62 protein-coding genes, 1 other RNA gene and 1 other annotated feature (2 of these 64 running past the window's edge) are annotated in these 57,671 nt (G+C 36.3%); of the genes, 47 read left to right on the top strand and 16 right to left on the bottom strand.

The genetic code is table 11. From position 1 onward, the window contains the following. The 4 genes in view from T513_RS0100880 to T513_RS12115 are tightly spaced (at most 48 nt apart) and all read left to right on the top strand, a layout consistent with a single transcriptional unit that may run on beyond the window. Nucleotides 1-586: the 3' end of a peptidase U32 family protein gene (locus tag T513_RS0100880; protein ID WP_031588540.1), read on the top strand. The gene continues 668 nt to the left of window position 1, outside the view; 586 of the gene's 1,254 nt are visible here — the last part of the coding sequence; the start codon falls outside the window, past its left edge; it ends in the stop codon at nt 584-586. Beyond that, nucleotides 576-1,199 (top strand): uridine kinase, encoded by a 624-nt coding sequence (udk, locus tag T513_RS0100875; RefSeq protein WP_029070719.1) that lies wholly within the window; start codon nt 576-578, stop codon nt 1,197-1,199. Before T513_RS0100880 ends, udk begins: the two co-directional genes overlap by 11 nt. 44 nt (nt 1,200-1,243) lie before the next feature. Next, nucleotides 1,244-1,726 (top strand): transcription elongation factor GreA, encoded by a 483-nt coding sequence (gene greA / locus T513_RS0100870; RefSeq protein ID WP_029070720.1) that lies wholly within the window; start codon nt 1,244-1,246, stop codon nt 1,724-1,726. 48 nt (nt 1,727-1,774) lie between these two features. After that, nucleotides 1,775-1,933, top strand: a complete 159-nt coding sequence (locus T513_RS12115; RefSeq protein WP_155266046.1) for a hypothetical protein — start codon at nt 1,775-1,777, stop codon at nt 1,931-1,933. 25 nt (nt 1,934-1,958) lie between these two features. On the opposite strand, the gene T513_RS0100860 is transcribed toward T513_RS12115, so the two are convergent. From T513_RS0100860 to glmS, 6 genes are all read right to left on the bottom strand, one after another. After that, on the bottom strand, nt 1,959-3,425 hold the full coding sequence (locus T513_RS0100860) for an LCP family protein (RefSeq protein WP_031588539.1): 1,467 nt from the start codon (nt 3,423-3,425) through the stop codon (nt 1,959-1,961). An 80-nt stretch (nt 3,426-3,505) separates the two neighbouring features. Next, nucleotides 3,506-4,300, bottom strand: a complete 795-nt coding sequence (locus T513_RS0100855) for an ABC transporter ATP-binding protein (protein ID WP_031588538.1) — start codon at nt 4,298-4,300, stop codon at nt 3,506-3,508. Next, nucleotides 4,293-5,216 carry an ABC transporter permease gene (locus T513_RS0100850; protein ID WP_029070723.1) on the bottom strand — a complete coding sequence of 308 codons (924 nt, stop codon included), beginning with the start codon at nt 5,214-5,216 and terminating at the stop codon, nt 4,293-4,295. Before T513_RS0100850 ends, T513_RS0100855 begins: the two co-directional genes overlap by 8 nt. 17 nt (nt 5,217-5,233) lie before the next feature. Continuing rightward, complete coding sequence (locus T513_RS0100845) at nt 5,234-6,205, bottom strand: ABC transporter substrate-binding protein (RefSeq protein WP_080703069.1); 972 nt, start codon at nt 6,203-6,205, stop codon at nt 5,234-5,236. 39 nt (nt 6,206-6,244) lie between these two features. After that, nucleotides 6,245-6,464: a binding site (T-box leader), on the bottom strand. Between the two features lie 154 nt (nt 6,465-6,618). Beyond that, entirely contained in the window at nt 6,619-7,860 is a 1,242-nt protein-coding gene (locus tag T513_RS0100840) for a hypothetical protein (RefSeq protein ID WP_031588536.1), read from the bottom strand. 131 nt (nt 7,861-7,991) lie between these two features. Continuing rightward, complete coding sequence (glmS, locus tag T513_RS0100835) at nt 7,992-9,794, bottom strand: glutamine--fructose-6-phosphate transaminase (isomerizing) (RefSeq protein ID WP_031588535.1); 1,803 nt, start codon at nt 9,792-9,794, stop codon at nt 7,992-7,994. A gap of 346 nt (nt 9,795-10,140) precedes the next feature. Between glmS and T513_RS0100825 the strand changes: the two genes are divergently transcribed. The 14 genes from T513_RS0100825 to scpB all read left to right on the top strand — a co-directional run bounded on the left by T513_RS0100825 (nt 10,141) and on the right by scpB (nt 22,642). Further along, on the top strand, nt 10,141-10,680 hold the full coding sequence (locus tag T513_RS0100825) for a hypothetical protein (RefSeq protein ID WP_029070727.1): 540 nt from the start codon (nt 10,141-10,143) through the stop codon (nt 10,678-10,680). Beyond that, nucleotides 10,677-12,950: a SpaA isopeptide-forming pilin-related protein gene (locus tag T513_RS0100820; RefSeq protein WP_031588534.1), complete on the top strand. Its 2,274-nt coding sequence runs from the start codon at nt 10,677-10,679 to the stop codon at nt 12,948-12,950. The genes T513_RS0100825 and T513_RS0100820 overlap by 4 nt, the downstream gene beginning before the upstream one ends. A gap of 192 nt (nt 12,951-13,142) precedes the next feature. Further along, nucleotides 13,143-13,652, top strand: coding sequence for an ECF transporter S component (locus T513_RS0100815; protein WP_031588533.1), 510 nt, complete (start codon nt 13,143-13,145; stop codon nt 13,650-13,652). Between the two features lie 84 nt (nt 13,653-13,736). Then, nucleotides 13,737-14,276: a DUF402 domain-containing protein gene (locus tag T513_RS0100810; protein ID WP_029070730.1), complete on the top strand. Its 540-nt coding sequence runs from the start codon at nt 13,737-13,739 to the stop codon at nt 14,274-14,276. Then, nucleotides 14,276-14,722 carry a tRNA (adenosine(37)-N6)-threonylcarbamoyltransferase complex ATPase subunit type 1 TsaE gene (gene tsaE / locus T513_RS0100805; RefSeq protein WP_029070731.1) on the top strand — a complete coding sequence of 149 codons (447 nt, stop codon included), beginning with the start codon at nt 14,276-14,278 and terminating at the stop codon, nt 14,720-14,722. The genes T513_RS0100810 and tsaE overlap by 1 nt, the downstream gene beginning before the upstream one ends. Next, nucleotides 14,715-15,320, top strand: coding sequence for a tRNA (adenosine(37)-N6)-threonylcarbamoyltransferase complex dimerization subunit type 1 TsaB (gene tsaB, locus T513_RS0100800; protein ID WP_029072454.1), 606 nt, complete (start codon nt 14,715-14,717; stop codon nt 15,318-15,320). The genes tsaE and tsaB overlap by 8 nt, the downstream gene beginning before the upstream one ends. Then, nucleotides 15,311-15,778 (top strand): ribosomal protein S18-alanine N-acetyltransferase, encoded by a 468-nt coding sequence (rimI, locus tag T513_RS0100795; RefSeq protein WP_031588532.1) that lies wholly within the window; start codon nt 15,311-15,313, stop codon nt 15,776-15,778. Before tsaB ends, rimI begins: the two co-directional genes overlap by 10 nt. Beyond that, entirely contained in the window at nt 15,756-16,757 is a 1,002-nt protein-coding gene (gene tsaD / locus T513_RS0100790; RefSeq protein WP_035876414.1) for a tRNA (adenosine(37)-N6)-threonylcarbamoyltransferase complex transferase subunit TsaD, read from the top strand. Before rimI ends, tsaD begins: the two co-directional genes overlap by 23 nt. Before the next feature lie 3 nt (nt 16,758-16,760). After that, nucleotides 16,761-17,408, top strand: coding sequence for a redox-sensing transcriptional repressor Rex (locus tag T513_RS0100785; RefSeq protein WP_029070735.1), 648 nt, complete (start codon nt 16,761-16,763; stop codon nt 17,406-17,408). A 4-nt stretch (nt 17,409-17,412) separates the two neighbouring features. Then, nucleotides 17,413-18,807, top strand: coding sequence for an asparagine--tRNA ligase (gene asnS / locus T513_RS0100780; RefSeq protein ID WP_029070736.1), 1,395 nt, complete (start codon nt 17,413-17,415; stop codon nt 18,805-18,807). 69 nt (nt 18,808-18,876) lie between these two features. After that, nucleotides 18,877-20,325 carry a metallophosphoesterase family protein gene (locus T513_RS0100775; RefSeq protein ID WP_031588531.1) on the top strand — a complete coding sequence of 483 codons (1,449 nt, stop codon included), beginning with the start codon at nt 18,877-18,879 and terminating at the stop codon, nt 20,323-20,325. Further along, nucleotides 20,318-21,280, top strand: coding sequence for a D-2-hydroxyacid dehydrogenase (locus T513_RS0100770; protein WP_031588530.1), 963 nt, complete (start codon nt 20,318-20,320; stop codon nt 21,278-21,280). The genes T513_RS0100775 and T513_RS0100770 overlap by 8 nt, the downstream gene beginning before the upstream one ends. A 59-nt stretch (nt 21,281-21,339) precedes the next feature. Next, nucleotides 21,340-22,068: a segregation and condensation protein A gene (locus tag T513_RS0100765; RefSeq protein ID WP_029070739.1), complete on the top strand. Its 729-nt coding sequence runs from the start codon at nt 21,340-21,342 to the stop codon at nt 22,066-22,068. After that, a complete protein-coding gene (scpB, locus tag T513_RS0100760) occupies nt 22,061-22,642 on the top strand; it encodes an SMC-Scp complex subunit ScpB (protein WP_029070740.1) in 582 nt (193 codons plus the stop codon). Before T513_RS0100765 ends, scpB begins: the two co-directional genes overlap by 8 nt. Here scpB and T513_RS0100755 read toward each other — a convergent pair. After that, the gene (locus T513_RS0100755) at nt 22,639-23,013 is read right to left on the bottom strand and encodes a hypothetical protein (protein WP_029070741.1); all 375 of its coding nucleotides are present in this window, start codon (nt 23,011-23,013) and stop codon (nt 22,639-22,641) included. The genes scpB and T513_RS0100755 overlap by 4 nt on opposite strands. Nucleotides 23,014-23,115: 102 nt before the next feature. On the opposite strand from T513_RS0100755, the gene T513_RS0100750 reads away from it, so the two are divergent. From T513_RS0100750 to T513_RS0100740, 3 genes are read left to right on the top strand one after another with little or no spacing between them, the layout of a single operon-like run. Further along, nucleotides 23,116-23,655 (top strand): DUF5662 family protein, encoded by a 540-nt coding sequence (locus T513_RS0100750; protein ID WP_029070742.1) that lies wholly within the window; start codon nt 23,116-23,118, stop codon nt 23,653-23,655. A gap of 2 nt (nt 23,656-23,657) precedes the next feature. Further along, nucleotides 23,658-24,500: a patatin-like phospholipase family protein gene (locus tag T513_RS0100745; RefSeq protein ID WP_080703068.1), complete on the top strand. Its 843-nt coding sequence runs from the start codon at nt 23,658-23,660 to the stop codon at nt 24,498-24,500. Between the two features lies 1 nt (nt 24,501). Next, nucleotides 24,502-25,242: a pseudouridine synthase gene (locus T513_RS0100740; RefSeq protein ID WP_029070744.1), complete on the top strand. Its 741-nt coding sequence runs from the start codon at nt 24,502-24,504 to the stop codon at nt 25,240-25,242. Nucleotides 25,243-25,259: 17 nt separating this feature from the next. Here T513_RS0100740 and T513_RS0100735 read toward each other — a convergent pair whose 3' ends face one another. Next, nucleotides 25,260-25,439, bottom strand: coding sequence for a ferredoxin (locus T513_RS0100735; RefSeq protein ID WP_029070745.1), 180 nt, complete (start codon nt 25,437-25,439; stop codon nt 25,260-25,262). Between the two features lie 112 nt (nt 25,440-25,551). Here T513_RS0100735 and T513_RS11600 point away from each other — a divergent pair, with 112 nt between their 5' ends. The 9 genes from T513_RS11600 (at nt 25,552) to nth (ending at nt 32,351) form a co-directional block, all read left to right on the top strand. Next, the gene (locus T513_RS11600) at nt 25,552-26,367 is read left to right on the top strand and encodes a hypothetical protein (protein ID WP_051551146.1); all 816 of its coding nucleotides are present in this window, start codon (nt 25,552-25,554) and stop codon (nt 26,365-26,367) included. Nucleotides 26,368-26,379: 12 nt separating this feature from the next. Continuing rightward, nucleotides 26,380-27,042: a (d)CMP kinase gene (gene cmk / locus T513_RS0100725; RefSeq protein WP_029070746.1), complete on the top strand. Its 663-nt coding sequence runs from the start codon at nt 26,380-26,382 to the stop codon at nt 27,040-27,042. A 16-nt stretch (nt 27,043-27,058) separates the two neighbouring features. Then, on the top strand, nt 27,059-28,366 hold the full coding sequence (der, locus tag T513_RS0100720) for a ribosome biogenesis GTPase Der (protein ID WP_031588527.1): 1,308 nt from the start codon (nt 27,059-27,061) through the stop codon (nt 28,364-28,366). Nucleotides 28,367-28,368: 2 nt separating this feature from the next. Continuing rightward, complete coding sequence (locus tag T513_RS0100715; protein ID WP_029070748.1) at nt 28,369-29,376, top strand: NAD(P)H-dependent glycerol-3-phosphate dehydrogenase; 1,008 nt, start codon at nt 28,369-28,371, stop codon at nt 29,374-29,376. A 132-nt stretch (nt 29,377-29,508) separates the two neighbouring features. Then, nucleotides 29,509-29,781, top strand: a complete 273-nt coding sequence (locus tag T513_RS0100710) for an HU family DNA-binding protein (RefSeq protein ID WP_029070749.1) — start codon at nt 29,509-29,511, stop codon at nt 29,779-29,781. A gap of 77 nt (nt 29,782-29,858) precedes the next feature. Beyond that, nucleotides 29,859-30,581, top strand: coding sequence for a zinc metallopeptidase (locus tag T513_RS0100705; RefSeq protein WP_031588526.1), 723 nt, complete (start codon nt 29,859-29,861; stop codon nt 30,579-30,581). A gap of 64 nt (nt 30,582-30,645) precedes the next feature. Beyond that, a complete protein-coding gene (locus T513_RS0100700; protein WP_031588525.1) occupies nt 30,646-31,125 on the top strand; it encodes a hypothetical protein in 480 nt (159 codons plus the stop codon). A gap of 9 nt (nt 31,126-31,134) precedes the next feature. Continuing rightward, nucleotides 31,135-31,716, top strand: a complete 582-nt coding sequence (locus T513_RS0100695) for a DnaD domain-containing protein (protein WP_029070752.1) — start codon at nt 31,135-31,137, stop codon at nt 31,714-31,716. Continuing rightward, nucleotides 31,716-32,351, top strand: coding sequence for an endonuclease III (nth, locus tag T513_RS0100690; RefSeq protein ID WP_031588524.1), 636 nt, complete (start codon nt 31,716-31,718; stop codon nt 32,349-32,351). Before T513_RS0100695 ends, nth begins: the two co-directional genes overlap by 1 nt. Nucleotides 32,352-32,378: 27 nt before the next feature. On the opposite strand, the gene T513_RS0100685 is transcribed toward nth, so the two are convergent. After that, nucleotides 32,379-35,057: a transglycosylase domain-containing protein gene (locus tag T513_RS0100685; protein WP_031588523.1), complete on the bottom strand. Its 2,679-nt coding sequence runs from the start codon at nt 35,055-35,057 to the stop codon at nt 32,379-32,381. Between the two features lie 2 nt (nt 35,058-35,059). Beyond that, on the bottom strand, nt 35,060-35,656 hold the full coding sequence (gene recU, locus T513_RS0100680) for a Holliday junction resolvase RecU (protein WP_031588522.1): 597 nt from the start codon (nt 35,654-35,656) through the stop codon (nt 35,060-35,062). A gap of 149 nt (nt 35,657-35,805) precedes the next feature. Between recU and gpsB the strand changes: the two genes are divergently transcribed. The 12 genes from gpsB to T513_RS0100625 all read left to right on the top strand — a co-directional run bounded on the left by gpsB (nt 35,806) and on the right by T513_RS0100625 (nt 45,975). Beyond that, a complete protein-coding gene (gene gpsB, locus T513_RS0100675) occupies nt 35,806-36,138 on the top strand; it encodes a cell division regulator GpsB (protein WP_029071144.1) in 333 nt (110 codons plus the stop codon). 8 nt (nt 36,139-36,146) lie between these two features. After that, an RNA gene (gene rnpB, locus T513_RS11865) (RNase P RNA component class B) lies at nt 36,147-36,453 on the top strand. 131 nt (nt 36,454-36,584) lie between these two features. Further along, nucleotides 36,585-37,508, top strand: coding sequence for a helix-turn-helix domain-containing protein (locus T513_RS0100670; RefSeq protein ID WP_031588521.1), 924 nt, complete (start codon nt 36,585-36,587; stop codon nt 37,506-37,508). A gap of 58 nt (nt 37,509-37,566) precedes the next feature. After that, nucleotides 37,567-38,049: a CinA family protein gene (locus tag T513_RS0100665; RefSeq protein WP_031588520.1), complete on the top strand. Its 483-nt coding sequence runs from the start codon at nt 37,567-37,569 to the stop codon at nt 38,047-38,049. Nucleotides 38,050-38,062: 13 nt separating this feature from the next. After that, a complete protein-coding gene (gene recA / locus T513_RS0100660) occupies nt 38,063-39,085 on the top strand; it encodes a recombinase RecA (RefSeq protein ID WP_031588519.1) in 1,023 nt (340 codons plus the stop codon). Further along, nucleotides 39,086-39,643, top strand: a complete 558-nt coding sequence (locus T513_RS0100655; RefSeq protein ID WP_029071140.1) for a TetR/AcrR family transcriptional regulator — start codon at nt 39,086-39,088, stop codon at nt 39,641-39,643. 167 nt (nt 39,644-39,810) lie between these two features. After that, nucleotides 39,811-41,364 (top strand): ribonuclease Y, encoded by a 1,554-nt coding sequence (rny, locus tag T513_RS0100650; protein WP_029071139.1) that lies wholly within the window; start codon nt 39,811-39,813, stop codon nt 41,362-41,364. 43 nt (nt 41,365-41,407) lie between these two features. Beyond that, nucleotides 41,408-42,196 carry a TIGR00282 family metallophosphoesterase gene (locus T513_RS0100645; RefSeq protein WP_029071138.1) on the top strand — a complete coding sequence of 263 codons (789 nt, stop codon included), beginning with the start codon at nt 41,408-41,410 and terminating at the stop codon, nt 42,194-42,196. A 120-nt stretch (nt 42,197-42,316) separates the two neighbouring features. Further along, entirely contained in the window at nt 42,317-42,565 is a 249-nt protein-coding gene (locus tag T513_RS0100640) for a hypothetical protein (RefSeq protein ID WP_029071137.1), read from the top strand. A gap of 80 nt (nt 42,566-42,645) precedes the next feature. Then, nucleotides 42,646-44,100: a tRNA (N6-isopentenyl adenosine(37)-C2)-methylthiotransferase MiaB gene (miaB, locus tag T513_RS0100635; RefSeq protein WP_029071136.1), complete on the top strand. Its 1,455-nt coding sequence runs from the start codon at nt 42,646-42,648 to the stop codon at nt 44,098-44,100. Further along, the gene (locus tag T513_RS0100630) at nt 44,084-44,404 is read left to right on the top strand and encodes a YlbF/YmcA family competence regulator (RefSeq protein ID WP_051654336.1); all 321 of its coding nucleotides are present in this window, start codon (nt 44,084-44,086) and stop codon (nt 44,402-44,404) included. The genes miaB and T513_RS0100630 overlap by 17 nt, the downstream gene beginning before the upstream one ends. 62 nt (nt 44,405-44,466) lie before the next feature. Continuing rightward, nucleotides 44,467-45,975: an IMP dehydrogenase gene (locus tag T513_RS0100625; protein ID WP_031588517.1), complete on the top strand. Its 1,509-nt coding sequence runs from the start codon at nt 44,467-44,469 to the stop codon at nt 45,973-45,975. Nucleotides 45,976-46,005: 30 nt separating this feature from the next. Here the strand turns inward: T513_RS0100625 and T513_RS0100620 are convergent, their stop codons facing one another. Next, entirely contained in the window at nt 46,006-47,685 is a 1,680-nt protein-coding gene (locus tag T513_RS0100620) for a GGDEF domain-containing protein (RefSeq protein ID WP_031588516.1), read from the bottom strand. Between the two features lie 303 nt (nt 47,686-47,988). On the opposite strand from T513_RS0100620, the gene mutS reads away from it, so the two are divergent. Genes mutS through T513_RS0100600 form a run of 4 tightly spaced genes read left to right on the top strand, consistent with a single transcriptional unit; the run spans nt 47,989 to nt 53,502 of the window. Next, complete coding sequence (mutS, locus tag T513_RS0100615) at nt 47,989-50,493, top strand: DNA mismatch repair protein MutS (RefSeq protein WP_029071132.1); 2,505 nt, start codon at nt 47,989-47,991, stop codon at nt 50,491-50,493. 12 nt (nt 50,494-50,505) lie between these two features. Then, entirely contained in the window at nt 50,506-52,269 is a 1,764-nt protein-coding gene (gene mutL / locus T513_RS0100610; RefSeq protein WP_029072469.1) for a DNA mismatch repair endonuclease MutL, read from the top strand. Then, on the top strand, nt 52,269-53,189 hold the full coding sequence (gene miaA, locus T513_RS0100605) for a tRNA (adenosine(37)-N6)-dimethylallyltransferase MiaA (RefSeq protein ID WP_031588514.1): 921 nt from the start codon (nt 52,269-52,271) through the stop codon (nt 53,187-53,189). Before mutL ends, miaA begins: the two co-directional genes overlap by 1 nt. After that, nucleotides 53,176-53,502, top strand: coding sequence for a hypothetical protein (locus tag T513_RS0100600; protein ID WP_029071129.1), 327 nt, complete (start codon nt 53,176-53,178; stop codon nt 53,500-53,502). The genes miaA and T513_RS0100600 overlap by 14 nt, the downstream gene beginning before the upstream one ends. A 10-nt stretch (nt 53,503-53,512) precedes the next feature. Here the strand turns inward: T513_RS0100600 and T513_RS0100595 are convergent, their stop codons facing one another. After that, entirely contained in the window at nt 53,513-54,793 is a 1,281-nt protein-coding gene (locus tag T513_RS0100595) for a replication-associated recombination protein A (RefSeq protein ID WP_035876420.1), read from the bottom strand. Between the two features lie 65 nt (nt 54,794-54,858). Between T513_RS0100595 and dtd the strand changes: the two genes are divergently transcribed. Continuing rightward, nucleotides 54,859-55,308 carry a D-aminoacyl-tRNA deacylase gene (dtd, locus tag T513_RS0100590; protein WP_031588512.1) on the top strand — a complete coding sequence of 150 codons (450 nt, stop codon included), beginning with the start codon at nt 54,859-54,861 and terminating at the stop codon, nt 55,306-55,308. 151 nt (nt 55,309-55,459) lie between these two features. Here the strand turns inward: dtd and T513_RS0100585 are convergent, their stop codons facing one another. From T513_RS0100585 to T513_RS0100570, 4 genes are all read right to left on the bottom strand, one after another. Continuing rightward, nucleotides 55,460-56,605, bottom strand: a complete 1,146-nt coding sequence (locus T513_RS0100585) for an RNA-guided endonuclease TnpB family protein (RefSeq protein WP_031588511.1) — start codon at nt 56,603-56,605, stop codon at nt 55,460-55,462. Continuing rightward, nucleotides 56,586-57,002 (bottom strand): IS200/IS605 family transposase, encoded by a 417-nt coding sequence (gene tnpA, locus T513_RS0100580; protein ID WP_031588509.1) that lies wholly within the window; start codon nt 57,000-57,002, stop codon nt 56,586-56,588. The genes T513_RS0100585 and tnpA overlap by 20 nt, the downstream gene beginning before the upstream one ends. 172 nt (nt 57,003-57,174) lie before the next feature. Continuing rightward, nucleotides 57,175-57,393 carry a hypothetical protein gene (locus T513_RS12110; RefSeq protein WP_155266045.1) on the bottom strand — a complete coding sequence of 73 codons (219 nt, stop codon included), beginning with the start codon at nt 57,391-57,393 and terminating at the stop codon, nt 57,175-57,177. Nucleotides 57,394-57,485: 92 nt separating this feature from the next. Further along, nucleotides 57,486-57,671, bottom strand: partial view of a Cof-type HAD-IIB family hydrolase gene (locus T513_RS0100570; protein ID WP_031588507.1) — the 3' end only. Its footprint extends 609 nt past the window's final position; 186 of the gene's 795 nt are visible here — the last part of the coding sequence; its start codon lies beyond the right edge, outside the window; its stop codon occupies nt 57,486-57,488.

Here is a 57,671-nt window from a genome sequence, read left to right as displayed (position 1 = left end):
AATCAATCAGGAAGATGATATTCCTTTCTCAATGAGTTCAAAAGATATGGCACTTGTTCATCATATCGGTGAACTTATCGAAATTGGTGTGGATTCCTTCAAAATAGAAGGACGCATGAAATCTGTGCACTATATTGCGACCGTGGTATCGACATATCGAAAGCTGATTGATGCCTACTGTGCAGATCCTGATCATTTCAGGGATACATGGTATGAAAGTGAGCTAAACAAGGCTGCCAACCGTGCTTTTTGTGAAGGACTTTTTAATGGCAGACCAGATGCTAGTTATCAGCTTTTCAATCTTCGTGATGAACATCCCACACAGGAATTTGTCATGAGAGTACTTGATTATGATCAAGAAAAACATTTAGCTAAGATAGAACAAAGAAACTACTTTAAAGTAGGAGATACAGTAGAAATTTTCTCACCAAAGAGAGATAATTTTACATTTAAAGTAGAAAAAATCTATAATGAAGATAAAGAAGAAGTAGAAGTAGCCAATCATCCAATGGAAGTTCTCTATATTCCATTATCAGAGAATGTGGCCATGAATGATATGGGAAGGAAGGTTAAAAATGAACGATAAAGCAATCATTATTGGAATCGCAGGAGGAAGTGCTTCAGGTAAAACAAGTATTGCCGCAAAAGTCTATGAAGCATTTGAAGAAAAGCATCAGGTAGTTATTATCAAACAAGATGACTACTATAAAGATCAAAGCGATTTGCCAATGGAAGAGAGAGTAAAGACCAACTATGATCATCCATTAGCATTTGATACTGACTTGCTTGTTAAGCATCTAAAGATGCTTAAACAGAAAGTCACAATCGAAAAACCAACATATGATTACACTCAGCATACAAGAAGCAATATTACAGAAGTTATCGAAGGAAAAGATGTTCTTATCCTTGAAGGTATCTTCGTATTAGCTGAAGAAGAAGTAAGAAAACAGTGTGATATTCTTGTTTATGTAGATACTGATGGAGATATCCGTTTCATCAGAAGATTAAGAAGAGACATGGAAGAAAGAGGACGTTCACTAGATTCAGTATGTGAACAGTATCTTCATACTGTAAGACCTATGCATGAGCAGTTTATTGAGCCTTCAAAGAAGTATGCTCATATCATTATTCCTAATGGTGGCAGCAATGTTGTTGCGATTGATTTGCTGATCACTAAAATTAGAAGTATTATTGAATAAATCAACTAAATATGATATATTAATTTACGCGTGAGGTGAAAAATATGGATAATAAAGTCATTTTAACTCAAGAAGGGTACAAAAAACTACAAGAAGAACGTGAACACTTAGTCAACGTTGATCGTGTTAAGAATAGAGAAGACTTAGTATTAGCAAGAAGTCAAGGGGATTTATCTGAAAACGCCGACTACGATGCAGCCAGAGATGAACAGGCTAGAATCGAAGGTCGTATCAAAGAAATCGATGACATGTTAATGCATGCAGAAGTTATCGATGAAGCTGATATGTCTAGTGACGTTGTTAGACTTGGTAATATCGTTACTATCTTAGATTTATCTGAAGAAAATGCTGAAGAAGAATCTTACAAGATCGTAGGTACAACTGAAACTGATCCTTTAAATGGTAAGATTTCTAATGAATCACCATTAGCAAAAGCTATTCTTGATCATGCTATTGGTGATGTTGTTACTGTTGCGGTTGCTAGCCCATATGATGTAAAAATCACTAATATTGAAATTGAAGGATAAGAAAGAACAATTGTTCTTTCTTTTTTTAAAAAGAAAGGTGGATAATGTATGAAAACACTCTTATTGCCTGTTTTATTGTACTTAGGTGCTCTTATTCTTTATACAGCAGCACTTATTAAAGGAACAATGCTTTTTATGCTTTATGGCAGCATATGTCTTGTTTTAGGAGCAGTGAGCATGTTCTTTATGCTTCGTAATAAAAAATAATCTGGAGAACTTCTCCAGATTATTTTTAGTTTACAGATATTTTTTGACCATTGATCATATTCTGAATATATTGACGATGTTCATCAATACTATTCTCATCAGGAATCATATAATAAAGTGATGTATGAGGCATCAGATAGCCACCTAACATACGTTTTGAGTTACCTTCAAGAACAGTATTCATAATGTCCCATGATGGATGAGAAGCAATCTCTAGACGTAAAAGCTGCTTCATCTGATCAGAAGACATATTGGTCTGAATGGATGTCGAAAGAGCCTTCATGATTTCCGGATACTTCTTGATAAGCAGTGGAGAAGAAGACATCTTCTCAATAATAGCTTTCAAGACCGCCTGCTGGTTAGCAGCACGGTGAGAATCACCGTTGGTGTAAGTCTTTCTTTCTCTTGAGAATGCCAAGGCATAGCGCCCGTTCATAGTCTGCCATCCTTTCTTGATGGTAATGCCACGATCTGTCCATGGGACAAAGGTTTTATCGGAATAGATCTTAACGCCTCCGATGAGGTCAACGATCTTTGTAAGGGATGTGAAGCTGACACGTGTGTAAAAGTCAATATTGATATCAAGTGTATTGATTAATGTTTTTTGTAGAGTATAGGTACCAAATAAAGCCGCATGGCATAATTTATCTTTATGACCTTGAGCATTATTTAATGATACATAATAATCACGAGGAATGCTGGTCATCAGGATCTGATGTGTTTCTGGCTGAATTGTCACAAGCATATTGACATCAGAACGACAGGTTTCTGTTACACTCTTACGACTATCGACACCACTGATCAGTACTGTAAAAGCATTTTTAGAAATGTTTTTATTAGTAGAAGGGGTATCTTCTTCATCGTAGGTAAAGGATATCTTATCAACACAGTAGGCGTTGCGATTCCATCCAGTATAGTTGTTGGCGCATACTGTCTTATAGGCATCATTAATAAAGACCGCCTGAATCTCTCCACGGCGAAGAGAAGAAAGCATATCAAGAACAGTATCATAATCTTCCGTTTCACAATGGAGTTTATTTTTTATAATCTGCTTTGCTTTTGTATGTTCAGCCTCATCACCTAGAGTTAAGAGACCTACAGTCTGTCCTTGTAGCTTACCGATGCTGTTATAGCTGCCATCAATGACATATGTACGATAATTGGCAGTAGGATCAGATTTAGCCATTCCTGACAAGGCGGCATTCGCTACATTAAGGTAGGAAGAACTTATGACTAGGAAAAAAGAAAGCACAAGGGATAAGATGATTCCCGTCAATTGACGAAAAGCTTTTCTTTTTTCCTTCTTTTTTGGATAAATAATCTTATGTACAAGTCCTAATAATAAAATAAGTAGAACTGCAAGAAGAAGCTGATAGAACCAAGGTAAAAAAGCAATCTTAAGAGAAGTGAACATGATCAATAGCGAAGCAATGAACTGAGCTGCTAAGATCAAGGACCCCTTCTTGAATTTTGCATGTTTCTTTTTTTTCATTTAATCATCTCCTGTAGGGTCTATTATAACCTTTCTTTATAAAGGTGCAAACAAAAAAAGATAGAAGATGTTGTCATCTTCTATCCTAAAAGCATTCTATCATTAACAAATTCACTACCTGAAGCTTCTTCAAATTTCTTAAGAAGATCTGGTACAGTAAGCTGTTTTTTCTCTTCTCCTCTTACATCATAGATGATCTGGCCATCATACATCATAATAAGACGATTGCCCACATCGATTGCTTCCTGCATATCATGAGTGACCATCATAGTAGTAAGATGCTGCTTTGTGACAATTTCATTTGTCAGCATTAAAACCTTAGCGCTAGTGGCAGGATCCAATGCGGCAGTATGTTCATCTAAAAGCAGTACTTTAGGCTTCTTAACAGTAGCCATAAGCAATGTTAACGCCTGTCTTTGTCCACCGGACAATAATCCTACTTTAGAAGTCAAACGGTTTTCTAGACCTAATCCAAGAGGTTTAAGAAGTTCCTTGAATTCTTTTCTTTCTTTTTTAGTAATACCCCATCTTAAGGTTCTTGACTTTCCACGACGAGAAGCCATCGCCAAGTTTTCCTGAATAGACATGGCACTTGCAGTTCCAAGCATTGGATCCTGGAAGACACGTCCGATCATGGAAGCTCTTTTGTATTCAGAGTCCAATGAAACTTCCTTGCTGTCAATGAGGATATGACCACAGTCAATAGGGTAGACACCAGCAATCATGTTCATAAGTGTTGATTTACCAGCACCATTCCCACCGATGATAGTGACAAAGTCCCCATCATTTAATTCTAAGTTAATATTCTTTAAAGCTTTCTTCTCATTGATAGTACCAATGTTGAAAGTCTTTGAAACATTCTTGATCTTAAGCATTCTCATCCACCTCTTTCGTAAGTTTCTTATATAAGGCAACCTGCTTACGATTAGATAGAATATGTGGAATCGTTAAGGCAACGCCTACTACAATGGCAGTCAATAATTTAAGATCATCAGTAGATAAGCCGGCCTGAAGCACAAGGGCAATGATTAAACGGTAGATAATTGAACCTGTAACAATAGCAATTAATCTTACTAGGAAATTACCGTGATTGCCAAATACCACTTCACCGATAACGATGGAAGCTAATCCGATGACGATAGCACCAATCCCCATCTTAACATCCGCAAACCCCTGCTGCTGAGTAATCAATGCACCAGATAAGGCAATAAGACCATTTGATAATGTTGTCCCTACAAGCTTAGTAAAGTTTGTATTGACCCCAACAGCACGTACCATTTGTTCATTATTACCAGTTGCACGGATAGCAGAACCAAGTTCTGTACCAAAGAACCAGTAAAGAATAGCGATGATCATAACTGTAATAAGAAGTCCAACAATCATAGATGCCTGTGTTGTCTTTAATCCAGCACTATATCCCCAGTCATAAAGACTCTTTGTAGATAATAGTGGGATATTTGATTTTCCCATAATACGTAAGTTGATAGAATAAAGACCAATCTGTGATAGGATTCCTGCAAGAATGGCAGGAATGTGGCATTTTGTAAGTAGAAAACCAGTTACCCATCCGGCTAAGCATCCTGCTAAGGTAGAAACAAGAATCGCAACGATTGGATCACCACCGTTTACTAAGATCACTGCACACACTGCACCCCCGGTAGCGAATGATCCGTCAACAGTCAGATCTGCAATATCAAGCAGTCTGAATGTAATGTAGACACCAAGTGCCATGATGCTCCAGAGAATCCCCTGGTTAACGGCACCTTGCATCGCGTTAATCCATAAATCCATAAATATACCCCTTTGTTTTATTGTTTATTGGTAGTTACATAGTTAGCTTTCTTTTCAAGATCAGCAGGAACGCTTACTTTAAAGCGAGAAACCTGAGTCTTATTGATAGTAAGCTGACAGTCATTTGAATCAAGATATTCAATAGGCATAGTAGCAGGAGTAGCACCCTTAAGAATCTTAACAGCCATTTCTCCAGACTTCTGTCCTAATTTGTAGTAATCAATACCGTAAGTAGCTAATCCACCGTTTTTAACCATAGCTTCTTCACCACAGATAAGTGGAATATTGTTTTCATTTAAAGCCTGAGTTACAGTAGGAACATTTGCAGCTAATAGGTTATCAGTTGGAATATAGACAACATCAGATTTAATTGAACGAGCAACAGCATCGATATCATTTGAATCAGAAACAGTCTTTTCAACTACATTTAAACCGTTAGCTTTAGCTTCTTTAACAGCAATCTTAGCCTGAATTTCAGAGTTAGATTCACTTCCTGTATAAAGAACAGCAACTTCTTTTGCATTAGGTAATAATGATTTCAATAATTTAATCTGATCTTTAACAGGAGTTAAATCAGAAGTACCAGTAACATTGTTGCCAGGTTTCTTGTTAGATTTAACAAGCTTAGAAGTTTCAGGATCAGTAACCGCACTGATGACAACAGGAATATCCTTAGTCTTCTTTGCGATAGTCTGAGCAGCTGGAGTTGCAATTGCATAAATTAAATCAGGTGATTCATTGACCATCTGTTCAGCAATTGTTTCACAGTTAGAGATTTCTCCCTGAGCATTCTTTAAAGTAATATTCTTTGCACTATATCCTTCTTTAACAAGCTTATCCTTAAATCCTTTATAAGCAGCATCCAAGGCAGCGTGTGGCATATACTGTAATACTGCAATCTTTACATCCTTCTTGTCCTTTTTACTAGATGAATTACATCCAGTTAATACTAATCCAAGAACCAATAAGATACTTAAAACTTTTTTCATTTCCATTCCTCTCTTTCTTAAAAACAAAAAAGACTCACCCAAGAGGGCGAATCCACGCGTTACCACCTCTAGTTGCATAACTTTCACAAGTTCTGCCTTACTAGGTTCAAAGAACCATGTGCGATAACGGGCACTGCCGAAACAGCTTTTCTGCTGTATAACTCCGTGGTGAATTCAAGAACCTTTGCGTATCACTTTCACCATCCGTGATATCTCTTTTGCCACAGTGCTCTTTACTATGTCACTTCAATGTTTTTTATATGATATTACTTAAATAATAGTGAAGTTTCATTATTTTGTCAATAATTTTGTACATTTGCAAAAATGTTTTTGAATTTGATGATTTATCCTAAATAAAAAGAAAAAAATTATAGCTATAAAATAAAAAAGACTGAAAAAATCAGTCTTTTTTATTAATAGTTGATATCTTCATATAAAACCTTAAGAAGAACTGCTTTAGTAGAAGCCTGTTTCTTCTTACGATCATATGTTGCAATACGAGAAAATTCAACAACATCGAATTTTCTGACTTCTTCATCATCGATGAAATCAGCCTGCATGAAGAATAGATTGTCATCTTCATTTTCCTGAAGAATGCTACCAAAGTTTCTACTGTTGTTGTAGTAGATAACTTTACCTTCTTCACGTTTGATATAACGTTCAAGATGATACATGATTTCAGAATAAAGCATATCGAATAATGAATCAGCACTTTCATTGTCATATTCAGAAAGATCTAATTCAGTTTCATAAGCGTTGCTCTTGATCTTATTGATCATTGCAGCAGCAATCTTTTCAGCTTTTTCTACACCTTTATCATGTGCCATTTTTGCGATAGCAACATAGTTATCTAAGTTTGAAGCATCATATCCTGATAGGAAGAAATCGTTGATAAGATAAGTATACGCATCATTTTCACGTCCAGTATTGACATAAAGCTTATAAAGGACTGATGAAAGGTTAACGATCTTGAAGCTGTTCTTTAATTCAAGGAATACATGTTCAGCTTCTTCATATCTTCCTACTTCAATTAGAGAAACACCACGGTAGTATTTTACCCAGTTTAAATTGTTATAATGCCATTTTAAAGGTAGGGTAAGCGCGATGTTCGCCTGTTCGATACAGTTTCTGTAGTCTTTCACTTCATAAAGTGCTCTAACTTTCATTCTGTACCATTTTTCTTTCTTGCTTTCGTACTCTCTGCCTTCTTTATTGATGAATGGTGTATCATCTAAAGTAGGGGCATCAAGATACTCTAGAATTTCAGATAGTTTTCCGTAGTCAACAGGATTCTTCTTGCTGACATATTTGATTGCTTTATTAACAGCAGCTTCCAATGGAGAATAACGTTCTTGCTTGCATACATTTGCAATTTCATCCAGGATTGTAAAGAATAATGTTTCATTTTCTGCAATCTTTTCATCTTCAATATTGATATAACGGTTATATAGCGCATAACCGAAATAGTTGATGTATCTCTTTAATTCAGGAGCTACTTCCAAGAATGTACGACCTACTTCAATAGCTTCGTCATTCTTGCCCTGGTTCTTTAATTCCTTGATATAATCAGCGGCCTGAAAATCATTAAAAGATGTTGGATCTTCGTGGAAACGGTTATCATACGCTGTTAAATCTTTGTTTTCTTTGTTGTCCACATTATCACCTCATACTTAAGTTTACCATTTTTTTTGGATAATGTGAAGAAAAACGAAAGCGGTTGTAATGAATATAAAAATATTAGAAATACATGAAAAAACGTACATCATATCCTGATGTACGTTTTAGCTTATTCTACAGTAACTGATTTTGCCAAGTTTCTTGGTTTATCAACATCGCATCCCTTGATGTTAGCTGTATGGTAAGCAATCAGCTGTAGTGGGATAGCAACAAGCACGCTCTGTAATAGTGGGTTGATTGAAGGTAAGATGTAAGTGTTCTTTACATTGTTTACTTCTTCATTTTCAGTTGTAAATAAGATAACATCTGCACCACGAGCGACAGTTTCCTGGATGTTTGAAATAGTCTTAGCTGCTACATGAGGCTGTGTTGCCACCGCAATGACAACTGTGCCATCTTCAATTAAAGCAATTGGACCATGCTTTAATTCACCAGCGATATAGGCATCAGCGTGAACATAAGATACTTCTTTTAATTTTAATGCTCCTTCAAGAACTGATGCGTAGTCTAATGAACGACCGATGAAGTAGCAGTCATGTTTATCTTTAAGCATTTTAGCGTAGTTAGCGAATAGTTCTTCATCTTTAATAAGATTTTCAACATAGGCAGGAAGATCATTAAGCTGATTTAAGATATCCTGATCTACATCTAAATGAAGATCTTGAGCGATATATAATGCCAATAAAGTCAATAAGACAAGCTGAGTTGTATAGGCTTTTGTAGAAGCAACCGCGATTTCAGGACCTGCACAAGTATATAATGTATAATCAGCATCTCTTGAAATTGTAGAGCCTAATACATTGGCAATAGCGATTGTTGTGCAGCCTTTGCTTTTAGCAAGACGAAGTGCTGCTAAAGTATCAGCAGTTTCACCTGACTGTGAAACGTAGATACATAATGTCTTTTCATCAATGATTGGATCATTGTAACGGAATTCAGAAGCAACCTGAGTGATAACTGGAAGCTTTGTAGCTCTTTCAAGAATCTGAGCACCGCATAAGCATGCATGGTAAGCAGTACCGCATGCAACAAAGTATACTTTATTGAATTTTGAGAAATCTACATCTTTGATTTCATTAAGAACAACTTTATCTTCAAAGACTCTTCCTCTTAATGTTTCATTGATAACATGAGGCTGTTCATTGATTTCTTTTAACATGTAAGTGTCATATCCATCTTTTTGAGCAGCTTCCATATCATATGGGATAGTGACGATTTCTTTTTCGATAGGGTTGTTGTCTTTATCGATGAAAGAAACACTATCAGCTGTTAAGATGGCAATATCATTATCATCTAAGAAATAAACATCTTTAGTATAAGCAAGAAGAGCAGGTGTATCACTCGCAGCAACATAACCTTCGTCAGTCTTACCGATAACTAATGGTGAATCCTTTTTAGCAACGACGATCTTATCTGGATTTTCAGTAGAAATGATACATAATGCATAAGATCCTTCGATGACTGCTAGAACTTTATGAACTGCATCGATGATATCTCCATGATAGAAATAATCAAGGCACTGAACGACAACTTCACTATCAGTATCTGATTTAAAAGTATAGCCTTTTTCAATCAATGTTTCTTTAAGTTCACGATAGTTTTCGATGATTCCATTATGAACAATTGATAATGTATTGCTCATATTTGTATGAGGGTGAGAGTTTAAGTTTGATGGTACACCATGTGTAGCCCATCTTGTATGACCGATACCCACACATCCGCTCATATCATATTTTTTTAATTCTTCTTCTAAGTTTGTAAGGCGTCCTTTACATTTAACAGTTGTTAAATGACCATCCTTTAAAACAGTGACCCCGGCTGAATCATAACCGCGGTATTCAAGTTTAGATAACCCTTGCATTAGGAAAGGAAGAGCTTCTCCTTTACCTACATAGGCTGTAATTCCACACATATTTTGACCTCCTATTAGTGAAATATGTGTCGACAATGAATGATGCCAAATGGAATTTGTGCAAGAATTGCTTCTTGTTTTGCCCATCGTTCAGGTAGCATCATACCTCCAGATCATCCGCCGAATATTCGATAAATCTGGTCCTCGTCAACTCCGAAGAGTTCTGGCGCTATATTTATTGTAGACATTGTGACACAAACATATTATAGGGACTTTAGTTTAAAATGGAAAGTCTTTTGCTATTATTTTAATCATATAAAAATCTTTTCATATTTCTATGAGAAAAAAACCTTCTTTTTAAGAATAGAAAAATAGAATTTATTTTTTATAGGAAGAAGGGAAAAAGATGAGTACACAGACGAATCTTATTCAATTTAAGAAATATTTGCTGTCACTTGAACAATCAGGATGCTACGACGTAGAGAAATATACGCATAGTCTGATGTTTCAGACTAGTCAGCTGGCTTTCTTTTTTTGTCAGCTGGTGAAGGATCATAATGTCGATCACACGTTCTACCATGTTCACCATAAGCCCAAGATTCATACATTGGCTTATTTCAATATTGGACGTGGTTATCCTAAAGAACTTCAGGATGGACACTGGTGTTATGTATTAAAAGATTTTGGATATAAGATGTTGATAGTGCCTTGTACATCCATTAAAGAGAATTCCTCTGCTATCAATGAAAACTTTGAGATGGAAATAGAAACGATGTATCACCACGAAAAGATGCATTGTCGTATGCAGCTTTCGGATATGAGAATGGTGGATCTGCAGCGTTTAGATGAAAGAAAGCCCATCTATGAAGTGTGCACCAATAAAGAAGATATCAAATCATTTATAAAAGAAAAAATATTTGATGAGTGCAAGGAGGAAGCAATATGAAAAAATGGAGAATAGTATTGATGATTGGACTGCTTATATCAGCAGTGACGCCGGTCATGGCAGCCAACAGCATGAAATATGATTTAACTGATTATTTTGGAGTCACAAGAAATGAGGTTGTCAGCTATCTGACAAAAAACAAGTCACGTTTTTTAGGAACACCTTATGGTGCTGACAAGGCTCATGAAGATCCTGTACCAGGCAAGAAGGGACATATGCAATGTACGGGATTTATCTGGTATGTGCTTTACAATATGCCAGTAAAGAAGCATCATGCGCGAAATGAGATTCCTGATGGTGTCTCTGCCAATAAGGTAGGATGGGTCAGCTGGGCCAATAAGAATAACATTCGCTATTATGATTTTAAGACCAAGAAGGATATGCTTAATTCTGGCATACTGGAAAAAGGAGATATCATCTGGTCGTTTGTAGATGGGGGCGTGACAACGAAGAACGGATCCCATCACGTTGGATTCTTCTGGGGTGATTCACCCCATGATGACAAGTATTGGCATTCTAGCAATCGTCAAGATAAGACCTCTAAAGGGAACCTTATTGAGGGGATAGTCACGGGAAACCGTATATCTAAGATTGAACCTAAGAAAAAGACTGTGAAACTGTGGCGTGTCTATAAATGGAAGACAGTGAAGAAGTATCGATTTACGCTTTTAAAAAGCGCTACCACTGAAGGCGTCAATACGAGCGGAGATCTCTCTGGTGCTATCTTCTCTATTCACAATGATTCACCATCAGGAAAGGAGGTCGGACGCCTTGTTACAGATAAAGAAGGGAAGGCACTCTCTCCTGAATTAGAAGAAGGCATTTATTACATCAAAGAGGAGACTCCACCAAAGAACTATCAGATTATGGATAATCCTATCAAGGTGAATCTAAATGCAGAAAATATCATCTGTAAAAGTGTAGACCGTCCTTCTTTAGGACAAGTGAAACTTGTTAAGCATAACCATGCTAAGCCACTGCCACATGTTATCTTCTCACTTAGAGCAGATGAAGATTTTGTGAAATACAAGAAAGGAGATAAGATTGAACAGCTAGAAACAGATGAAAAAGGAGAAGCTATTTCATCTAAGCTAGGACTAGGCAAGTATTATGTGGTAGAAGAAAAAACTGTGGAGGGACATGTACTAGACCAGAAGGAATATCATTTTACCTTAAGTAAAGACAATGAGGTTTATACCTTAAATAATGGACAACCTATTATCAATAGAAATGTAGTGATCTCTAAGACTGATATCACAACGGGAAAAGAAGTTAAGGGAGCCCATTTGACAATCTTTGAAGATACTAACAAGAATGGTGTCTTAGATCAAAATGAACGAAACATTGTCGATGAATGGGAAAGTGATGGCAGTGAACATCTTGCTAAAGGATTAAAGACTGATCATTCCTATATATTAAGTGAAGTCCTTAAAAAAGATGATTCCTTTATTAATGGAGCACCCGAAGGCTATGTGAAAAGTGAAGATGTAGCCTTCTCTATTGATAGTCATAGTGATGTAATCATTAATGGTAAAGTGAAAGCAAAGGTGGAAATGAAGGATAATGTCTATCGTGTCTATAAGAAAGATATGGCTGATCAAGAAGTAGAGGGTGCTCATCTTTGTGTCTTTGAAGATCGCAATCAGAATAAGAAATGTGATCAAGGAGAAGAAGTAGATGAATGGATCAGTGATAATAAGGCTCATCCTATTAAAGGATTAGAAGAAAATCATGAGTATATCTTAACTGAAACAATGGCACCAGAGGGCTATCAGATTGCCAATAGCATGTCTTTTAAAGTGAAGAATGATAAAGTAGAAAAGACAATCATCATGCATGATGATTATCTTTATACTGATCTAATTGTAGAGAAGGTAGATGAAGAAGGAAAAGTACTTAATGATAAAAGTGGTGTCTTTGGCTTATATAAAGATAAGAAGTGCATTATGAAAAAACATTTAGAAAATGGTCAAGTGAAATTTGATCATCTTCTCTTTGGAACGTATATCATTAAGGAAGAAGAAGCACCTAAGGGCTATGAGCTTAATAGAAAAGAAGAGATAGTGCATATAAATAATGATACAAGAGGTGATGGAACAATCACGCTTACAGTGATGAATAGAAAACATTATGAGGTGAAAAAGGAGAATAAGGAAGTAAAACTCAGCAAGAAGACTGTGGAAACAGGAGATTCTACTTCAATTATTGCGATTGTTTTAATGATGGTGATTTCACTAGCTATAATATTTACGATTGGCTTTCGTCATTAGTGATTGAAATAATGTGTTAGAACATATATAATCAATGAGAAGCCAGGGGTGCCGCAAGGCTGAGAGTGACCCTTATGATCTGAACTGGGTAGTGCCAGCGTAGAGAGTGCAAATCGAGATATCAAAGGCTTCACTGTATGTGGAGCCTTTTTTGTTTGTTGGCTTCTTATATATTTATAAGGGGGAAAAATAATGAAATTAGACACTAAAGCCATGACACTGATGGCCATGTTTGCAGCAATGCAGATTGTACTAGAATTCTTAACGAAATTTACACCAAGCATGCCACAAGGAGGAAACGTAGCCTTTTCGCTAGTCGCTATCTTTCTTTGTTCTTATTTGCTTGGTCCGCTTTATGGAGCAGTTGTAGGACTTGTGTGCTGTGGTCTTCATTTTGCTTTGGGGTTAGCCACATTCTATGGTCCTTACTCAGTTGCTTTTGATTACGTGATCCCGATGGTATTATGTGGAGTTGCCGCAATTGTGCCATCAATTAAACATTTTCCAGTAGGAATTGTCGTAGCTATGGTACTTAAGACAATCTCACATCTTATTGCTGGATGGTATCAGTTTAAGACACCTCTAAAAGGGAATTTAACTTACAATGTTCCTTATAATGTAGGAACACTTGTAGCCTGTGTTATTCTCTTTATGATTCTCTATCCTAGACTAGAAAAAGTATTAAAAATGAAGAAGGCGTAAAGCCTTCTTTTTTCATATATGATTTTCTAGTAAAAACAAGAGAAAACGTGTATAATAGCCATGAATGTGAAATGAGGTATGGAAATGAATGAAGCGTTTGTTGGATCAAAGCAGCTGATCCATTGTTATAAGCATGATGGGAAACCTCACCGGAGCTGGTCTCATACAGTTATTCTAGAAGAGACAGATCAGCATTTTATTTCTATAAATAATAGGACGATGGTTACTGAGAGCGATGGTCGTACTTGGTTTACAAGGGAGCCAGCCATTTGTTATTTTCCAAAGGATAAATGGTTCAATGTCATTTGTATGATTAGAAAAAATGGCGTTTTTTATTACTGCAATATCGCATCTCCAACTCTTTATGATGGAGAAGCTCTTAAATATATCGATTATGATCTCGATTTAAAAGTGTTCCCAGATTACCATTATAAAGTTCTTGATGAGGCAGAATATGCTAGCCATAAAAAACTATATGGATATTCGGATGAGTTGGATCACATCTTCCGTGAACAGCTAGATATTCTTATTGAAATGACAGAGAATATGGAAGGTCCATTTAGACCGGGATTTGCGGAGAAATGGTATGATGCTTATCTGAAAAGTGAAAAGGAGAAAGTATAATGTTAACATTTCATAATGAAGCTGACATGATTGCTTTTGGTGAAAAGCTTGGTAAAGCGTTAGAATCACACAGTGTCATTACGCTTACTGGTGAATTAGGAGCAGGCAAGACAACGTTAACTAAAGGTATTGGAAGAGGTCTTGGAATCAAGAAGATTATTAATTCTCCAACATTTACTATTGTTAAGATCTATGAAGGAGATAAGACCTTATATCATTTTGATGCTTATCGTCTAGAAGATAGCGATGACGATCTAGGCTTTGAAGAAATGATCGACGATGATGGCATCTGTGTTATTGAATGGCCAATGTATATTGAAGATCTTCTTCCTGAAGAACGATTAGAAATTGAAATAAGAAAAAATGAAGATCAGTCACGACGCATTATATTCCATCCTGTCGGAGAGAGATATGTAAAGCTCGTTGAGGAGGTTTGTCATGATTAGTGTAGTGATGGATACAAGCAATCAGTATTTATCTGTCGGTCTTTTTAAAGACGGAAAGATGTTGGATGCTTATCAGAAAATAGGGACAAAAAGACAATCGGAAGATGCCATTCCGGTACTTCATAGTTTAATTGAAAGACATGACCTTTCATTAAGAAGCGTGGATGAAATGATTATTACGAAAGGTCCAGGGTCTTATACAGGGGTACGTGTAGCTATGACTATTGCTAAAACATTAGCAGCGATTGCGCCAGTTAAGATCAAGACAGTTTCTTCTTTAGCTGCCTATGCTGGAAATAAGAAAGCTATTTCTATTATTGATGCCCGCAGCAAGAAGGTATTTGCTTGTGTCTATGATCAAGGAAAACCATTGATGGAAGAAATGATGTGTACTTATGAAGAAGCCTTGGCTTTAAAACAGCAGTACCCTGATTTTTCATTTGTAGGACAGACTTCACTTTTAGGAGTAGATCCTGAAGAAGCTGATCTATGCAATAATATCTATCAGCTTTCTTTAAATGTAGAGGCTGAAGAATATGTGGATGCATTAACGCCAACCTATATTAAAAATGTAGAGGCGAAGAAGGCATGCATATAAGAGCAATGAAAGTGGATGATCTTGCTTCTGTCATGAAGTTGGAAGAGGAGCTTTTTCCTCATTCTTCATGGAAGAAGGAAGATTATCTTAGAGAAATAGAAAATAATGGCTTTGCTCATTATTTTGTACTTGAAGATAAAGAAATAATTGGATATATTGGCATGTGGTTTGTTTATGAACAGGCAACTGTCACAACGATTGGCATTTCTAAAAAAAGACAGGGAGAACATCTTTCCAAGAAACTGCTTGGCTATGCACTTATGAGGGCTGCGCTTCACGGTTGTGAAAAGTGTGATCTTGAAGTGAGAGTTTCTAACAAGGTAGCGATTGGACTCTATAAGTCTTTTGGTTTTGAAGAAAAAGCTATTCGTAAGAATTATTATGTAGATAATCATGAAGATGCATATCTCATGATTAAAGAAAGGTTGGATGACTATGGCAACGATTTTAGCTATTGAATCAAGCTGTGATGAAATGAGTGTCGCAATTCTTAAAGATGAAAAAGAATTATTGGCCAATGTCGTTGCATCACAGATTGATATACATAAGCAGTATGGTGGAGTAGTTCCAGAAATTGCCAGCAGAAAGCATGTAGAATGCGTTTCAACAGTGTTGAAGGAAGCTTTACGTACTGCCAATATCACAATTGATGATGTGGATGCAATAGCTGTCACAAAAGGTCCAGGATTAGTCGGATCGCTTCATGTTGGGATGCAGGAAGCGAAGACTTTAGCTATTGCGACTAATAAGCCGCTTATTGGCGTACATCATATTGCTGGGCATATTTATGCCAACGCAATTGAGAATACAATTCATTATCCATGTCTTGCCCTTGTCGTATCAGGGGGACATACAGAACTTGTCTATATGAAAAGCGAGTTTAATTTTGAAGTCGTAGGAACAACATATGATGATGCAATCGGAGAAGCTTATGATAAGGTCGGAAGAGTACTTCATCTCCCTTATCCTGGAGGACCAGAAATCGATCGTATGGCACACTTAGGTGAACATACTTACGATCTTCCAGTACCGCTTCTAGATGACAGCTATAATTTTAGTTTTAGTGGATTGAAGAGTGCTGTTATCAATTTAAATCATAAGTTTGAACAGCGTGGAGAAGAAGTCAGAAAGAATGATTTAGCTTGTACATTCCAGGATGTTGCTGTGGAAGTGTTAAGTACAAAAGCCATTAAGGCAGCAGTGGATCTTAATGTAAAAGAAATCATTGTAGCTGGTGGTGTAAGCGCAAATAAGGGATTAAGAGAAAAGATGGCCAAGAGCCCCGTTCCTGTTATCTTCCCACCGATGAAATACTGTACAGATAATGCGGCTATGATTGCTTCAGCAGCAAGCGTCATGTATCGTCATGAGAAGTTTTCAGAGCTTGATATAAGCGTGAAACCACATTATGATCTTGAAGAGGAAAGTGTAGGATAGTTTATGGTGGAAAAGAAACAGAAAATTTCACGTGCGACAATGGCACGTTTTCCAATTTATCTAAAAGCATTACGTACAATGGGACAGGCTGGAAAGGAAAGTTTTCTTTCTAGTGAACTTTCAGAAGTAACGCATATCCAGGATACAACAATCAGAAGAGATTTTGGTTTTCTTCCTCAGAAGGAAACTCTTGGAAAACGCGGATATGGCTACGATACAACACATATTATTGATGCCTTAAGTGAAGTGTTGGGATTAGGACTAGATGAACCAATCATCCTTCTTGGTGTCGGTAATCTTGGAAGTGCCATATTAAAATACAACAGATGGAAATACACGGTCGGCAAGATTGTCTGTGCTTATGATCGTGATAAAAATATTATCGGAGAAAGATTTGGGGTAGAGATTAGAAATATTGAAGATCTTGAATCATCATTCCCTAAAGAGTGCAAGATTGCCATTCTCGCCATTTCAGAAGATGTGCAAAGTGTAGTAGATCGATTAGTAAAGCTTGGAGTAAAAGGTATTGTAGACTTTACTCACAGCCACTTTACTGTTCCTGAAGGAGTCGAAGTACAGAATGTAGATGTTGTTGTGGCAATTCAGGAACTCGAACTTAAAATGAAAGCGAAAGCAAATGAAGAGGAGTAAAAAAATGTTTGAATTTATTACAGTAAGAGAATTATATGAAATGATTCTATCAAACCAGCCAATGGAAACTGATAGTTTAGAATACGTTGAATTAGAAGGTTGGGTAAGAACAAATAGAAATAGCGGTAAAATCGGATTTATCGCCTTAAGCGATGGAACTTATTTTAGAAACTGCCAGATTGTTTATGAAAAGGAAACATTAAAGAACGCTGAAGAAGTTGCCCATATTTCAACTGGTTCATCAATCCACGTTACCGGTAAGCTTAAAATCACTCCAGAAGCTAAACAGCCATTTGAAATTGTTGCTACTGCAATTGAAGTAGAAGGAAGCTGCGATGAAGATTACCCATTACAGAAGAAGAGAACTTCATTTGAATTCTTAAGAGAAATTCCTCATTTAAGACCAAGAGCAAATACATTCTACGCTATGTTTAGATTACGTTCTATCTTATCAATGGCTATCCATGAATTCTTCCAGTCACAGGGATTTATTTATGTGCATACACCAATCATCACTGGTAACGATGGTGAAGGTGCTGGAGAAATGTTTAGAGCGACTACTATCGACAACGATGATTTTGAAAATGACTTCTTTGGTAAAGAAGCATACTTGACAGTAACTGGACAGCTTCATGTAGAAGCATTCGCTATGGCATTTAGAGATGTTTATACATTCGGTCCTGCCTTCAGAGCTGAAAATTCTAATACGACTAGACATGCCAGCGAATTCTGGATGGTAGAACCTGAAATTGCTTTCGCTGATCTTGAAGATGATATGGATCTTATCGAAGATATGGTAAAATACTGTATTCAGTATGTATTAGATAATGCACCTGAAGAAATGAAATTCTTTGAACAAAGAATTGATAAAGAATGTATTAAGAGAATCACACATGTCAGAGATTCACACTTTGAACGTATGACATATACAAAAGCTATTGAATATCTTGAAGAAGCAATCGCTAATGGTGTGAAGTTTGAAAATAAAGTATACTGGGGTATGGATTTAAATGCTGAACATGAAAAATACATCTGTGAAGAAATCGTTAAAGGTCCAGTATTCTTAACTGATTATCCAAAAGATATCAAGGCATTCTACATGAGATTAAACGATGACAAGAAGACAGTTGCAGCTTGTGACCTTCTTGTACCAGGTATCGGTGAATTAGTTGGTGGAAGCCAGAGAGAAGAACGTTACGATGTTCTTGAAGCAATGATGAAAGAAAAGAACATGACAACTGATACACTTCAGTGGTATATGGACTTACGTCGTTTCGGTGGATGTAAACATGCCGGATTTGGTCTTGGATTTGACCGTTTCTTAATGTACTTGACAGGTATGGGCAATATCAGAGATACTGAACCATTCCCACGTACTCCACGTAATCTTAAATTCTAATGAAAAAGGGCTTATGCCCTTTTTTCTTTTTTTTAATATTGATAAAATAGAAACAAGGATGGTGGTCATATGAATGAATTTGATTGTATTAACATTTTCTATAATATGATATACGGGCAAGATACAGCCTTCATGAGAGATGTTTTTGAAACATATGAACATTTCTGTTATTTTCGTGAATGGCTGTTTCATCATGATATATACATGCCTTCATTTAATATCATTGACCAGACTATATTTTCTGTTGCGAAATCTTTTAATTCAGTAAATGAGGTAAGACACGTTCTACATGGTGATCTCCGTGAAGAAATTAATGAAATAAGAAGTAAATATGCGCCTATGACGCATATTATTTTCTTCCCCGGTGTCAATGAGGAACCATGGCCAACTTTCTCGTGGGATGATCCTCATGTGATGATACATAATATCAACTATAAGATCGATGAAACACATCTGGTTATGGATGATCCTTTCCCAGGATGTCTTGATGCAATATTAAACATTGATAAATGGCCAGGCGCATTGATCTTTACTGAAGGACAATCCACATTCTTTCCAATGCGTTCACAAGACGATATTGAAAAGCTAAAAGCATTTATCAACAGTGATCAGCTCTACAAGAATAAAAGAACCCATAATAGTTATTATCTTCATTTAAGTGATCTTCATTTAGGGCCTGCTAAAAAGAGCAGACAGCTGGATGCTCTTTATGATTCACTCAATGCCTTGATGCCTTATCTTCATAGTGATCATAAGCTAAAGACGATCATTACAGGTGATCTGATGAATTCACCAAGCAAGAAGAACATGTATAAAGCTAATGATTTTATGACCAGTCTTAAAAAGCGATATCACACTGATGTAACTTTTGTGCTTGGCAATCATGATATGATTGTACATGGGGTCAATATTGGAGGTGGACAGAAGTCCAAGGTTATCGCTTATCTTTTAGGGGATAAGATCAAGATTTTAGAAGATGATAAGATCATCCTGATAAAAATCGATTCCAATTCACAAGGGTCACTTGCAAGAGGGGCCGTTGGTTCACGTCAGCTTTATGAAATAGAAGAAGAACTTTCGACAGTTGATCATCTTGAAGACTATACCCCAGTTGTATTATTGCATCATCATGTCTACAAGGTCGGGAAAGCGGATTTCTTGAAGGTCGCTTTTAAAGAAAAAGCAATACTAGGAAAACTGCTTGATTCAAGCAAAGCGCTCATCGATGCGCCCATCTTTATCAGCTGGCTGAAAAGACAGCGTATTCGTTATGTCCTGCACGGTCATAAGCACATTCCTTTCTTCATGAAAAAGGATCACGCTTATATTATTTCGGCAGGAAGTGCGACCGGTGGGGGTCTCAAGGAAGAGAAAAGCAAATATCTTTCTTATAATCTATTGAAATATGATTATATAAACAATAAGATGTCAGTATGCTTTATTTTCTATATCGATCGATTAAAGACTAATCGTTCTCGTATAGAAATCTATATTATGGAGGATGAAAAACATGTCTAAGATTGTATTTCTACAAAAAGAAACACTAGGAGAAGATGTTGATCTAGAGAAGTTCAATAACTTTGAAGATATCTCCTTCTATGAACATGTAACCCAGGATCAGGTTATTAATTACGCTAAGGATGCGGAAATTGTCATTACGAATAAGAATCTTTTTAATAAAGAAGTCATCGACAGCTGTCCGCATCTTAAATTGATTGCCTTAACAGCCACTGGAGCCAACAATGTCGATCTCGAATATGCTAAAGAGAAAGGCATTGTGGTCGAGAATGTGTCAGGCTATTCGACGGATGCGGTCGCGCAGCTGACGATGACTATGGCGTTAAGTTTAGTAGAACGCCTTTCTCATTATGACGGTTATGTTAAAAGCGGCGCTTACAGCGAAAGTGGGGCATTCTCATATTTTGGAAATCCGTTCCACACCCTTTCTTCTTTGCGCTGGGGAATTGTCGGACTTGGTGCAATCGGACGCAAGGTGGCTTCCATCGCTTCCGCGTTTGGTGCTGAAGTGGTTTATACATCCTTTTCTGGAGTGGATCGCAAGGAGGAATATGAGAGAGTGTCATTTGAAAAATTGTGTCGTGAATGCGATGTGATTTCTATTCATTCTCCGCTGACTGATAAGACGCATCATCTTTTTGATGAAGAGGTCTTCAAGATGATGAAATCATCAGCTATCCTGATTAATGTTGGTAGAGGACCTATCGTAGAAGAAAAAGCGCTTGTAAAGGCGTTAAATAATGAAGAAATCTACGGAGCAGGTCTTGATGTCTATGAAAAAGAACCACTTGAAAAAAGCAGTGGTCTATTACAGTTAACATATCCTGAGCGTGCAATTCTGACTCCTCATGTGGGATGGGGCAGTGTTGAAGCAAGACAAAAATGTGCTGATGAAGTGTATGAGAATGTGCGATTGTTTATTGAAGGTACATTAAGGAATGTTGTGAATGAGTAAAAAAGTCTTAAATATTAAGGCTTTTTTTGTTAAAATTGTTTTCTAAAGAAGGTGAGAAGATGGAATATCAGGTAAAAACAGAAGAATTTACAGGACCGCTGGATCTGTTGTTGCATCTTATTAAAGAGAAGAATATGGATCTTCTTGATCTTGATGTTTCCATCATCTGTGATCAGTATCTCGCATATATAGAAACGATGGATCCTTCTTATTTAGAAGCGATGTCTGAATATCTTGTGATGGCTGCCTGGCTTATTGAAATGAAGAGTCGACTGCTTTTGCCAAAAGAGCATCTTGATGAAGAAGATGACTATGAAGAAAAACGTCAGGAAATGATCAGAAAGCTGATCGAAAAGAATCAGATTAATGAAGTGATTCAGGAATTTGAGGAAGCATACAATCAAAGACAAATGATGTTTTCTAAGATGCCGACACTAGATCAGTTCAGCAGTGAAGTAGAAGATCAGCTTCCTGATAATCTGGAAGTCTATGATCTTATTTCTGCGATGCAGAAGATATTAAAAAGAAAAATGGCGCAGTCGCCATTGGAATCAAAAGTAGCCCGAGTAGAAATTTCTATTGCGGAAAGATGTGAACAGATTGAAACGTTCTTCAGCATGAAGAAGGGGCAGCTTGTCGATTTTGAAGATCTCTTTGATGAAGGGGATCGCTATTTTGCGGTCGTAACATTTCTTTCGGTTCTTGTTCTTGTCAAGAATCAGAAGCTGGTCATCACGCAGGAAGAAAACTTTGATAGAATCTATCTGAAAGGAAAGTATTATGAATAAGAATGAATATTTATCAATAATTGAAGGCATGATTTTTCTTTCAGGAGATGAAGGAATCAGTGTAAAGCAGATTGGTGAAGCTTTAGAGCTCTCTTTACAGGAAGTCATGATGTATGTGGATGAACTTATTCATATGTATCAAAAAAAAGAAGTCAAAGGGTTTGAGATTGTCAATTATGGCGGCTATTTTAAGATGGTAACGCTCTTAAAGCATAAGCAGTATTATCAATCACTCTTTAAAGAAAACGTTGCTAAATTGTCAAAATCAGCCTTAGAGACATTGGCTATTGTAGCCTACTATCAGCCAATCACCCGTGTACAGATCGAAGAGATCCGCGGTGTGGGATGTGAAGCGATGGTAAGAAAGCTTTGCGCCAAGGCGCTTATCAAGGAAGTGGGACGTTCTGATGCACCGGGGAGACCGATCCTTTATGGGGTTACGGATGTCTTTATGGATGCATTTCAGTTAACGAGTCTTGATGAATTGCCTAAGCTTAAAGAAATCAGTGATGATTTTGATGAAGAAGATATCTTTAATACAAAATATAAAGAAAAAAATCCTAATGAAGATTAGGATTTTTTAAGTTCTTTCATACGCTGAAGACGATCAAGCGTTTCTTTGAACTGTTCAATTTTCATTTTAACTTGTTTTCTTATGATCTTTGATGTTGTCTCTGCCAACAGTAAAGATGCAATCATGATAAGAAGGACACTTCCAAAGGCACCATATAAGAAGAATGGCATAGTTGTCATGAAATAGAAGAAAAGCGATGTTGCCGCAAGCATGAGTGCTAGACGCATGGATTTCATTCCTAAGAAATGACTATATATTTCAGTACGTGTGTTTTTATACGTTTCTTCAAGAGAACGGATGAGATTTTTACATGTTTCTATATCAAGGTTTTTCTCATCAATATTTGTCTGAATATCAATTTTGAATGGCATATGACCACCTCCACTTTTTATACATTATATCATGACTTCTAAAAAAGAAAAGCCATTTGACACGTGCAAGAAAGTGTGTATACTTACGATTGGTGAGAAATAATGAATGCATGGAATCATTTTAAGACAATTACAGCACATAAAATATTAGTTGGCAGACTCTGCTTTAAAGTGGGACTTTATAAGCAGGGGCTGCTTCATGATTTATCTAAATATACTTGGACAGAATTTAAGACGGGAATCCGTTACTACCGTGGAACAAGTTCTCCTAATGGTGCGGAACGTAAGCTGAATGGCTATTCGCTGGCATGGCTTCATCATAAAGGAAGAAACATGCATCACTGGGAATTCTGGGTGGATTTTACTAGAGATGGCATCAAGGCTGCCAAGATGCCTTATCGCTATGTTCTTGAAATGTTTTGTGACCGCGTGGCAGCAAGTATGATCTATAATGGCGAAAATTATACTGATGATTTTCCATTACAGTATTATCTTAATGGGGCACATAGCTATATCATGAATGAAGAAACAAGAGAACTTCTTGTTTATTTATTAAAGTATTTATCAGAGCATGGATTAGAAGCTACTGTTAAAATGATCAAGACGAAAAAAGGGTATGAAGATTATCCTTTAGGAGATTAATTATGATTGGTATTATCGATGTAGGTGGTGGAACAAGAGATATCTATGGTGCAGGCGTATTTGATTATTGCCTAGAGCATCATATTACATTTGACTATGGTATCGGCATTTCAGCAGGAAGTGCCAATCTTGCTTCTTTTACTGCTAAACAATATAAAAGAAACTATCATTTCTTCATGGATTATGCGTTCAGGGAAGAATATATGAGCTTAAAGAATTTCATCAACAAAGGAAGCTATGTTGATCTGGATTATATTTATTACACATTATCAAGAAAAGAAGGAGAAAATCCTTTAGATTATGAGACCTTGAAGAATAATCCGATGAAATTTAATGTGTTGGCTTATAATGCCAATACGGGAGAACCTCATATTTTTACCAAGAAAGATATCAACCAGGATGAATATCGCATCTTTTCAGCATCATCCTGCTTACCAATTGTCTGCAAGCCAGTCAATATTGAAGGTGTACCTTACTATGATGGGGGCATTATAGAACCCATCCCAGTTAGACGTGCCTTAGAAGATGGCTGTGATAAAGTTGTATTGATCTTAACAAGACCAAAAGATTACATGCGTGATTCTGATCACGATAAATTAAATGCCAACATTCTTTCTAAGATTGATAAGAAAGCAAGTGAGCATTTAAGAAAAAGAGCAGAAGTGTACAATGCTGCTTTAAAGGATGCATTGGAGCTTGAAAAACAAGGAAAAGTATTGATTGTTGCGCCAGATACAATTGGGCATATGTCAACTTTATCAAAAGAAAAACAAAATCTATATCTTCTCTATAGAAAAGGCTATAATGATGCTGAGAAGATAGCAAGATTTATTAGAGGAGAGTAATATGGAACGTTTACAGAAAGTTATTGCCCAGAGCGGGTATACATCGCGTAGAAAAGCTGAAGAACTTATTAAAGCTGGAAAAGTTGAAGTCAACGGTGTTGTCTGCAACGTTTTAGGTACAAAAGTAAGTGGGAATGATGTCATTACTATCAATGGTCATTCTTTAGAAAAAGAAAATAAAGTCTATTATTTATTCTATAAGCCAAAAGGTGTCATCTGTTCAATGAAAGATGAACATAATCGTCCATGTGTAGCTGATTATTTCACAGCTATCAAGGAACGTGTCTATCCTGTTGGAAGACTTGATTATGATACAACTGGTGTATTGTTTATGAGTAATGATGGAGAATTCGCTAATTTAATGATGCATCCGTCTTCTCATTTAGAAAAGATCTATGAAGTATCAATTAAGGGTATTCTTAAGACAAAGGAAAAGAAGATGCTTGAATCAGGTGTTTATCTTGAAGGGGTAAAGACACTTCCAGCTAAGATCAAGGTAGTAGATGTAGATGATGAACATGGTACAACTATGCTTATGATCAGACTTATTGAAGGAAAGAACCGTCAGGTTAAGAAGATGTTTGAATCAGTTGGTCATCCGGTTAAGAGATTGCATCGTATTATGATCGGTCCTATTGACTTAAAAGGATTGACACCAGGAAGCTGTCGTCGCTTGACTCCACATGAAGTGAAGGTTTTAAGAAACTTAGCGTTAAGAAAGAAAAAAAGTCCTAACAAATAGGACTTTTTTTAGTGGAATTATAATTCGATTGCTTCAACAGGACAACTTTCAGCAGCTTCTTTTACAGATTCTTCTAAATCTGCAGGTACTTCGCCTAAGATGTTTTCTGCCACACCGTCATCATTAAGATCGAATACATCAGGGCATACTGCAGTACAAGCACCGCAACCGATACAATTTTCATTTACTTTAACCATAAACGATCCTCCTATCAATAATTTACACAGATTATTATAAACCATCTTATTCTATTTTGAAAGCCTATTTTCAGAATATTTAAGTTATGTTATAATGTTCGTGGTGATGAAAATGGAAGAAAAACAGACAAGAACAAACAAATATAAAGATTTAAGAGAAGCCACACAGGAAAATCAGGAAGAACTTCCAGTTGTAGAAGAAACAGCGGAAGAAGAAGACGATTTTCTTTCATTTATTCCAAAGTCAAAAGATGCTGAGGTTGATGAATCAATGCTTAACCCGCTTAGCTATGAAACATTGGAAGTAGATGAGAATGTGAAGTCTGCACTTAATCGTGTAAAGGAAAATATCGGTAAAGATGATTTTTCTACAAGAATGGATATTCTTAATCGTTTAAAGGCAGATCATCATGCTACTAGCATCAATGTGGATGAAGAGGATTTAAGCGAAGGAAAGGATGTTTCATCTTCTCCTATGAGTGTTCAGGAAACACTTACTGAAATGTCTCAGGAAGAGGAAAAAGAAGAAGAACCTGTCATTCCTGTTATTGTAGAAGAAGAAACGACTCAGCTTTCAAAAAAAGAAATCAAGGCATTAAAGAAACAGGAAAAAGAGACTGCTAAGCAGGAAAAGGAAGAAGAAAAAGCTGCTAAACGTCAGAAAATAGAAGAAGAAAAGGCTGCTAAGAGACAGAAAGCTGAAGAAGAAAAAGCGCTTAAGAAGCAAGAAAAAGAAGCTAAGAAACAGGAAAAAGTAGATAAGAAGCAAACAAAAGAAGTTGAACGTCAGCAATCTAAGAAGAAAAATGACGATAAAAAGGCTCATCCAGTACTAGATTTCTTCCTAAATCTTATTATTGTCTTATTATTTCTTGCAGTTCTCATGTTTATTGTTTATACTATCTTGGTTCAGATGAAAATAGTGTAAGGAGTCTTTGGAATGGATAAAATATCAATTGCGATTGATGGACCGGCTGCCGCCGGTAAGTCAACAATTGCAAAAATGGTTGCAAATAATCTTAATTATACATACATCGATACAGGAGCAATGTATCGATGTGTTGCCTACTATGCGTTTATTCATCAGGTCGATTTTCATGATGAAGAAGGCGTATGCAATTTACTTAAAGATATAAAAATCAATATGTTGCCTGGTGGCATTATTATGCTAAACAATCAGGATGTTTCAATGGCTATTCGTGAAAACGAAGTATCCATGGGAGCAAGCATTGTATCAGGATATAGCAGAGTGAGATCTTTCCTTGTCTCTCAGCAAAGAGATATGGCGAAAGGTGGAGGTGTCATTCTAGATGGACGCGATATTGGGACTGTCGTATTACCTGATGCGGAATTAAAGATTTATCAGGTTGCTTCTATTGAATGTCGTGCTATTAGAAGACATAAAGAAAACCTTGAAAGAGGTATTGATTCTGATTTAGAAGAAATTAAAAAAGAAATAGCTGAAAGAGATCATGCAGATATGACGAGAGAAATTTCTCCATTAAAGAAAGCTGATGATGCGATTGAAATCGATACATCGGATATGAGCTTGGATGAAGTAGTCGCTACTGTCATGGATCTTGTCAGTCAGAAATTAGGTTAGAAAGGGATGATGAGTGATGATGAAAGGTGTTGTTGCGATAGTCGGTAGAGCGAATGTCGGAAAGTCAACGCTCTTTAATAGAATTGTAGGTGAACGTATTTCCATCGTAGAAGATACGCCCGGTGTTACGCGAGATCGTATTTATGCCCGTGCTTCATGGCTCACTAGAGATTTCTCGGTTATTGATACTGGAGGAATTGAACTTGCTAATCATGACTTCGTCAAAGAAATTAGAATGCAGGCTGAAATTGCGATTGAAGAAGCGGATGTCATCGTCTTTGTGACAAATGGTCGTGAAGGTGTAACTGCTGAAGATCAGATGGTGGCAAGAATCTTGCAGAAATCAAAGAAACCAGTTGTTTTAGCTTGTAATAAAATTGATGATGTTGCATTTAGAGATAATATTTACGATTTCTATTCATTAGGAATAGGAGATCCTATTCCCGTGTCAAGTTCACACGGGATTGGTGTAGGGGATGTACTTGATCAGGTTGTACGTCTCTTGCCTGATAAAGAGGATGATCTTCCAGAAGATGAAATTAAATTTAGTTTAATTGGACGCCCAAATGTTGGAAAATCATCTTTAACTAATGCACTTCTTGGAGAAGAACGTGTTATCGTATCTGATATTGAAGGTACAACACGAGATGCTATCGATACAGCTTTTACTAAAGATGGTCAGAAGTATCGTGTCATTGATACAGCTGGTATGCGTAAAAGAGGTAAGATTTATGAAAACGTTGAAAAATACTCTGTCTTAAGAGCTATGAGTGCCATTGAAAAATCGGATGTAATTCTTATTCTTGTCGATGGTGAACGTGGCATTATTGAACAGGATAAACACATTGCTGGATATGCACATGAATCTGGTAAAGGGGTTGTCCTGGTTGTCAATAAATGGGACCTTGTGAACAAGGATGAAAAGACTATGGCTAAGATGCAGAAGAAATTAAGAGAAGACTTTAAGTATCTTGATTATGCACGTATTGCCTTTGTCAGTGCTAAGACAAGCGCACGTGTTCAGACATTGTTTGACCTTATTCATGAAGCATATGATAATCAGAGAAAACGTGTTGCCACTTCCGTATTGAACGATGTATTGGTTGATGCTCAGGCAATGAATCCTACATCTAACTTTGAAGGTGGACGTCTAAAAATCTATTATGGTAATCAGGTGGCAGTAACACCGCCAACGTTCGTGTTATTTGTCAATGATCCAAAATTCCTTCATTTCAGTTATAAGCGTTATCTAGAAAACAAGTTTAGAGATGCTTTTGGTTTTGAAGGAACACCAATTCATATTATCTGCAGAAAGAGGGACTAACAATGAAAGTAGCAATTTTAGGAACAGGAAGCTGGGCTACAGGTCTAGCGAGAGTATTGAATGATAATGGAGTAGATTTATTGATGTATGGTGTTGATGATCGAGAAATCGAAGACATCAATGTTAGACATTGTAACTATAAATACTTTAAGAATATTAAGATCGAAGAAAATATCAGAGCTACTAAGGATTTAGCAGAAGCAATTGATGGCGCTGATTTTATCTTGGTAACTATTCCTTCTCAGTTTATTCGTACTGTCTTGGAAGATATTAAAAAGATTCTTAAGAAGAAGGTGACAATCATCAATGCTGCTAAAGGGTTTGATATGAATACGAACAGCCGTATTTCAGATACGATTCGTTCAGTATTTACTGAAGATGAAATCAACCCAGTTGTTTCTTTAATTGGTCCTTCTCATGCAGAAGAAGTCGTTGTAAGAATGTTGACAAGCGTATGTGCTGTTTCACAGGATCAAAAGACAGCAGAAAGCGTTCAGTCATTATTCTCAAATGAATATTTAAGAGTATACACTGGTAATGATGAAGTAGGGGCTGAATTAGGTGCTGCCTACAAGAACGTTATTGCGGTAGCTTCAGGTGTCTTAAAGGGACTTGGCTATGGTGATAATGCCCGTGCTGCATTAATTACAAGAGGACTTAAGGAAATGGTTTCTTATGGTCTATTAAAAGGTGCTAAAGAAGAAACATTCTTTGGTCTAACTGGTCTTGGAGATTTGATTGTTACTTGTTCAAGTGTTCATTCAAGAAACTTCCAGGCTGGTAAGGAAATTGGTGAAGCTGATGGTGCTTCTGACTTCATGGTTGGTAATACTAAGACCGTTGAAGGGGTAAGAACATGTAAGGTCATCCATGATGACATTGCTAACTATCCTGGTTTTGAAGCCCCAATTACACAGGCTATTTATGAAGTACTCTATTGCGGAGATAAGCCTAGTGAAAAGATTAAAGAGCTTATGAACCGTGAACTTAAACCAGAAAGACTTTATTAAAAATCTGTCAGCGCATGCTGACATTTTTTTTGCTATATTTTGTTGAAAAAAGCGTAAAAATTTGACTTTCTTACTTGAAACTATGAGTTCACTTTGTTATAGTATTTACAGTTTCATTGAGGAGGTTTTTTCGTGAATAAAAAAGAATTAGTTGACGTAGTATCAGAGAAAAGAAATCTTACTAAAAAAGATGCTGAGATCTTAGTCAACACAGTATTTGATACTATGGTAGATACAATGTTGGATGGCGAAAAAGTTCTTATTTCTGGATTTGGAACTTTTAAAGTTAACAACCGTCATGAAAGAAAAGGTGTTTCACCTAAGACAAAAGAAATCATTACAATTCCTGCAAGCAGAACTGTAAGTTTCAAGCCTAGCAATAGACTAAAAGACGCAATGAACTAATTGCGTCTTTTTTGTACATAAATAATTCATATTTTCGTGTATAATAAAAGTATATTTAAAGAAAGAGGTAAATGTTTATGCTTAATTTATGGTATTATAGCATGATGTTGCGTAATCCTTATTATCTGATAGGAACAATCTTTGTTGGTCTTGCAGCCTTATTGGCTTTATATGCCCAGATTAAAGTTAAAACAACATATGCGAGATATAAGGAAGTCCCTAATGAAAGAGGCCTCACAGGCGCACAGGTTGCGCGTATGATTCTTGATGCCAACGGCATGGCTGATATGCCTATCTATGAGGTCAACGGCGAACTTTCTGATCATTTTGATCCTTCTAAGAAGACAATCAATCTTTCCCGTGATGTCTATAGAGGAAACTCTATTGCATCTATTGCAGTTGCAGCTCATGAATGTGGGCATGCGATTCAATACAATACGAACTATCGTCCAATCTTTTTTAGAAATGCGATTGTGCCATTTGCCAATATGGGCAACTATCTTGGCTGGATCGCAATCATGATCGGTTTAGCTCTAGGAGCTACAAAGATTGCCTGGGTAGGCTTCTTCTTGATCATTGGAATCTTACTATTCCAGGTTGTCACTTTGCCAGTAGAATTTAATGCATCAGCACGTGCATTGCATATTCTCGATGCATCTTTCTTGACGGATGATGAATATGTTGGCGCAAAGCGCATGCTTTCTGCGGCAGCCTTGACTTATGTGGCAGCTGTTATTTCGACAATTGCATCAATGCTTAGAATACTGCTTGTCATCATTGGCAGCAGTCGTAACGATTAAAGGGCGTATGCCCTTTTTTTTGTAGAAGGGATGGTATATAATAAACATCACTGGAGGAGAGAATATGGATACTAAGAATAAGAAACATTATCTTTTTATTGGAGTTTCAACGGTGGTCATTGTTTTTCTGATCGGTATGATTATTTTGATTAATATGGTTCATACACCATACAGTAAACATCAGCAACAAGGACAATCATTAAGAAATGAACTTCTTTCTTCTAATAAGATGCAATATGATCATTATTTTTATCCTTATTATGGAGAAAAGACATATTACATCATGAAAGTAAAACAAGATGGCAAAAAGAAACTTGTCGCATTTGATGAAAAAAAGAAACTCGTAGGAAGCTATGAAGGAAACTACATGAGTGATGCTCGTATTAAAGAGAAAGTTAAGAAAGAACATCATGAAGTAAAGGCTGTTCATATCTGCTATGAAGATGATAAATTCATGTACTATGCAAAATATCAAAACAAGAATCATTTATACTATTATTTTTATTCATTAGAAGGGGACTTTGTGAAATCATATAATCTATAGGAGGACATCATGAATCTGGATATTATTGATTATGGCTGTGTAGATTGGAATACTTTACTTTTAGTAAAAGGGAAACAACTGAATCTTACAGATGAAGATATTCATATTCTCATGCTTATGATGACATGTCATAAGCTCAATATCAGACCTATTACACCACAATGTCTTTCACGATATTCATCACTTGCGCTTTCTCGTATTGATGAAATTATGTTAAAGCTGATCAATGGTCATTTTGTTAATAGATGTAATGGACAGCTTGATTTTAAACCTATTCAAATGAAGCTTTTGGATGAAAAGGAAGAAAAAAAGGAGGATGTCAATCTTGTATCCTTCTTTGAAGAATCATTTGGTCGTTCTCTTTCTGTTACAGAGATTGGCTTTATCAATGACTTTAAACGATCTGGCTATGATGATGAAATGATCATGGATGCAGTCAAGGAAGCTGTGAAGGCTAATGTGAAGAATTTCCGCTATGTGGAACGTATTCTACAAAACTGGAGTGAATATGGCAAGGTGATTAAAACGAAGGAAGAGGAGTCTGTTTCTAGCTTTAGCGATGAAGTGAAAGACTTTAAATGGTGGGGCTAATGATAGAGAAGAAACAGAATAGAATATTAGATGAGTTTGATCGTCTTTACCCTGATGCTAAGTGTGAACTTCATTATACAACTCCACTTGAATTATTGATTGCGGTCTTATTGTCAGCACAGACAACTGATGCTTCAGTCAATAAGGTAACACCTGAACTTTTTAAGAAGTATCATAGTGCAAGTGATTATCGTGATGCCAATCAGGAAGATATTGAACAATTGATAAGACGTATTGGTCTTTATCGCAATAAGGCAAGAAGTATCAAGAAAATGGCTGCAATGCTTTGTGAGAAGTATGATGGTGAAGTGCCTCAAAGCATCAATGAACTGATCACTCTACCGGGAGTAGGCCGTAAAACGGCTAGCGTGGTCGTAGGAGAAGCTTTTTATGTTCCTAGTGTTCCTGTAGATACACATGTAGAACGTGTCTCAAAACGCCTAGGATTTGCGAAAAACGAGGATAGTGTACTTACAGTTGAAAAGAAGCTTAAGCGCACACTGCCAAGAGAAAGATGGAACAAGCTGCATCATCAGTTTATTTTCTTTGGAAGATATTTCTGTAAAGCCCAATCACCTCGATGCAAGGAATGCCAGCTTGTAGATCTATGCAAAGAAAAGAATAAGAAACTATGAAAAAGGAGAATCAACCGATTCTCCTTTTTAGTCTTCTGTTGTTTCTTCAGTTGTGTTTGACTGTACCTTGAAACTAAATGATCCAAGCGATTTTGTAGAACCATCACTTGTTGTTTCAGTAAGTGTTACAGTATAGCTTCCACCAGGCTGAAGACCACTGAATGTAGTGCTTCTTCCAGCAGTGATTGTATTGCTGGCAGTTCCTGAACCAGAAAGACGAATTGTAACCTGGTTTGAAGAATCACCTGATGTTCTTACGGTAATTGAGCTACCAGTAATAGTAGAACCATCGGATACACGTGAACCATTTGATGAAACGCTGTAAGATGTCTTTTCTGTAGAAGATTTCTTAGTAGTAATAGTTCTAGAAACCTTATTAGAAGTACCAGAACCATTTGACCATGAATAGAATCCTACAACACGGTAAGTCTTATTGGCTTCAGGTGTGAAACCAAGAGTAGCGGAAGAAGAACTCAAGGACTGTGAGTGAACAAGAGTGCTTCCTTCGTAGACTTGAACACGGTAGACAACATCTCCGCTTGTAACCATTGAACGTGGATCATAAGAACTAAATGTAACTCTGATCTGATTATCATCAGTTACGCTAGCACTAAATGAAGATAATGTAGAAAGTGTATCTGCACTTGTTTCATTTGAACTTGAACCAGATGGTGTATGTCCTTTAACGAACCATGCAGTAATGACTTTCTTGCCATTCTGATAAGTAGTATAGCTGTTTCTAGGTGCTTCATATGGGTAAGTACCCTGAACCATCTTAGCCTGAACTACTGAACTTGGTGTTTCATAAGAATGTTTAGCTTTACGTTTAGATAATAGATTTGCGACTTTAGCAGCAATTAACTTAGACTGGTTAGTACCGCTGATATATAAACCATGCTTACGCTGGTCACTATCAGTATATCCATTCCAGAATGCCCATGAGTAATCTTCAGAGAAACCGCAAAGCCAGTTATCTTTTGATTTACCTCTAGGAATACCTGGAACTTTACCATCATGGTTGGTAGTACCAGTCTTAGCACCGATATTGTAGCCAATATCAAAGGCTGAATAATCTTTTTCATCCTTGACATAAGTTGTCATGATTTCTCTTAGCATGAAGGCTGCATAATCAGCCATAGCCTGCTTGCTGTCAGATTTTAATCTTTCATCAACATTAATTGTTTCACCAGTTGTATTAACAACAACCTTCTTGATAGTATGTGGCTTAATATAAGTACCACCATTAGAAATAGCAGCATAAGCACCAGCCATTTCAAGTGGAGTCGTACCGTATGACCAACCACCGATTGCATAGGCAAGTGAGAATGTTTCTTTATCCATCTGGAAACCTAAGCCTTTTAGATAATCGATAAGCTTCTGTTTACCTGTCTTTTTCCATACATCATTTAAGGCATGGATCGCAGCTAAGTTCCAAGATTTACCTAATGCTTCATAAAGTGTAACATCACCGTGGATTTTTCTATCCCAGTTCTTTGGTGTCCATCCACCTTTAGAGTAAGTAGAGTCATCGGCCATATGACCAGTTGACCAGTATAGATATTCAAATGCAGTAGCATAATCTAGAATAGGCTTGATTGAAGAACCTGGCTGATGACGATCAGAGAAGGCATAAGAATAGTTGCCGACCTTGAAATCACGTCCAGATAATAATCCAAGAATACGTCCAGTTGCACTTTCCTGAACGACCCCACCAGTCTGCATATATTTGTTAGGGAAAGAATAGTTCTTTCCTGAAGCAATATCATCAAGATACTGCTGTACTTCGGTATCTAGATAAGTGTAGATTGTAACATTGGTCTTGCTTGGATCAATGCCCCAATCAGATTTAAGTTCTCTTGTAACACGGTCAACATAAGCAGCGTATTTCTTGCTTTGCTTAACTGGATTCTTTTGAAGCGTATTTGCTAAAGGAACCTTCTTTGTGGCTTCACAAAGCGAATCGCTGATATAACCATGTCTCTTCATTAAGTTTAAGATCACATTACGACGATTTTCAGAACGCTGGTAAACATAATAAACATCATCGAACACTGGGTTGTTTAATGAACCTGCAAGATAAGCAGCTTCAGGTAATGTCAATTGAGATGGAACCTTGTTGAAATAGTACTTGCTTGCAGCATAGATTCCAACAGTGTTTTCCCCTCTACCAAAATAGATCTTATTTAAATAAAGTTCTAGTATCTTCTGTTTAGTTGTCTGCTGAGTAGCCTGAATAGAAAGAATTGCTTCCCCAAGCTTTCTTTGCATTGTCTTTTTTTCTTGAGGATAGTAAGTTTTCTTCATCAGCTGCTGAGTGATAGTAGAGCCACCACCACCAACACCGATATGGGTGATGTGGCCGATTGTCGCTTTAATAATACGAGGTAAGTCGAAACCATCGTGGACGAAGAAACGTGAATCTTCGGCTGAAACTATGGCATCAACCATAACTTCTGGAATCTCTGAATACTTCGTATATTTCCCTTGTGCAGAGCCATATGTATAGTACGTTTTCCCATTTTCGCTAACCTGACTAGAAGTGGCTGTTGTTGTTAAGTTGTTGATGTCAAAGTCTTTAATCTGTGAATAGACTGAGGCTGTGAAGTAAACAGCAAAACTTGCAATCAAGACGCAAACTGCTAATATGGCAGCGATGATTAAACGTCGCTTGGCTTTCTTGTTCAGTTTGACTTTCTTTGTCTTCATTATTATGAATCCTCCTTAAGGTAAAACTCATCTAAAATTTTAAGATAGTCTAGACGAGGTTGAAATCCTTGTTTAATGAGATGACCAAGTTGCTTGATTTCCTCATAAGAGATGGATTTCTTACTCGCATGGCAGTAACGATCTACAATGTAGGATGCATCAATGAGATAGACCTCATTGATTGAAGTGAATGCAATAATCAAGAAGGCAATGCCTCCATGATGAATAACACGATCAAGATGTCTGATCTGATGATCGGAGATATTCTTAAAAGGAAAATTGTCAACCTTCGTTTCCTTGGCTTCAAAATCTACATATTTTCCTTTATATAACCCATTGTAGTCAGTTGTAGATGGCTTACGATAATAAGCTTCTACAATTTTTGCAGCACTTCGTTTTGGATAGTCCACCTTAACAATCTGAACGGGAATAGGTTTCTTGTAGATGACCGCAATGTCATTTTCAAGATAGTAGGAATTAGAAAGATTAATATCTTCTTCCAAGTTCATTCCACGATAAGCTGTATAATGCCGGCTTTCCCCTTTTAAAGGCTGCAAGCACAAATGTGTCACTTTCTTTTTATTAGGATACTTAACCATACGTTTCTCCTTCTGACTTATTATACCAATATTTTATGGTCATGGCTATAAAAAAAGAGGGGAGAACACCTCATAAACAGTAAAGAATAAGATTTTGCTTGCATTTCTTGTCTTTTTTTGTAAAATGATTATCAGGGAGTGAAGAGTATATGGAAAATAAGATTAAGTTAAGTCCAAAGAAAATCGTGAATAAGCAGTTTCAGATCGATTCTAAAGGCTACAATGCCAATGAAGTTGATTATTTTTTAGATGTTGTTGTGGCTGATTATGAAAATTTTGCCGCTATGCTCAATCGCGCATATGATGAAATTGATACATTGCAGAAAACAGTATCTAAATTGAAAGCGCAAGTTCAGTCCTATGAAAATAATGCAAAAGCAGAGAGTGCTAAAAATATTGAATCTCAGATGGAATCGAATGTTGATTTGTTAAAAAGACTTTCTCAGTTGGAAAAAGAAGTCTATAGTAAGAAATCTGAATAGCGTCTGCGAGAATCAATCGCTAGAAGTAGAGGAAAGTCCGTGCTATCACGAGCTGTGATGCTCGTAGTGTTCGTGCTAGGCCCAATAAGCCTAGGCAACGCAAGTTGACGACGGCGATGCTCCTAAGTCTTTGATATGGAGCTAGCCATAAAGTGCCACAGAGACTATGGCTTAGCGAAAGCTAAGAGTGAAAAGTTGGTAAACTCCGCGAGGTAGAAACCCAAATTTGGTAGGGGAGTCTGATGGAAGGAACTGAACTGACATCAGGTAGGAAACTAAGAGAAATGATTGGTTGAAAAACAGAACACGGCTTACAAGAGCAGACGTAAACACGATATATTATCGTGTTTTTTCATTTATAGTCATGATGTAAAACTTTTCTTTGACGTTGTCAAAACTCGAGTTTTATGTTTTAATTAATATGTTAATCATAGACGGAGGTCATTATGAATAATTTAGGTGAATTAATAAAACAGAAAAGGCTAGAAAAAGGGCTAACAATTGAACAGCTTTCAGAAAAAACTATGCTTTCTATTGCAATCCTTAAGGATATTGAAAGTGGAGCATTTAATCGCTATGAAGGTGATGAAATGTATGTTCGCATGTACTTAAGAAAGCTTTGTAAAGTACTTGATATGGATGTTGATGAGGTTACTGCTTCTTATTTAGCTTTAACTGAAGAAATAAAAAAAGAAGAATTAGAAAAAGCAGCTAAGGCTGTTGAAGCGCAAAAGGAAAAAGTTCAGAACAAGAATAATTTCCAATTTGAAAGACCTAATTACAATGGGAAAAATAATGTCTATAGAGACAAGAGTCACCTCAAATTTATTCGTGCTGGTATTATTTGTGTTGTTGTCGCCTTGATTGTTGCTGTAGCGTATACTGCTATCAAGTCATTGCCAGCGGGATCATCATCTGAATCTACACAGCAGTCGACTACTGGTAGTGTTAAGACTACTAAGAAGAAGGAAACTAAGAAAAAGGAAACAGCTCCTGTAAAGGAAGAAAAAGAAGAAAAGAAAGAAGCTACTGTTTCATTTAAGTCGCTTTCTTCAAGTACGCGTTATCCTATGTATCAGGTAAATGTATCTGGTGAAACGGACAAGATTACTGTTAAGGTTGTCTTTGGTAAGAAAAGTTGGGCAGGATTCTATGTTAATGGCGTAGCTTCATCGAAGTTTGAAAATAGAACATATAAGGCAGGTGAAACTGTCACAGCTAAATTGAATGCTGCTAAGTTTAAAAAATTAAAGATTGTTAATGGTCGTTCTACTGATACTAAGTACTATATTAATGATAAAGAAGTACCGTTGACAAATGCACAGAAAAACGCTAAGACTTCGACATTGACAATTGTAAAGAAGAACTAATAAAAAATCGTATGGCAGTCTTGTGTCATACGATTTATTTTTGTAAAGGAGATTTGTGATGAAAGAATTAGCAAAGATGCTTATTGATGCACATTTATCTATTTCTAGTGTAGAATCATTTACGGTAGGACATTTTGCGAGCCGCATTGGCATGAACCCAGGTATTTCGAAAGTATACCGTGGTTCGATTGTCAGCTATCAGACGATGATTAAGCATAAAGTGGTGGGCATCGATCAAGATTTAATTGATAAATACGGCGTTGTTTCAAGTCAGATTGCCAAGGAAATGTGTCTACATGGACAAAAAATCTTTGATAGTGATATATGCATTTCCTTTACAGGAAATGCTGGACCGGATGCTATGGAAGGAAAACCGGTAGGACTTATTTATATTGGCATTGCTTATCTTGATCACGTTTCTGTTTTTGAATATCGTCTTTCTGGTAAACGTGAAGATATTGTAGAAAAAGCATTACAGCTTGGTATTGATAATCTTAAAAATGAAATAAAGAAAAATACATCATCAGCGTGTATAGAATGATAGGAGGAGAATTATGGCAAAAGAGAAAAAGAGTGTTAGCGTCAATGTTGAGAATAAAGAAAAAGCGCTAGATGACGCTATTAAGCAAATTGAAAAGAAATTTGGTAAAGGGTCTGTCATGAAGCTTGGTGATCGTGCTTCAGTGGATGTTGATGTTATCCCTTCTGGTTCATTGACATTAGATCTTGCTTTAGGAATAGGTGGATATCCTAAGGGACGTATTATTGAAATCTATGGTCCTGAATCAAGTGGTAAGACCACATTGACTTTGCATGCAATTGCAGAATGTCAGAAGCAAGGCGGCAAGGCAGCGTTTATTGATGCAGAACATGCCATTGATCCTGTCTATGCTAAAAATCTTGGTGTTGATGTTGATGAACTGATCTTATCTCAGCCAGATAGTGGTGAGCAGGGGCTAGAGATTGCAGAAATGCTTGTACGTTCAGGTGTTATTGACCTGGTTGTAGTCGATTCTGTTGCAGCGTTGGTGCCACAGGTTGAACTTGATGGAGAAATGAGCGACCAGAATATGGGTCTTCAGGCAAGACTTATGTCCAAGGCTTTAAGAAAGCTTTCAGGTATTATGAACAAGACAAGCTGTACAGTTATCTTTATCAACCAGTTAAGAGAAAAGATTGGGGTAATGTTTGGTAATCCTGAAACAACTACAGGTGGTCGTGCTTTAAAATTCTATTCTTCAGTAAGAATTGAAATTAGAAGAAGTGAACAGATCAAAATTAGTGGTGATGTTGTTGGTAATAAGGCCAACATTAAAGTTGTTAAAAATAAGGTGGCCCCACCATTTAAGACAACTCAGGTTGATATCATCTATGGAAAAGGTATTTCTCATGATGGAGAAGTGCTTGATTTAGCGACTCAGTATGACATTATTGAAAAATCTGGGGCTTGGTATGCCTACAAGGGAGAAAAGATTGGTCAGGGACGTGAAAATGCGAAATCTTATCTTAATGATCATCCTGAAATCATGGAAGAAGTGGAGACACAGGTACGTGCCATCATGATGGGAGAAGAGTAGATGCACGATACGGAAGAAGTGCTTCTCAAGGGTTTCTTTGATTTGCTTGATGAGAAGACTATGGATAAGATTACTATCCAGGATTTAGCTGATTATTGTCATGTTAATCGTAATACGTTCTATTATCATTTTGATAATATCTATGATCTATTAGAGAAGCTTTTTTTAAGACAGACACAGGCGGCATTAAGCTATATTGAAGAGGGCGAAAGCTTTGAAAACTGTATGAGAGCTATCATTGATTTTGTATTGTGTAATCAAAATCGCGCCCGTCATATGATTTCATCCTCCTATGATGAGCGTATGACGACATTGCTTGGTGATAGTTTCTATACGATTGTGAAGGCTTATCTTGAAAAATACTATATCATTGAAGAAGATGAGAAAGACAACGAGGAGTTTTTGCTGAATTTCTGTCGTTTTGCTTTTGTTGGCATGATGATGCAATGGATTGAAGATGGCATGGATGAAGATGCTTCTTCACAATTTGTAGATCAGCTTGTCAGATATACTGGATCAAATCTTGATATTGCATTTAAACAAAGAGAGAATGTGTAGACATTCTCTCTTTGTCATATTAAAGAAAAAGAAAGGGTATTAATTTATTTATTTGACATAAATGAGTTTATTCTAGAAATGTGTGAGTATTGAAATTGATGAATAAATCATATATAATTGATATGGTATTTTAATTACCTCAAAAAATCATAGGAAGGAAGAATGGCATGGAAAAATATGTATTCCTTGTTCTGGTTTTTGTTATAGGTATCATTTTAGGTATTATCATCAAAAATGTATATACTAGCATTAAATTATCAAAGGCGAAAGATGAAGCCAAAAAGATTGTTGATGATGCAAACGCTAAAGCAGATAATATTATCAAAGAAGCGAATTTAGATGCAAAGACTCAAGCTTATGAATATAAGCTACAGTCAGAAAAAGAAATTAAAGCTGAGCGTCTAGAACTGACAAAATTTGAAAATCAGCTATCTCAGAGAGAACAGAATATTGATCGAAGAGATATCGCGTTACAAGGAAAAGAGGATATCCTTGATTCGAAAAACCAACAATTAGATAAGAAACAAGCAGAACTAGGTAAGTATGAAGAGCAGCTTAAACATCAGATTGATGAAAAGGTTGCTGAACTTGAAAAAATTGCTGCGATGTCAGCACAGGAAGCAAAGAAGGAACTGTTTGAACAGGTAAAGGTACAGATGGAAAATGAAGTCACTGCCTATATCAAGGAACAGGAAGAAGAAGCAAAAACAAAGGCTTCACTCTTTGCAAAAGATATTATCGCTAATGCGATAAATCGCTATTCTCAGGAAGAAGTAACAGAACGTACTGTTAATGTTGTTTCTTTACCTGGTGAAGAAATGAAAGGGCGTATCATTGGTCGTGAAGGTAGAAACATTCGTGCTTTTGAAAGTGCTACTGGCGCTGAATTGATCATTGATGATACACCGGAAGTTATTACTGTGTCGTGTTTTGATCCAGTAAGACGAGAAATTGCCAGAATGGCTCTTGAAAAGTTAATTAAGGATGGTCGTATCCAGCCTGGAAGAATTGAAGAAGTTGTCGAAAATACGAAGAAGGAAATCGACGATATCATCTATAAGGCAGGGGAAGATGCGGTCTTTGAACTTGGTCTTTCTAAGATGAAGAAAGAAGAAATCCGTATGATCGGTAAACTTAAGTATCGTACAAGCTACGGTCAGAATGGTTTACAGCATTCGGTAGAAGTTGCACATTTCGCAGGCATCATGGCTGCTGAATTAGGTATTAACCAGCAGTTGGCCAAACGTGCAGGATTACTTCATGATATTGGTAAAGCCATGGATCATGAAATGGAAGGAAGCCACGTTGAGCTTGGTGCTAAATTTGCTAAACGTATGGGTGAAAATAATATTGTCATCAATGCGATTGCGTCTCACCACGGAGATGTCCCAACTGAATCAGTTGTTGCAGTGTTAGTATCTGCTGCTGATACGCTTTCTGCCGCTAGACCAGGAAGCCGTAGTGAAACAATTGAAAACTATATTCAGAGACTTGAAAAGCTTGAAGAAATTTCTAAGAGCTTTGATGGTGTTGATACAGTCTTCGCTATTCAGGCAGGACGTGAAGTGAGAGTTATTGTCAACCCAGAAAAAGTTGATGATCTCAAATCACATAAACTTGCAAGAGATATCAAGGAAAAGATTGAAAATGAACTTACTTATCCAGGACATATCAAGGTCACTGTGATCAGAGAAGTTCGCGCAAATGAAATTGCAAAATAAGATAGGACTTTTCCTATCTTATTTTTTGTAAAGAGGATGTTATATGAAAATATTATTTATCGGAGATGTTTTTGGAAAGACGGGAAGACAGGTGCTTTCTAGATATCTTCCTCAAGTAAAAAAGAAATACAATGTGGATATGGTTATTGCTAATGGAGAAAATGTTTCTCATGGTAAAGGACTTATTCGCAAGCATTATGATGAAATGGTATTTGAAGGCATTTCATTGATCACAATGGGAAATCATACTTATGCAAAAAGAGAACTATTTGATTATATCGATGATGCTGATCGATTGATTGTCCCATTAAATAAACCTAGAAGTCTTCCCGGAGTAGGAAGTCGTCAGATTGAAATCAAGGGGAAGAAGGTCCGTGTGACTAATCTTTTAGGATTGACTTTTATGGATGGCAAGTCTAACAATCCATTTGAAGTGATTGATGATCTTCTATTAGAAGATGACAGTGACATCCATATTGTCGATTTCCACGCTGAAACGACAAGTGATAAGATTGCACTTGGGTATTATCTAGATGGACGTGTATCGGCTGTTTTAGGTACGCATACGCATGTTCCTACTGCAGATGAAAAGATCTTATCACAAGGAACAGCTTTCCAGTGTGATGTAGGTATGACTGGTCCTTATGAATCTGTTATCGGCTGTGAAAAGGAAACAATCATTAAACGTAATTTAACGAGTCTTATGACACCATTTAGGGTGGCAGAAGATGAAGGGCAGTTCTTAGCTACATTGCTTACTTTTGATGATCATACAAATAAATGTACGGATATTATGCGTATTCGTATTGATAAGGATCATCCGTTTCAATAACATGACAGGCAAGAAATTGCCTGTTTTTTTCTGAAATAGAAATAAATTATGAAAGTGTTTTCTTTTTAATAAAACTGCACTATAATAAAGGTGTCGAAAATATATAAGGGGGAAGTAATAATGGCAACACATAAAATTTTAATGCAGACAGCACAGGTACAGAAACTTATTGATTTCTTTGATGGATATGAAGATGATAAAATCAAATGCAAATATATTTCAAAGAAAGGTATCAAAGCTACTTTTGATGTAGAATCTGAATTATCTGCAGATGAAGCAGCAGGACATTGCAAGAGTTTATTTAAAAACACACCAGCTGGTAAAGTATTATATTTCTCAATCCAGCCAGAAGGATTCTTTGGTAAATAGGAATATGAATAAGAACTGAAAAGTTCTTATTTTTTTTATGTTGAAGATTTGTTATAATAACGCCGAAAGAGAGGAATAATATGAAAAAAGATTATAGTGAATATTTTAAAGGCCCTTCTTTAAAAGATGCAAGAAAACGTGGAAAGACTGATGTAAGACGTCTAGATAACGTTTTTGAAATTCCTCCAGATATGGTTGGTATCGGTAAAGGGCGTTCTTATTTTATACAGACATACGGCTGCCAGGCTAATGAGAGAGATACAGAAGTTCTTTCTGGTATTCTTGAAACAATGGGTTATCGTAAAGCCGATGATGTCAAGGATGCACAGGTTGTATTGCTTAATACATGTGCAATCAGAGAAAATGCTGAAGAAAAAGTATTTGGTAAGATTGGCTATCTTAAGAATGTGAAGAGAGAGCATCCTGATATTATTTTTGGTGTTTGTGGATGTATGGCTCAAGAAGAAGTCGTTGTTGAAAAGATTCGCAAGAAGATGAAACAAGTAGACTTGATCTTTGGTACACATAATATTCATCGTTTGCCTCAGCTTCTTAAGCAGGCTATGCTTGAAAAAGAAACTGTTATTGAAGTTTGGAGCAAAGAGGGAGATGTTATTGAAAATCTTCCTAGTACACGTGCGAAAGATAAGAAAGCATGGGTTAATATCATGTATGGATGCAATAAGTTCTGTACATACTGTATTGTCCCTTATACAAGAGGTAAGGAACGTTCTCGTTTAATGGAGGATGTTTTAAAGGAAGTACAGGAATTAAAGGATAAAGGCTATCTTGAAATTAATCTGTTAGGACAAAATGTCAATTCTTATGGTAAAGATCTAGATACTGATTATAATTTTGCGACATTGTTAGAAGAAGTCGCAAAGATCGGTATTCCTAGAGTAAGATTTATGACTAGTCATCCTTGGGACTTTTCTGAGGACATGATTCAGGTTATCGCAAAATATGATAATATCATGCCATTTATTCATTTGCCTGTTCAATCAGGGAACTCAGATGTTTTAAAGATCATGGGTAGAGTCTATACAAGAGAACAGTACTTAAAGCTTTTTGATCGTATTAGAGAAGTGATGCCTAAGTGTGCTATCACGACTGATATTATTGTTGGTTTCCCAAATGAAACAGAAGAACAGTTTGAAGATACATTAAGTCTATATGATCATTGTCAGTACGATTTAGCTTATACTTTCGTCTATTCTGCAAGAGAAGGTACACCTGCAGCTAAGATGATTGACAATGTGGATATTAAGACAAAAGAAGCTAGACTTCAGCGTCTTAATGAAAAAGTTAATTATTATGCAGGTATTGCTAATAAGAAATATATTGATACTGTACAGAAAGTATTGGTTGATGGACCAAGCAAGAAGAATCCAGATATTCTTTCTGGATATACAGAAACAAATAAGCTTGTAAACTTTAAAGGAAATCCAGAACATATTGGAACTATTGTGCCAGTAAAGATTACAGAAGCTAAGACTTGGACACTTGAGGGTGAAGAGGTTGTCAACGAAGGATAAGGCACAGCTTATTAATGACTATCTTTTAAGTAAAGAGGAAGTTATCGCTTATAAGCAGTATGAGTCATTGCTTAAGGATCATCCAGAGATTAAGGAGATGGAGGATGAGCTTAAGGCAATGCAGAAGGAATTGACAAGAAGAAAGGTCAGAGATGAGGAGATATCTGATCTTTATGAGGAGTATCTAACGAAAAAGAAAGCATTTGAAGAGCATCCTCTTATTGTGAATTACCTTAATGTGAAAGAAGAAGTGAATGCACTTCTTCTAAATGTAGAAGATCTCATTAATAACGAATTGTCATAACATATTGACTAATTTGCTGTTATTTATTATAATTGGGAAAATTTATATTTAAGGAGAACATTATGGCATATTATTACGACGAACCATCACATACATTCAGTGAGTATTTGTTAGTTCCTGGTTACTCAGGACCAGACTGCATTCCGGGCAATGTTAGTCTTAAAACACCATTGGTGAAATTTAAAAAAGGAGAAGAACCTTCTCTTTCATTAAATATCCCTCTAGTGTCTGCAGTTATGCAGGCTGTATCAGATGACAAAATGGCTGTTGCACTTGCTAAAGAAGGTGGGGTTTCCTTCATTTACGGTTCACAGTCAGTTGAAGATCAGGCTGAAATGGTAAGAAAAGTTAAAGCTTATAAGGCTGGCTTTGTAACTAGTGATTCTAACTTAAGTCCTGATAATACATTAGAAGATGTATTAGCACTTAAAGAAAAAACTGGTCATTCTACAATGGCTGTAACTGAAGACGGGTCTGCAAACGGTAAACTTCTTGGTATTGTAACAGGAAGAGATTATCGTGTCTCACGTATGGATAAAGAAGAAAAAGTTTCTTCATTCATGACTCCATTTGAAAAGCTTGTAGTTGCACATAAAGATGTAACTTTAAAAGAAGCAAATGATATCATCTGGGATAATAAGCTTAATGCATTACCAATCGTTGATGATCAGCAGAATCTTGTATATTTCGTATTCAGAAAAGATTATGAAACAAGAAAGACTCATCCAGATGAATTATTAGATGAACAGAAGAGATACGTAGTTGGGGCTGGTATCAATACAAGAGATTTCGCTACACGTGTTCCTGCACTTGTAGAAGCTGGTGTAGATATCTTATGTATCGATTCATCTGAAGGATATACAGAATGGCAGAAAATTACTATCGAATGGATCAGAGAACATTACGGTGACAAAGTAAAAGTTGGTGCTGGAAATGTCGTAGATGGCGAAGGATTCAGATTCTTAGCAGAAGCAGGTGCTGATTTCGTTAAGATCGGTATCGGTGGAGGATCAATCTGTATCACTCGTGAAACAAAAGGTATCGGTCGTGGTCAGGCTACTGCTACAATTGAAGTTGCAAAAGAAAGAGATAAATATTTCGAAGAAACTGGTATCTATGTACCAATCTGTTCAGATGGTGGTATCGTTTACGATTACCATATGACTCTTGCTTTAGCAATGGGTTCTGACTTCATCATGTTAGGTCGTTACTTCTCAAGATTTGATGAATCTCCTACTAATAAAGTTATGGTTAACGGACAGTATATGAAAGAATACTGGGGTGAAGGATCTGCAAGAGCTCGTAACTGGCAGAGATATGACCTTGGTGGGGATAAGAAGCTTTCTTTCGTAGAAGGTGTTGATTCTTATGTACCATATGCTGGTCCATTAAAAGACAATGTTGCTTTATCATTAAGCAAGATGAAACACACAATGTGCAACTGTGGTGCTTTAACAATTAAAGAATTACAGGAAAAAGCTAAGATTACATTAGTATCTTCTACTTCTATCGTAGAAGGTGGAGCACATGACGTAGTATTAAAAGAAAATACTCCAAACCAGAATCAGTAATAATAAAGACGCATGATTATCATGCGTCTTTTAATTTCTTCTTTCATTTTCATGTGTTTCATAGTACTTGTTCTTCATATAATACATGCGATGATCAGCTAAGGAGATAACCTGACTAAAATCATTGTTGCACTCAAAGCTGTAGGCAATACCATATGAGGAAGTAAGCGGATAATCTTTATGGTGAGAAGCTTTATATTCCGCTTCTTCGAAGTTTTCAAAGAGACTATTGATTTTCTCCTGATTACAATGATTATAGACAATAATAAATTCATCTCCCCCCATTCTGGCGATCATGTTCGCATCATTAAAATGAGATTTGAGGAAAGTTGCAAATTCTAAAATAAACATATCGCCAGCAACATGGGAGAAGTTGTCATTGACAAATTTAAGTCCATTCAAGTCAAAATAGATAATTGTATATTTATTTGTTTCATGAATAATTTCAGAAATCTTTTCATTAAAATAAGTACGATTTCTAAGTTTAGTCAATGAGTCCGTATAGGCAATTTCCTGCCATGTAGTCTCTTTTATCTGAACACGAATGATTTCTTCATTCCTAATAGCAAAGGCGTAGACCATTAAAATAATCAAAACCAATAATCCATATTGTGTATATGTAGAACCAATATGAGTTTCATTAGCAATAAGATAACGTTCGATGTTGTAGCGCAGTACATCCAAAATACCAAATGCAAAATGAACGATAAATGCGAGCGCTACAATACGTTTGCTTGTTTTCCAGTTGCTATCTAAATAAAGTGCAATAATGAAGACAACATTTGTAATTGCTTCAAAGAGCTGGAATATCACAAGCGGAGCTTGAATGCTGAAGAAATTGAGATAAGAAAAAACAATAATGAATACAGAGAAGCAACTCATAAAAATGAGCATTGGGTAAATCTTTTTGCAATATTTATTATCTCTAATAAAGGAGTATTGTAATAAGGAAAAGGCAATACCGGATAGATATAATGAATAAAATTCAGCATACGTATTAATAAAGTGATTAGTTAAAAATACCTGAATGATCTTTGTGCAACAAAGAATCCAGATGCCTCCAAGCAGACTGTAGAGCCCAATCGCAAACACTTGGTAGAGAGTACGTATTAACGAAGAAGCCAGGGCAATCAGGATGATTCCAAGTAAAATAAGAAAGCTTGCCAGCAGCAAAGTCTGAGGAGAATCCTTGATTATCGTTTCATTCAATGTACCACTTTTTATTAATCTAAAGTCCGCAATATTTGTAAAAGGATCATTGATCGATGGTTCTACTACAATTTTTAAATCCTGCATTTCATTGCTTTTAGAAAGTGGAATCTCAAGTACTGCCATCGGTACAAATTTCTTCTTTTCATGATAAGTATACGTTAGCTTTTTATTTTGATAGAGTTTAACTGCACTGAATGGGACATTGACCATTAAAGAAGTATCATTTTTGTTAATCATCTTTTTTGTAGAAAAAGTAATTACATCATTATTATGAATATGATTAAAGCGATAATTACTTATTCGTCCGTGATAAACGACTTTATCATTTACTGAAATATGCCAGAATGAAGAAAACTTATCATATGTTTCGTGAAATGGTGTTAGAAAGCTCATAAAAAACCAGAGAAAAGCTACGAGTGCGATAATGAGACCTGTAAACAGCCAAACTGTGTTTAATTTCTTTTTTTCTTGGGAGTTATCATCTAGTTTAAAATTCATAAAAACACTCCTTAATAATATCAAATTGAATCTCTATTTATATTATAATGTCATAAAAAAGTAAAAACCACTAAATAGTGGCGGTGCATAGAATCTTTTGAGTTTTAATGAGTTAAATAAGCAGAAAGATCTATTCTTAAATTTTAATATGATATCATGAAGATATTTTAGAAAGAAAGAATGAGAAGAGATTCATTTTTTATTTGAAAAAATCATCTTTTTTTACATCTCTATAAAAGGAGAAATGTGCTTAAAACGAAGTAGAGATTATGTTATAATATGATAGTTTTAAGGAGGCTTAACATGGCTAAGAAAAAAGAAAAATATTCACCGATGATGACAAAGTATCTTGAATTAAAAAAAGATTATCAGGACAGCATCGTCTTCTATCGATTAGGAGATTTTTATGAGATGTTTTTTGATGATGCCATTGTGGCTTCAAAAGCATTGAATATTGCATTAACAGGAAAAAACGCTGGTGTGAGTGAACGTGTACCAATGTGTGGTGTACCGTTCCATTCAGCACAGGGATATATTGAAGACCTTGTCAAGATGGGACATAAGGTTGTTATTGTAGAACAGCTGACTGACCCTAAAGCTTCAAAGGGACTTGTAGAACGTGGTGTTGTACAGATTGTAACACCGGGAACTATTATGGATCTTAAGCTTAATGAGAAAGTCAATCACTTTATCGGTGCCCTAGGTATCTTTGATTTTCATTACACATTAGCATACGCTGATATTTCTACAGGAGAGTTCTATTGTCTTAATCTTGAAAAAGATGATCGTAAATTAAAGAATCAGATTGAAACATTGGATCTTAAGGAATTAGTAATGAATCAAGATGGTTATGAAGATGATTCTTTAATGATCTCTCATTATGATAATGAACATATTCAAGATAAATATAAAAAACTATTTGAAGGCGTAAGTGACCTAAAAGAAATCAAGGTGGCAAGCAACCTTCTTAACTACATGCTAGAAACACAGAAGCGTGATTTAGACTACATTCAGCCATTGACTGAAGTTGATCAGCAGAACTATGTAGTTCTTGATGCTTCTACAAAAAAAGCCTTAGAGTTAACAAAAAACAGCAATCAGGAAAAATATGGGACATTGCTTTGGCTATTGGATCATACGCACTCAGCTATGGGTGGAAGAATGCTGAAAAGCTGGATTGATCATCCTTTACTTAATAAAGACGCTATAGAAGAACGTTTAGATATGGTAGAAATCTTTGTAGATAATCTTATTGAAAGAGAAACTATCAAGGATATGATCAATGAAATCTACGATATTGAAAAATTAGCAAGTCGTATTGCCTTTGGCAATGTTAACGCGAGAGACTTAAAGTGGATTGCTTCTTCTCTTCAGGTAATTCCTGAATTAAAACATCAGCTGTTATCATTAGAAAATGAGAAGCTTAATAAGCTAGCTGAACAGCTATTGGATTTAACACCAATTACTGAGCTTATTGAAAGTGCTATTGTGGATAATCCACCACTTGTGATCAAGGAAGGCAATATTATCAAAGAAGGCTATTCCGCTGAACTTGATGAATATCGTGATGCCAAAAAGAACGGTCAGAACTGGCTTAGAGAATTTGAAGAAAAAGAAAAACAGCGTACTGGTATTCAGAAGCTGAAGATTGGCTATAATAGAGTCTTTGGCTATTATATCGAAGTAACAAAGAGTCAGCTTAATCTTGTAAAAGATGAGTTCAACTATACAAGAAAACAGTCGCTCACAAATGCAGAACGTTTTATTACTCCTGAACTTAAGGAGATGGAAGATAAGATTCTTTCTGCTCAAGATCGTATTGTATCATTGGAATATGAAATCTTTTCTCAGATCAGACAATATATCAAACAGTATGTTCATATGATACAGGATGTCGCTAAAGTTGTTGCGAAGGTGGATGTCTATATTTCATTAGCGATTGTGGCTTCTTCTAATAGATATGTAAGACCAACATTTAATGATGAACATCGTCTTCATATTGTAGAAGGAAAACATCCAATTGTAGAAGAAGTTATTTCTTCAAAGAACTATATCGCCAATGATGTAGACCTAGATGAAAAGAATCGTATCATGATGATTACTGGTCCTAATATGGGTGGTAAATCAACATATATGAGACAGGTTACTTTAACTGTTTTAATGGCCCAGATGGGATCATTTGTACCGGCTAGAGAAGCAGATCTGCCAATCTTTGATCAGATCTTTACAAGAATTGGAGCATCTGATGATCTTGTTTCTGGACAGTCTACATTCATGGTAGAAATGCTTGAAGCCAACAACGCTTTACGTTATGCAACTGAAGATTCATTGATTATCTTTGATGAAATCGGTAGAGGAACAGCGACCTTTGATGGTATGGCACTTGCTCAAGGAATCGTAGAATATATTGCCAAGAAGACGAAAGCATTGACTTTATTTTCTACTCATTATCATGAATTAACATTAATGAATAAAGATCTAGGTATCAAGAATGTCCATGCGAGTGCAGATGTTTCTAATGATTCTATCAAGTTCCTTTATAAGATCAAAGAAGGGGCAACAGGACAATCATATGGGATCAATGTTGCTAAGCTAGCCAAGCTTCCTGATGAAGTCATTGCCCGCGCTAAAGTCATTCTTGATTCTTTACAGGACAATAACATGGAAACAAAGCTAGAAGCATCTTCAAATACTGTTATTGTAGAAAAAGAAAGTGCTGCAGAAAAAATGCTTTCACAAATTGATCCAATGCAGCTTTCACCAATTGATGCACTATCAACACTTATTGAATTAAAGAAACTATTATAAGAGGGAGATATCATGGCAAAGATTCGACAGTTATCAGAAGATACAGCCAATAAGATTGCGGCAGGGGAAGTTGTAGAACGCCCTGCGAGCGTCATTAAGGAACTTGTAGAAAACAGTATTGATGCTTGTGCTCATAAGATTGATGTAGAAGTCGTTGAAGGTGGCGCTACGCTTATGCGCATTATCGATGATGGAGTAGGCATGAGTGAAGAAGATGCCCAGATGTGCTTCTCTCGTCATGCTACAAGCAAGATTGTAGATGACCATGATCTCTTTAATATCACAACATTAGGATTTAGAGGGGAAGCTATCCCTTCAATTGCATCAATTTCAAAGTTTACATTAGAAACATGTGAAAAGGATGTAGGTACAAGAGTCTCTTATGAATTTGGCAAGAAAAAAAGTGTCGAAAGATGTGCCATGAATAAGGGAACATGCATAACGGTAGAACGCATCTTTCAGAATGTGCCCGCACGTCTTAAGTATTTAAAGAGCGTGAATGCGGAATTTGCGGCGATCTATACTTATATTGAACGTCTTTCTCTTGCTCATCCAGAAATTGCCTTCACTTTAACTCATAATAATAAGCTGATTTATTCTACCAATGGATCAGGATCATTGCTTGAAGTGATCGCTGAAATCTATGGTGTATCGACAGCCAAGAATATGATGGAAGTAGATTTTGGTAATGAAGAATTCCATATTTCAGGCTATATTTCTAAGATTGAGGAATCAAGAGCATCTAAGAATCATATTATTACACTTGTTAATGATCGTTATGTCCGTAATATGAAGACCATCAATACAATCAATGATGTCTATCGCAATTATCTTCCTGAAAAAAGATTTCCAATAGCGATCGTACATATTGATGTCGATCCTTATCTAGTAGACGTCAACGTACATCCTGCTAAGCTAGAAGTACGTTTCTCTAAAGAAATGGCTTTAAAAGAAGTCATCACTGAAGGGATAGAACAGGCTTTAAAGACAGTTCATGAAACACCTGTACAGGAAGTAGAAGAAAAACCCACTTTTAAAGTGCAACATGAACAAATGCTATTTAAGCTAGAAGAGGATGTTCCTTCTTTAATAAAGATGCCTACTCCTACTTATCATGTAGAAGAAAAACATGAAGAAGAAAAAGAAGTTCCTATCAAGGAAGAAAAGCCTATCGTAAAAAAAGAAGTAAAACCTTTAAAAGAAAAAATCTATGCGAAAGGGCAAGTTCGTGGGACTTATCTTATAGGAGAAAATGAAAAGGGCATGTATCTTATTGATCAAAAAGCTGCTCAGGAAAGAATCAACTATGAAAAATATCAGGAACATTTTGCCTCTTCATCGTTGGATATTCAGCCATTGACAGTACCTTTGATCTTTGAATTCACAGAAAGTGAATTCATGATTCTTGAAGAAAACAAAGATAAGCTAGAAATGATTGGTATTAATCTAGAATCATTTAGTAGAAATACATTTACATTAAGAAGTCTTCCTTCATGGATGACACAGATTGATGAAAAACATTTTATTGAAGACATGTGCGAAAAAATATTAAATGATGAAGATCTCAATCTTTTAGAATTAAGAGATTATGCAATCATCGCATTGGCTTCTAAATTCTCAGTTGATCGTAACACATATTTAAGCACTGCTGAGATGCAGGCAATCATGGATCAATTGATGCGCTGTGATAATCCATATGTGGATGCTTCAGGAAAACCAACACTCATTTTCTATAGTGATCATGAGTTATTAAAAATGTTTAAGAGGATAAGATAATGGAAAAAGTGATTGTGATTGTAGGACCTACTGGTGTCGGCAAGACAGCTTTAGGTGTGGCACTTGCCAAACAATTGAATGGGGAAGTCATCAGTGGGGATTCCATGCAGATCTATAAACGTATGGATATCGGTACAGCGAAGGTCACTGAAGATGAAATGCAAGGGGTCGTACACCATCTTATTGATATCAAGGAACCTTCTGAAGAATATAGTGTCACTGAGTTTCAAGAAACTGTCAGAGCCTGTATTGATGATATCGTAAAAAGAGGAAAGCTTCCTATTATTGTTGGAGGAACAGGACTTTATATTAAAGCAGTCCTTTATGATTACACATTTGAGAAATGTGATAGTGATCCTAAGAAGATGGAAGAGAAGTATAAGGATTATTCTAATGAAGAACTTTATGAACGATTAAAAGAAGTAGATCCTGGTGCTACGCGCAATATTCATCCTAACAACCGTCGCCGTGTCTTAAGAGCTATTGAAATCTTTGAGACAACTGGAAAACGCAAGAGTGAAATGGAAGATGCACAGCGTCATGAAATGATTTATGATGCAACCTGCATTGGACTTACTCTTGATAGAGAAAAACTTTATGAACGCATTGATAAACGTGTAGATATCATGATGGAAAATGGACTTGAACAGGAAGTCAAATCATTGATTGAAGAAGGATGCAAACCTACTTATCAGTCAATGAGAGGAATCGGCTATAAAGAATGGTTTGAATATTTTGAAGGACGTTCTTCAAAAGAAGAAGTCATTGCCCTTATTAAAAAACATTCCCGTAATTATGCGAAAAGACAGTTTACATGGTTTAATAATCAGATGATGGTAAACTGGTATGAAGTTAATGTGGAACATTTTGAAAAAACGGTCAATAAAGTAAAGGAGGATCTCATCAATGGATATGAATAGCATTATCAGTTATGCCACAATTGCGGTAGGTGTATGGCTTGTATATTGTGGATACAGATTGATTACAACATTGGATCTCAGATCATTTTATGATCCAAAATCATATGATCATATCCCTGATAAAAACCGTAAAGAGTATGCTAAAGGATTAGGAAAGATTCTTTGTGTATTCGGTATTGATCTTATCATTACTAATGTTCTATTCTTTTTTAAAGGTGATATCATCTTCAATATTGCCATGTTCTTCCTGATTCTAGGACTTTTGGGTACCATTATAGCTATTGTGATCTTAAATAAGAAATATGAAAAATAAAAGAGACATATCAATGTGACGATGTCTCTTTTTTTCTTCTTTTTAATCCCTTTAGATCATTGGTACGTCCATGTTTTAAAATACGCTGATAATTGTCAGTCAATGATTTTTCATAAGGACTTGTAAGCCAAGGAACATAGAATTGTTCATTCTTGATTTCATCAGGAAGATATTGAATATATTCCCATAAATCAGGACGACCATAATCATACTTCTCATCTTCTTCTAATCCAACAGGGGTCAAAGAAAGATAATGGGGTGTAGGGTGTGGGTTATTTCTTACTGATGCAAGCGCACTGTCAATGGCGTTCTCACTTGATTTTGATTTAGGAGAAAGTGCCAATTCAATGACTGATTGAGCAAGCGGAATACGGGCTTCAGGAAAGCCGATGACCTTGGCAGCCTGGAAAGCCATCACTGTACGCATGCAGGCGTTGGGATTGGCAAGACCAACCTCTTCATAGGCAATAGTACAAAGACGTCGCTCTAGTGATTCCATGTCATTGGCTTCAATCAGTTTGGCAAGATAATACAAGGCACCATTGACGTCGCTGCCACGAATAGATTTCTGGAGTCCTGACAAAGTATCGTAATATTGATCTTCATCTTTATCAAATTGCGCATTGGCATGTGGCAATGCACGTTTGGCTTCTTTTAATGTGATATGCCCATCATCAACGATAATGGAAGCAGTCTCTAAGGCATTGTAGGCATAGCGAATGTCCCCTGATGACATCTTAGCGATAAAGCGATAGACATCTTCATCAATCTCAAATTTATTGTTAAGTCCTTTTTCGCTTTGTGCACCTCTTTTTAATCCTTCGATGACATCTTCTTCTTTTAATGGCTTGACTTTAAGTATCTGACAGCGAGAACGAATTGCTGGATTGATGGAATGGTAAGGATTGGCGGTTGTACATCCGGCAATGATCAGCAAGCCGCTTTCGATATGCGGAAGGAGATGGTCCTGTTTGTCTTTATTTAGTCGATGAACTTCATCGATAATAACAAATAGTCCATCACTCATTTTTGCTTCAGCAATGATCTGATCCATCTGTTTCTTATTGCCTGTTGATGCATTAAAAAGACGATAAGGTATGTCTAGATCATGAGCAAGCGCGCTCGCTAGCGTGGTCTTTCCACATCCTGGTGGACCATAAAGGATGATGGAAAGAGGATGTTTCTTTTTTACAAATTGTGTGAGTATTGCTTTTTTACCAATGAGATGTTCCTGCCCAAGAACTTCATCTAGTGTAGATGGTCTCATATTGTGTGCAAGTGTTGTGTGAATCATGGACTTCCCCCTTTGTTTATGGCATACTGATTATAACATTTTTTTAAAGGAAGTAAATGCGGATGAAAGTTATACTACAAAGAGTGACACACGCCTCATGTGTTGTGGATGAACAGGTGACTGGTGAAATAAAAGATGGATACATGGCATTAGTAGGAATATCGACAGAAGATCAGAAGGATGTTCTTGAGAAGATGGCAGACAAAGTCGTCAATCTTCGCGTCTTTAGCGATGAAGAAGGAAAAATGAATCGTTCACTGTTAGATGTCAAAGGAGAAATTTTGTCCATTTCTCAATTTACGCTTTACGCTGATGCAAAAAAGGGAAGACGACCAAGCTTCACGCATGCGGCTAAGCCCGATGTATCTTTGCCAATGTACAATCAGTTTAATGAATTATTAAAAGCAAAAGGGGTTCATGTAGAAACAGGAATCTTTGGTGCAGATATGAAGATTTCATTGTTAAATGATGGACCTGTCACTATCATTCTTGATAGTGATCAGCTATTGTGAACTACTCCGACTTAATGCTACGCATTTGAAGTCGGAGCTTCCTGCTTCAACCATTACTGCATTGACTACGATGATACGCAACTCAATGTCTTACACAATGTCCACAGGCGTATAAGTTAGGGCTATTCCATCCCTACTGTATATTTAATGTTTAGGCTACTGCAAAAGATTCGTTTAGTATACGTAATCCCTCATGTAAGATATTAATAGCAGCGTTCTGGTCACGGCTTATTGTAAGACCGCAATCACATTTCATTGTGCGAATTGTGAGATTTTTCATCTCAGGATGTATCTTTCCACAACAATGGCATATTTGTGATGACGGAAACCACTTATCTACTTTTACAAGATATTTGTTTCTTTCTGATAACTTATATTCAAGCATTGACAGAAACATTCCGTATCCATTATCAAGAGTAGCTTTACCATTACCAAAACCATTATTTGACATAGATTTCATGTTCAGAGATTCTACGCATACAACATCGTACTGATTGGCTATCTCAGTAGATATTTTATGCAGATTATCTAATCTCTGATTAGCGATATGTCTATGTATTTTGTTTACTTTGCGGAGTTGCTTTAGGTAATTATTGGATTTGATTTCATGCTTTTTAGAGCCTTGCATACGTGACAGCCTACGTTGTGATTTAGCAAGCTTATCATGGCTTTCATGATAGTATTTGTGATTTGTACCAACGTTACCATTATTATCTACATACAAACCGTCAGAAGCATAATCTAGACCAATACAGTTATTCGTGTCTGCCACATAGGTATTTTTACTATCTGCAATCTCAAACAATACGGAAATATAGAACTTTCCATCAGATTCCTGTGATACTGTAGCTGATTTGACTATCCAGCTATCATTAGGCTTACGATGGATAACTGTCTTCACATGACCGATTTTAGGGAGTCTAATGCTGTTATCATTAATGGCGACAGTACCATGCTGATTGTTTGTAGTATATGACTTACGGCTGCGTTTTGCAGATTTAAATTTAGGAAATCCGTTGTTTTTCTTACGGGATTTGCCAAAGCAGTTCTTGAAAGCGCTTTGTAAGTTTAGTTGTACATTCGCTAAAGCAAGACTGTCTACTTCCTTGAGATATAGATAATCCTTTTTGTATTTGGCAGGTGTTACAGTAACAAACTTGCCTGTAGACTTGTAGCTCTCAATTTTATCTGCGAGCATAAGATTCCACACTTTACGGCAACAACCGAAGGTCTTGGTAAACATAACACTTTGTTCAGTTGTAGGATATGCTCTATACTTAATGGCTCTGTTTGTCATCTTTCTTACCTTGGGATTGTATATATTGCTTGATAATATCTACGGTAGCACCGCCTGTGGTCAGCAGACAAAAACTCTGTGACCAGAACATCTCTTTCCAAAGAGATTTACGTATCTGAGGAAACTCTTTCTTGATAAGTCTGCTGCTTGCAGATTTATACGCATTAATAAATTTACTTATCTCTGTGTTAGGTTGTCCTCGGAATACGATATGTACATGGTCAATATCATAATTCCATTCCTCTAACGTAATGTTATACGTAGGGGCAATCTTCTCAAAAATCTCTTTGAGACGGCTTGAGATTTTGTCATCTATCACCTTATTGCGATACTTTACGCACATGATAAGGTGATAACGCAGCATGAACACTGAATGATTATTATTGTCTAATTTCATAATATTTATAACCTTTATTATACATACGACTGATTTACAATTATATTATAATATCATCAGATACAAAAGTCAAGAAACACCGTGTTTATCGCAAGAAATCCCCCCACCTCTATAGGTGGGGGATTTCTTGCTCATGGCGTGTTAAAAAGATGTTTCGTAATGAAACATCTTTTTATTTATATTCTTCCTTATCCACCCATTTTTTCATATTCCAGAATAGCTTGATAAAGGCAGCAATGAGAAGTAGGGAGAAAAAAATAATTAAGAATAAAGAGGCGTTTGATTTAAGGCTTGAATATAAACCGATGACACAAGTGAGAATTAAACACACACTAGCAGCAACGGAATATAATCTAACAGCTTGAGAAGCATTTTTATGAGTGAGTTTCATTGTGTCACACCATCCTTTCTATATACATTATAGATTATAAATGTACTTAATTAAATAAAAATGAAAAAGTGGAGAAAATTTCTCCACTTTTTTTACTTATTAAGAATTTCTCGAATCTTTTTAACAACACCATTTTCCTCATTTGTATAAGGAAGCACTTCATGCGCAATAGCCTTGATGCGATCATCCGCATTTTTCATGGCATAGCTGTAAGTGACGCTTTTAAACATTGAGAAGTCATTCATGGCATCACCGAATGCGACACATTCGTCAGGCGA

Origin of the sequence: Kandleria vitulina DSM 20405 (assembly GCF_000702065.1) — a bacterium.
Classification (GTDB): Bacteria; Bacillota_I; Bacilli_A; order Erysipelotrichales; family Coprobacillaceae; genus Kandleria; species Kandleria vitulina.
This window is presented reverse-complemented; position numbering and strand designations above follow the sequence as displayed.

Excerpts from the sequence above, each read along its gene's own strand:
- recA (WP_031588519.1), top strand. The coding sequence starts at position 38,063 with ATGGCAAAAGAGAAAAAGAGTGTTAGCGTCAATGTTGAGAATAAAGAA.
- T513_RS0100855 (WP_031588538.1), bottom strand. The coding sequence starts at position 4,300 with ATGCTTAAGATCAAGAATGTTTCAAAGACTTTCAACATTGGTACTATC.
- scpB (WP_029070740.1), top strand. The coding sequence starts at position 22,061 with ATGAATAAGAATGAATATTTATCAATAATTGAAGGCATGATTTTTCTT.
- T513_RS0100750 (WP_029070742.1), top strand. The coding sequence starts at position 23,116 with ATGAATGCATGGAATCATTTTAAGACAATTACAGCACATAAAATATTA.
- greA (WP_029070720.1), top strand. The coding sequence starts at position 1,244 with ATGGATAATAAAGTCATTTTAACTCAAGAAGGGTACAAAAAACTACAA.
- T513_RS0100850 (WP_029070723.1), bottom strand. The coding sequence starts at position 5,216 with ATGGATTTATGGATTAACGCGATGCAAGGTGCCGTTAACCAGGGGATT.
- gpsB (WP_029071144.1), top strand. The coding sequence starts at position 35,806 with ATGGAAAATAAGATTAAGTTAAGTCCAAAGAAAATCGTGAATAAGCAG.
- T513_RS0100765 (WP_029070739.1), top strand. The coding sequence starts at position 21,340 with ATGGAATATCAGGTAAAAACAGAAGAATTTACAGGACCGCTGGATCTG.
- mutL (WP_029072469.1), top strand. The coding sequence starts at position 50,506 with ATGGCAAAGATTCGACAGTTATCAGAAGATACAGCCAATAAGATTGCG.
- T513_RS0100785 (WP_029070735.1), top strand. The coding sequence starts at position 16,761 with ATGGTGGAAAAGAAACAGAAAATTTCACGTGCGACAATGGCACGTTTT.
- asnS (WP_029070736.1), top strand. The coding sequence starts at position 17,413 with ATGTTTGAATTTATTACAGTAAGAGAATTATATGAAATGATTCTATCA.
- mutS (WP_029071132.1), top strand. The coding sequence starts at position 47,989 with ATGGCTAAGAAAAAAGAAAAATATTCACCGATGATGACAAAGTATCTT.
- T513_RS0100645 (WP_029071138.1), top strand. The coding sequence starts at position 41,408 with ATGAAAATATTATTTATCGGAGATGTTTTTGGAAAGACGGGAAGACAG.
- T513_RS12110 (WP_155266045.1), bottom strand. The coding sequence starts at position 57,393 with ATGAAACTCACTCATAAAAATGCTTCTCAAGCTGTTAGATTATATTCC.
- T513_RS0100735 (WP_029070745.1), bottom strand. The coding sequence starts at position 25,439 with ATGGTTAAAGTAAATGAAAATTGTATCGGTTGCGGTGCTTGTACTGCA.
- T513_RS0100860 (WP_031588539.1), bottom strand. The coding sequence starts at position 3,425 with ATGAAAAAAAAGAAACATGCAAAATTCAAGAAGGGGTCCTTGATCTTA.
- rimI (WP_031588532.1), top strand. The coding sequence starts at position 15,311 with ATGCATATAAGAGCAATGAAAGTGGATGATCTTGCTTCTGTCATGAAG.
- T513_RS0100700 (WP_031588525.1), top strand. The coding sequence starts at position 30,646 with ATGGATACTAAGAATAAGAAACATTATCTTTTTATTGGAGTTTCAACG.
- tnpA (WP_031588509.1), bottom strand. The coding sequence starts at position 57,002 with ATGAAATTAGACAATAATAATCATTCAGTGTTCATGCTGCGTTATCAC.
- cmk (WP_029070746.1), top strand. The coding sequence starts at position 26,380 with ATGGATAAAATATCAATTGCGATTGATGGACCGGCTGCCGCCGGTAAG.
- T513_RS0100845 (WP_080703069.1), bottom strand. The coding sequence starts at position 6,205 with ATGAAAAAAGTTTTAAGTATCTTATTGGTTCTTGGATTAGTATTAACT.
- der (WP_031588527.1), top strand. The coding sequence starts at position 27,059 with ATGATGAAAGGTGTTGTTGCGATAGTCGGTAGAGCGAATGTCGGAAAG.
- T513_RS0100640 (WP_029071137.1), top strand. The coding sequence starts at position 42,317 with ATGGCAACACATAAAATTTTAATGCAGACAGCACAGGTACAGAAACTT.
- T513_RS0100775 (WP_031588531.1), top strand. The coding sequence starts at position 18,877 with ATGAATGAATTTGATTGTATTAACATTTTCTATAATATGATATACGGG.
- tsaD (WP_035876414.1), top strand. The coding sequence starts at position 15,756 with ATGGCAACGATTTTAGCTATTGAATCAAGCTGTGATGAAATGAGTGTC.
- tsaB (WP_029072454.1), top strand. The coding sequence starts at position 14,715 with ATGATTAGTGTAGTGATGGATACAAGCAATCAGTATTTATCTGTCGGT.
- T513_RS0100770 (WP_031588530.1), top strand. The coding sequence starts at position 20,318 with ATGTCTAAGATTGTATTTCTACAAAAAGAAACACTAGGAGAAGATGTT.
- T513_RS0100820 (WP_031588534.1), top strand. The coding sequence starts at position 10,677 with ATGAAAAAATGGAGAATAGTATTGATGATTGGACTGCTTATATCAGCA.
- T513_RS11600 (WP_051551146.1), top strand. The coding sequence starts at position 25,552 with ATGGAAGAAAAACAGACAAGAACAAACAAATATAAAGATTTAAGAGAA.
- T513_RS0100715 (WP_029070748.1), top strand. The coding sequence starts at position 28,369 with ATGAAAGTAGCAATTTTAGGAACAGGAAGCTGGGCTACAGGTCTAGCG.
- T513_RS0100685 (WP_031588523.1), bottom strand. The coding sequence starts at position 35,057 with ATGAAGACAAAGAAAGTCAAACTGAACAAGAAAGCCAAGCGACGTTTA.
- T513_RS0100600 (WP_029071129.1), top strand. The coding sequence starts at position 53,176 with ATGGATATGAATAGCATTATCAGTTATGCCACAATTGCGGTAGGTGTA.
- T513_RS0100585 (WP_031588511.1), bottom strand. The coding sequence starts at position 56,605 with ATGACAAACAGAGCCATTAAGTATAGAGCATATCCTACAACTGAACAA.
- recU (WP_031588522.1), bottom strand. The coding sequence starts at position 35,656 with ATGGTTAAGTATCCTAATAAAAAGAAAGTGACACATTTGTGCTTGCAG.
- T513_RS0100655 (WP_029071140.1), top strand. The coding sequence starts at position 39,086 with ATGCACGATACGGAAGAAGTGCTTCTCAAGGGTTTCTTTGATTTGCTT.
- T513_RS12115 (WP_155266046.1), top strand. The coding sequence starts at position 1,775 with ATGAAAACACTCTTATTGCCTGTTTTATTGTACTTAGGTGCTCTTATT.
- T513_RS0100825 (WP_029070727.1), top strand. The coding sequence starts at position 10,141 with ATGAGTACACAGACGAATCTTATTCAATTTAAGAAATATTTGCTGTCA.
- glmS (WP_031588535.1), bottom strand. The coding sequence starts at position 9,794 with ATGTGTGGAATTACAGCCTATGTAGGTAAAGGAGAAGCTCTTCCTTTC.
- nth (WP_031588524.1), top strand. The coding sequence starts at position 31,716 with ATGATAGAGAAGAAACAGAATAGAATATTAGATGAGTTTGATCGTCTT.
- T513_RS0100665 (WP_031588520.1), top strand. The coding sequence starts at position 37,567 with ATGAAAGAATTAGCAAAGATGCTTATTGATGCACATTTATCTATTTCT.
- miaB (WP_029071136.1), top strand. The coding sequence starts at position 42,646 with ATGAAAAAAGATTATAGTGAATATTTTAAAGGCCCTTCTTTAAAAGAT.
- T513_RS0100740 (WP_029070744.1), top strand. The coding sequence starts at position 24,502 with ATGGAACGTTTACAGAAAGTTATTGCCCAGAGCGGGTATACATCGCGT.
- tsaE (WP_029070731.1), top strand. The coding sequence starts at position 14,276 with ATGTTAACATTTCATAATGAAGCTGACATGATTGCTTTTGGTGAAAAG.
- T513_RS0100620 (WP_031588516.1), bottom strand. The coding sequence starts at position 47,685 with ATGAATTTTAAACTAGATGATAACTCCCAAGAAAAAAAGAAATTAAAC.
- T513_RS0100810 (WP_029070730.1), top strand. The coding sequence starts at position 13,737 with ATGAATGAAGCGTTTGTTGGATCAAAGCAGCTGATCCATTGTTATAAG.
- udk (WP_029070719.1), top strand. The coding sequence starts at position 576 with ATGAACGATAAAGCAATCATTATTGGAATCGCAGGAGGAAGTGCTTCA.
- T513_RS0100705 (WP_031588526.1), top strand. The coding sequence starts at position 29,859 with ATGCTTAATTTATGGTATTATAGCATGATGTTGCGTAATCCTTATTAT.
- T513_RS0100755 (WP_029070741.1), bottom strand. The coding sequence starts at position 23,013 with ATGCCATTCAAAATTGATATTCAGACAAATATTGATGAGAAAAACCTT.
- T513_RS0100625 (WP_031588517.1), top strand. The coding sequence starts at position 44,467 with ATGGCATATTATTACGACGAACCATCACATACATTCAGTGAGTATTTG.
- rny (WP_029071139.1), top strand. The coding sequence starts at position 39,811 with ATGGAAAAATATGTATTCCTTGTTCTGGTTTTTGTTATAGGTATCATT.
- miaA (WP_031588514.1), top strand. The coding sequence starts at position 52,269 with ATGGAAAAAGTGATTGTGATTGTAGGACCTACTGGTGTCGGCAAGACA.
- dtd (WP_031588512.1), top strand. The coding sequence starts at position 54,859 with ATGAAAGTTATACTACAAAGAGTGACACACGCCTCATGTGTTGTGGAT.
- T513_RS0100745 (WP_080703068.1), top strand. The coding sequence starts at position 23,658 with ATGATTGGTATTATCGATGTAGGTGGTGGAACAAGAGATATCTATGGT.
- T513_RS0100695 (WP_029070752.1), top strand. The coding sequence starts at position 31,135 with ATGAATCTGGATATTATTGATTATGGCTGTGTAGATTGGAATACTTTA.
- T513_RS0100670 (WP_031588521.1), top strand. The coding sequence starts at position 36,585 with ATGAATAATTTAGGTGAATTAATAAAACAGAAAAGGCTAGAAAAAGGG.
- T513_RS0100815 (WP_031588533.1), top strand. The coding sequence starts at position 13,143 with ATGAAATTAGACACTAAAGCCATGACACTGATGGCCATGTTTGCAGCA.